The organism is Candidatus Syntrophocurvum alkaliphilum, from assembly GCF_009734445.1.
GTDB lineage: Bacteria > Bacillota > Syntrophomonadia > Syntrophomonadales > Syntrophomonadaceae > Syntrophocurvum > Syntrophocurvum alkaliphilum.
Genome location: NZ_CP046457.1, coordinates 1,340,686 through 1,398,356 on the forward strand (window position 1 = coordinate 1,340,686; position 57,671 = coordinate 1,398,356).

Annotated in this window: 57 protein-coding genes, 4 tRNA genes and 1 riboswitch (1 of these 62 running past the window's edge); of the genes, 8 read left to right on the top strand and 53 right to left on the bottom strand. The window is 32.4% G+C overall.

Going from position 1 to position 57,671, the window contains the following annotated elements; genetic code table 11:
- Position 1: 1 nt before the first annotated feature.
- The 10 genes from SYNTR_RS06510 to SYNTR_RS06555 all read right to left on the bottom strand — a co-directional run bounded on the left by SYNTR_RS06510 (position 2) and on the right by SYNTR_RS06555 (position 10,705).
- Complete coding sequence (locus SYNTR_RS06510) at positions 2-577, bottom strand: hypothetical protein (RefSeq protein WP_156203764.1); 576 nt, start codon at positions 575-577, stop codon at positions 2-4.
- Between the two features lie 176 nt (positions 578-753).
- Positions 754-1,506, bottom strand: coding sequence for a YebC/PmpR family DNA-binding transcriptional regulator (locus tag SYNTR_RS06515; RefSeq protein WP_156203765.1), 753 nt, complete (start codon positions 1,504-1,506; stop codon positions 754-756).
- A 44-nt stretch (positions 1,507-1,550) separates the two neighbouring features.
- Positions 1,551-2,291, bottom strand: coding sequence for an NAD(+) synthase (nadE, locus tag SYNTR_RS06520; protein WP_156203766.1), 741 nt, complete (start codon positions 2,289-2,291; stop codon positions 1,551-1,553).
- A 178-nt stretch (positions 2,292-2,469) separates the two neighbouring features.
- A complete protein-coding gene (locus tag SYNTR_RS06525) occupies positions 2,470-4,995 on the bottom strand; it encodes a homocysteine S-methyltransferase family protein (protein WP_156203767.1) in 2,526 nt (841 codons plus the stop codon).
- Positions 4,996-5,353: 358 nt separating this feature from the next.
- Positions 5,354-5,599, bottom strand: a complete 246-nt coding sequence (gene tatB, locus SYNTR_RS06530; protein ID WP_156203768.1) for a Sec-independent protein translocase protein TatB — start codon at positions 5,597-5,599, stop codon at positions 5,354-5,356.
- 151 nt (positions 5,600-5,750) lie between these two features.
- A complete protein-coding gene (locus tag SYNTR_RS06535) occupies positions 5,751-6,902 on the bottom strand; it encodes a KamA family radical SAM protein (protein ID WP_156203769.1) in 1,152 nt (383 codons plus the stop codon).
- Positions 6,903-6,977: 75 nt separating this feature from the next.
- A complete protein-coding gene (locus tag SYNTR_RS06540; RefSeq protein ID WP_156203770.1) occupies positions 6,978-7,169 on the bottom strand; it encodes a hypothetical protein in 192 nt (63 codons plus the stop codon).
- Between the two features lie 171 nt (positions 7,170-7,340).
- Positions 7,341-8,867, bottom strand: coding sequence for a YifB family Mg chelatase-like AAA ATPase (locus SYNTR_RS06545; RefSeq protein ID WP_156203771.1), 1,527 nt, complete (start codon positions 8,865-8,867; stop codon positions 7,341-7,343).
- A gap of 139 nt (positions 8,868-9,006) precedes the next feature.
- Positions 9,007-9,321 (bottom strand): DUF3784 domain-containing protein, encoded by a 315-nt coding sequence (locus SYNTR_RS06550; RefSeq protein ID WP_156203772.1) that lies wholly within the window; start codon positions 9,319-9,321, stop codon positions 9,007-9,009.
- A 175-nt stretch (positions 9,322-9,496) separates the two neighbouring features.
- Positions 9,497-10,705 carry a peptidoglycan-binding protein gene (locus tag SYNTR_RS06555; protein ID WP_197079042.1) on the bottom strand — a complete coding sequence of 403 codons (1,209 nt, stop codon included), beginning with the start codon at positions 10,703-10,705 and terminating at the stop codon, positions 9,497-9,499.
- Positions 10,706-11,094: 389 nt separating this feature from the next.
- On the opposite strand from SYNTR_RS06555, the gene SYNTR_RS06560 reads away from it, so the two are divergent.
- A complete protein-coding gene (locus SYNTR_RS06560) occupies positions 11,095-11,391 on the top strand; it encodes a hypothetical protein (protein ID WP_156203774.1) in 297 nt (98 codons plus the stop codon).
- A gap of 55 nt (positions 11,392-11,446) precedes the next feature.
- Here the strand turns inward: SYNTR_RS06560 and SYNTR_RS11600 are convergent, their stop codons facing one another.
- The 10 genes from SYNTR_RS11600 to SYNTR_RS06610 form a co-directional block, all read right to left on the bottom strand.
- Positions 11,447-12,400, bottom strand: coding sequence for a glycine betaine ABC transporter substrate-binding protein (locus tag SYNTR_RS11600; RefSeq protein ID WP_243140152.1), 954 nt, complete (start codon positions 12,398-12,400; stop codon positions 11,447-11,449).
- 22 nt (positions 12,401-12,422) lie between these two features.
- Complete coding sequence (locus tag SYNTR_RS06570) at positions 12,423-13,154, bottom strand: ABC transporter permease (RefSeq protein ID WP_156203775.1); 732 nt, start codon at positions 13,152-13,154, stop codon at positions 12,423-12,425.
- Positions 13,141-14,253: a betaine/proline/choline family ABC transporter ATP-binding protein gene (locus SYNTR_RS06575; RefSeq protein ID WP_156203776.1), complete on the bottom strand. Its 1,113-nt coding sequence runs from the start codon at positions 14,251-14,253 to the stop codon at positions 13,141-13,143. Before SYNTR_RS06575 ends, SYNTR_RS06570 begins: the two co-directional genes overlap by 14 nt.
- 19 nt (positions 14,254-14,272) lie before the next feature.
- Positions 14,273-14,893 carry an ABC transporter permease gene (locus SYNTR_RS06580; RefSeq protein WP_156203777.1) on the bottom strand — a complete coding sequence of 207 codons (621 nt, stop codon included), beginning with the start codon at positions 14,891-14,893 and terminating at the stop codon, positions 14,273-14,275.
- 104 nt (positions 14,894-14,997) lie between these two features.
- A riboswitch (cyclic di-AMP (ydaO/yuaA leader) is annotated at positions 14,998-15,133 on the bottom strand.
- 252 nt (positions 15,134-15,385) lie between these two features.
- Complete coding sequence (locus tag SYNTR_RS06585; RefSeq protein WP_197079043.1) at positions 15,386-16,351, bottom strand: glycine betaine ABC transporter substrate-binding protein; 966 nt, start codon at positions 16,349-16,351, stop codon at positions 15,386-15,388.
- A gap of 22 nt (positions 16,352-16,373) precedes the next feature.
- Positions 16,374-17,105, bottom strand: coding sequence for an ABC transporter permease (locus SYNTR_RS06590; protein ID WP_156203775.1), 732 nt, complete (start codon positions 17,103-17,105; stop codon positions 16,374-16,376).
- Positions 17,092-18,204, bottom strand: a complete 1,113-nt coding sequence (locus SYNTR_RS06595; RefSeq protein WP_156203776.1) for a betaine/proline/choline family ABC transporter ATP-binding protein — start codon at positions 18,202-18,204, stop codon at positions 17,092-17,094. The genes SYNTR_RS06590 and SYNTR_RS06595 overlap by 14 nt, the downstream gene beginning before the upstream one ends.
- A 19-nt stretch (positions 18,205-18,223) precedes the next feature.
- The gene (locus SYNTR_RS06600) at positions 18,224-18,844 is read right to left on the bottom strand and encodes an ABC transporter permease (protein ID WP_156203777.1); all 621 of its coding nucleotides are present in this window, start codon (positions 18,842-18,844) and stop codon (positions 18,224-18,226) included.
- Between the two features lie 451 nt (positions 18,845-19,295).
- Positions 19,296-20,345 carry a glycosyltransferase family protein gene (locus SYNTR_RS06605; RefSeq protein WP_156203779.1) on the bottom strand — a complete coding sequence of 350 codons (1,050 nt, stop codon included), beginning with the start codon at positions 20,343-20,345 and terminating at the stop codon, positions 19,296-19,298.
- An 88-nt stretch (positions 20,346-20,433) separates the two neighbouring features.
- Entirely contained in the window at positions 20,434-22,038 is a 1,605-nt protein-coding gene (locus SYNTR_RS06610; RefSeq protein WP_156203780.1) for an acyl-CoA dehydrogenase family protein, read from the bottom strand.
- A 658-nt stretch (positions 22,039-22,696) separates the two neighbouring features.
- Here SYNTR_RS06610 and SYNTR_RS06615 point away from each other — a divergent pair.
- Positions 22,697-23,191 carry a MerR family transcriptional regulator gene (locus SYNTR_RS06615; RefSeq protein ID WP_197079044.1) on the top strand — a complete coding sequence of 165 codons (495 nt, stop codon included), beginning with the start codon at positions 22,697-22,699 and terminating at the stop codon, positions 23,189-23,191.
- A gap of 18 nt (positions 23,192-23,209) precedes the next feature.
- On the opposite strand, the gene SYNTR_RS06620 is transcribed toward SYNTR_RS06615, so the two are convergent.
- Together SYNTR_RS06620 and SYNTR_RS06625 are read right to left on the bottom strand one after the other, a co-directional pair.
- Complete coding sequence (locus tag SYNTR_RS06620; protein WP_243140153.1) at positions 23,210-23,830, bottom strand: lactate utilization protein; 621 nt, start codon at positions 23,828-23,830, stop codon at positions 23,210-23,212.
- A gap of 137 nt (positions 23,831-23,967) precedes the next feature.
- Positions 23,968-26,367 (bottom strand): heavy metal translocating P-type ATPase, encoded by a 2,400-nt coding sequence (locus SYNTR_RS06625; RefSeq protein WP_156203782.1) that lies wholly within the window; start codon positions 26,365-26,367, stop codon positions 23,968-23,970.
- 249 nt (positions 26,368-26,616) lie between these two features.
- On the opposite strand from SYNTR_RS06625, the gene SYNTR_RS06630 reads away from it, so the two are divergent.
- From SYNTR_RS06630 to SYNTR_RS06650, 4 genes are all read left to right on the top strand, one after another.
- On the top strand, positions 26,617-26,997 hold the full coding sequence (locus tag SYNTR_RS06630) for an MOSC domain-containing protein (protein WP_156204719.1): 381 nt from the start codon (positions 26,617-26,619) through the stop codon (positions 26,995-26,997).
- A 341-nt stretch (positions 26,998-27,338) separates the two neighbouring features.
- Positions 27,339-27,743: a GntR family transcriptional regulator gene (locus SYNTR_RS06640; RefSeq protein ID WP_156203784.1), complete on the top strand. Its 405-nt coding sequence runs from the start codon at positions 27,339-27,341 to the stop codon at positions 27,741-27,743.
- Positions 27,721-28,620 (top strand): ABC transporter ATP-binding protein, encoded by a 900-nt coding sequence (locus tag SYNTR_RS06645; protein WP_156203785.1) that lies wholly within the window; start codon positions 27,721-27,723, stop codon positions 28,618-28,620. Before SYNTR_RS06640 ends, SYNTR_RS06645 begins: the two co-directional genes overlap by 23 nt.
- The gene (locus tag SYNTR_RS06650; RefSeq protein WP_156203786.1) at positions 28,595-30,634 is read left to right on the top strand and encodes a DUF6449 domain-containing protein; all 2,040 of its coding nucleotides are present in this window, start codon (positions 28,595-28,597) and stop codon (positions 30,632-30,634) included. Before SYNTR_RS06645 ends, SYNTR_RS06650 begins: the two co-directional genes overlap by 26 nt.
- 116 nt (positions 30,635-30,750) lie before the next feature.
- On the opposite strand, the gene SYNTR_RS06655 is transcribed toward SYNTR_RS06650, so the two are convergent.
- The 18 genes from SYNTR_RS06655 to SYNTR_RS06740 all read right to left on the bottom strand — a co-directional run bounded on the left by SYNTR_RS06655 (position 30,751) and on the right by SYNTR_RS06740 (position 44,649).
- Complete coding sequence (locus SYNTR_RS06655) at positions 30,751-31,557, bottom strand: bifunctional 5,10-methylenetetrahydrofolate dehydrogenase/5,10-methenyltetrahydrofolate cyclohydrolase (RefSeq protein ID WP_156203787.1); 807 nt, start codon at positions 31,555-31,557, stop codon at positions 30,751-30,753.
- A 20-nt stretch (positions 31,558-31,577) separates the two neighbouring features.
- A complete protein-coding gene (locus SYNTR_RS06660; protein ID WP_197079045.1) occupies positions 31,578-32,429 on the bottom strand; it encodes a deoxyribonuclease IV in 852 nt (283 codons plus the stop codon).
- Positions 32,430-32,438: 9 nt separating this feature from the next.
- Positions 32,439-32,786: a YraN family protein gene (locus tag SYNTR_RS06665; protein WP_156203789.1), complete on the bottom strand. Its 348-nt coding sequence runs from the start codon at positions 32,784-32,786 to the stop codon at positions 32,439-32,441.
- Between the two features lie 2 nt (positions 32,787-32,788).
- Complete coding sequence (locus SYNTR_RS06670; protein ID WP_156203790.1) at positions 32,789-33,067, bottom strand: EscU/YscU/HrcU family type III secretion system export apparatus switch protein; 279 nt, start codon at positions 33,065-33,067, stop codon at positions 32,789-32,791.
- A 12-nt stretch (positions 33,068-33,079) separates the two neighbouring features.
- Positions 33,080-34,654 carry a hypothetical protein gene (locus tag SYNTR_RS06675; RefSeq protein ID WP_156203791.1) on the bottom strand — a complete coding sequence of 525 codons (1,575 nt, stop codon included), beginning with the start codon at positions 34,652-34,654 and terminating at the stop codon, positions 33,080-33,082.
- Positions 34,632-35,318 (bottom strand): ribonuclease HII, encoded by a 687-nt coding sequence (locus SYNTR_RS06680; protein ID WP_156203792.1) that lies wholly within the window; start codon positions 35,316-35,318, stop codon positions 34,632-34,634. The genes SYNTR_RS06675 and SYNTR_RS06680 overlap by 23 nt, the downstream gene beginning before the upstream one ends.
- A 123-nt stretch (positions 35,319-35,441) precedes the next feature.
- The gene (locus SYNTR_RS06685) at positions 35,442-37,316 is read right to left on the bottom strand and encodes an NAD(P)/FAD-dependent oxidoreductase (RefSeq protein ID WP_197079046.1); all 1,875 of its coding nucleotides are present in this window, start codon (positions 37,314-37,316) and stop codon (positions 35,442-35,444) included.
- 277 nt (positions 37,317-37,593) lie between these two features.
- A complete protein-coding gene (locus tag SYNTR_RS06690; RefSeq protein WP_156203794.1) occupies positions 37,594-37,803 on the bottom strand; it encodes a sulfurtransferase TusA family protein in 210 nt (69 codons plus the stop codon).
- A gap of 11 nt (positions 37,804-37,814) precedes the next feature.
- Complete coding sequence (gene yedE, locus SYNTR_RS06695) at positions 37,815-38,891, bottom strand: YedE family putative selenium transporter (RefSeq protein ID WP_420885498.1); 1,077 nt, start codon at positions 38,889-38,891, stop codon at positions 37,815-37,817.
- A gap of 162 nt (positions 38,892-39,053) precedes the next feature.
- Positions 39,054-39,890: a ribosome biogenesis GTPase YlqF gene (gene ylqF, locus SYNTR_RS06700; RefSeq protein ID WP_156203796.1), complete on the bottom strand. Its 837-nt coding sequence runs from the start codon at positions 39,888-39,890 to the stop codon at positions 39,054-39,056.
- A gap of 70 nt (positions 39,891-39,960) precedes the next feature.
- On the bottom strand, positions 39,961-40,311 hold the full coding sequence (gene rplS, locus SYNTR_RS06705; RefSeq protein ID WP_156203797.1) for a 50S ribosomal protein L19: 351 nt from the start codon (positions 40,309-40,311) through the stop codon (positions 39,961-39,963).
- Positions 40,312-40,424: 113 nt separating this feature from the next.
- Positions 40,425-40,973 carry an RNA methyltransferase gene (locus SYNTR_RS06710; protein ID WP_243140273.1) on the bottom strand — a complete coding sequence of 183 codons (549 nt, stop codon included), beginning with the start codon at positions 40,971-40,973 and terminating at the stop codon, positions 40,425-40,427.
- A gap of 31 nt (positions 40,974-41,004) precedes the next feature.
- The gene (trmD, locus tag SYNTR_RS06715) at positions 41,005-41,736 is read right to left on the bottom strand and encodes a tRNA (guanosine(37)-N1)-methyltransferase TrmD (RefSeq protein ID WP_156203799.1); all 732 of its coding nucleotides are present in this window, start codon (positions 41,734-41,736) and stop codon (positions 41,005-41,007) included.
- Positions 41,737-41,747: 11 nt separating this feature from the next.
- Complete coding sequence (gene rimM / locus SYNTR_RS06720; protein ID WP_156203800.1) at positions 41,748-42,263, bottom strand: ribosome maturation factor RimM; 516 nt, start codon at positions 42,261-42,263, stop codon at positions 41,748-41,750.
- Between the two features lie 132 nt (positions 42,264-42,395).
- A complete protein-coding gene (locus SYNTR_RS06725) occupies positions 42,396-42,626 on the bottom strand; it encodes a KH domain-containing protein (RefSeq protein WP_156203801.1) in 231 nt (76 codons plus the stop codon).
- Positions 42,627-42,642: 16 nt separating this feature from the next.
- Positions 42,643-42,906, bottom strand: coding sequence for a 30S ribosomal protein S16 (gene rpsP / locus SYNTR_RS06730; protein WP_156203802.1), 264 nt, complete (start codon positions 42,904-42,906; stop codon positions 42,643-42,645).
- 39 nt (positions 42,907-42,945) lie between these two features.
- A complete protein-coding gene (gene ffh / locus SYNTR_RS06735) occupies positions 42,946-44,292 on the bottom strand; it encodes a signal recognition particle protein (protein WP_156203803.1) in 1,347 nt (448 codons plus the stop codon).
- A gap of 15 nt (positions 44,293-44,307) precedes the next feature.
- Complete coding sequence (locus SYNTR_RS06740) at positions 44,308-44,649, bottom strand: putative DNA-binding protein (RefSeq protein WP_156203804.1); 342 nt, start codon at positions 44,647-44,649, stop codon at positions 44,308-44,310.
- Positions 44,650-44,807: 158 nt separating this feature from the next.
- On the opposite strand from SYNTR_RS06740, the gene SYNTR_RS06745 reads away from it, so the two are divergent.
- Both SYNTR_RS06745 and SYNTR_RS06750 read left to right on the top strand, forming a co-directional pair.
- Positions 44,808-45,656 carry a DegV family protein gene (locus tag SYNTR_RS06745; protein ID WP_156203805.1) on the top strand — a complete coding sequence of 283 codons (849 nt, stop codon included), beginning with the start codon at positions 44,808-44,810 and terminating at the stop codon, positions 45,654-45,656.
- A gap of 382 nt (positions 45,657-46,038) precedes the next feature.
- Positions 46,039-46,569: a hypothetical protein gene (locus SYNTR_RS06750; protein WP_156203806.1), complete on the top strand. Its 531-nt coding sequence runs from the start codon at positions 46,039-46,041 to the stop codon at positions 46,567-46,569.
- A 57-nt stretch (positions 46,570-46,626) separates the two neighbouring features.
- Here SYNTR_RS06750 and SYNTR_RS06755 read toward each other — a convergent pair.
- The 13 genes from SYNTR_RS06755 to glyS all read right to left on the bottom strand — a co-directional run.
- A tRNA-Val gene (locus SYNTR_RS06755) sits at positions 46,627-46,702 on the bottom strand.
- Positions 46,703-46,705: 3 nt separating this feature from the next.
- Positions 46,706-46,780, bottom strand: a tRNA-Glu gene (locus SYNTR_RS06760).
- 6 nt (positions 46,781-46,786) lie between these two features.
- Positions 46,787-46,862 (bottom strand) — tRNA-Ile (locus tag SYNTR_RS06765).
- Between the two features lie 139 nt (positions 46,863-47,001).
- A tRNA-Asn gene (locus tag SYNTR_RS06770) sits at positions 47,002-47,076 on the bottom strand.
- Between the two features lie 68 nt (positions 47,077-47,144).
- A complete protein-coding gene (gene rpoD / locus SYNTR_RS06775) occupies positions 47,145-48,227 on the bottom strand; it encodes an RNA polymerase sigma factor RpoD (RefSeq protein WP_156203807.1) in 1,083 nt (360 codons plus the stop codon).
- Positions 48,224-49,993, bottom strand: coding sequence for a DNA primase (gene dnaG / locus SYNTR_RS06780; protein ID WP_156203808.1), 1,770 nt, complete (start codon positions 49,991-49,993; stop codon positions 48,224-48,226). Before dnaG ends, rpoD begins: the two co-directional genes overlap by 4 nt.
- A gap of 199 nt (positions 49,994-50,192) precedes the next feature.
- Positions 50,193-51,254, bottom strand: coding sequence for a deoxyguanosinetriphosphate triphosphohydrolase (locus tag SYNTR_RS06785; protein WP_156203809.1), 1,062 nt, complete (start codon positions 51,252-51,254; stop codon positions 50,193-50,195).
- Positions 51,255-51,384: 130 nt separating this feature from the next.
- Entirely contained in the window at positions 51,385-51,993 is a 609-nt protein-coding gene (locus tag SYNTR_RS06790) for a flavodoxin family protein (protein ID WP_156203810.1), read from the bottom strand.
- Positions 51,994-52,144: 151 nt separating this feature from the next.
- The gene (locus tag SYNTR_RS06795) at positions 52,145-53,044 is read right to left on the bottom strand and encodes a peptidoglycan-binding protein (RefSeq protein ID WP_197079047.1); all 900 of its coding nucleotides are present in this window, start codon (positions 53,042-53,044) and stop codon (positions 52,145-52,147) included.
- A gap of 286 nt (positions 53,045-53,330) precedes the next feature.
- Positions 53,331-55,973: a pyruvate, phosphate dikinase gene (gene ppdK, locus SYNTR_RS06800; RefSeq protein WP_156203812.1), complete on the bottom strand. Its 2,643-nt coding sequence runs from the start codon at positions 55,971-55,973 to the stop codon at positions 53,331-53,333.
- Positions 55,966-56,787: a pyruvate, water dikinase regulatory protein gene (locus tag SYNTR_RS06805; RefSeq protein WP_156203813.1), complete on the bottom strand. Its 822-nt coding sequence runs from the start codon at positions 56,785-56,787 to the stop codon at positions 55,966-55,968. The genes ppdK and SYNTR_RS06805 overlap by 8 nt, the downstream gene beginning before the upstream one ends.
- A 3-nt stretch (positions 56,788-56,790) precedes the next feature.
- Positions 56,791-57,444: a transcriptional regulator CcpN gene (gene ccpN, locus SYNTR_RS06810; RefSeq protein ID WP_156203814.1), complete on the bottom strand. Its 654-nt coding sequence runs from the start codon at positions 57,442-57,444 to the stop codon at positions 56,791-56,793.
- A 97-nt stretch (positions 57,445-57,541) separates the two neighbouring features.
- A protein-coding gene (glyS, locus tag SYNTR_RS06815; protein WP_156203815.1) for a glycine--tRNA ligase subunit beta crosses the window boundary here: on the bottom strand, positions 57,542-57,671 show its 3' end. It continues 1,943 nt past the right edge of the window; only the last 130 of its 2,073 coding nucleotides appear in the window; its start codon lies beyond the right edge, outside the window — the gene reads right to left on this strand; its stop codon occupies positions 57,542-57,544.

Consider the following 57,671-nt stretch of genomic DNA (forward strand, 5'->3'; position numbering starts at 1 on the left):
CTTATAGGTATTCATCTAAATTCTGTAGCGCATCATGAAGAGTTTGTTTATCGGAAAATTCGTATTTGTTTTCAAGTATATCTTTTTTAATGTAATCTGGAAGAGTTTCAAAAGAGATACCTGTACTAAAATATAAGCTATCATGGTCCTTATCAGGTCCCTTAAAGACTGTCACTCTACCATTATATTCTTTTAATCGGTATTTTTCTTTATCCTTAGCACACCAATCATCTATTTTTTGTTGTATGATTACATCATCATTTTTAACATATATATCAAAACCCTGTTCTTCAGTATAAATTTGCTTTACTTCGTCAATATTTAAACCAATTATTTTTTGGTGATCTTTAAACTCAGATATTATTGTATGACCACATCGAAGAAACTTCTGTTCATGAATTAAAGCCGTTTCTTCAGTTATTGCTTTTTTATCATCTACTTGAACAACAGGTTCCTTTGGTTTCCGATCAGCGACTTTATTTTCTACATTATTGTTTAAGTTTGCAAATAGAACTCCGGCACCAAATCCTGTTAACAAAAATAATGTTAAGACGATTACAATTTTGCTTTTTACCACATTGCACCACCTCTCACTACAACAATATTGCCAACATGAGAGGTTTTTATACATCTATCTTGTTTATTTTTTCTTATTATGCGAATTTATGGTGTATTTTTGTAAAGCTTTGACATTAATTATCATCCAATGTTGTATATAAAAGAATTATAAAAAAGCGGGGTTCCCCCGCTTTTTTATAATTTTTCAACTATTTCGTCAGGTAATGTGAAATTTGCATACACATTTTGAACATCATCATGATCTTCTAAGGCTTCTATTAGTTTTAGAATTTTTTGAGCTGTTGAAACCTCATTAATTTCAATTGAATTTTCTGGTACCATTTCTATATCAGCCGCCTCAAATTGTATCCCATAATTTTCCAAGGATTCCTTTACACTTAAAAATTGTTCTGGCATAGTTACTATTTCTAAAGCTTCATTTTCCTCTTTTACATCCTCGGCTCCTAGTTCAATAGCTTGCAACATCAGTTCTTCATTATCTATATTTAAAGTTTCTTTATTTACAACGAGTACTCCTGACCTGTTAAACATCCAAGATACACAGCCTGTTTCCCCCAAGTTGCCATCGTTTTTAGAAAATAAATGTCTTATTTCAGGGGCAGTACGAGTTCTTTTATCTGTAGCTATTTCAAGCATTATTGCTACTCCACCTGGAGCATATCCTTCATAAACAATTTCTTCTAAAACTTCACTATCAAGTTCCCCAGTTCCTTTTTTAATAGCTCTAGTTATATTATCATTAGGCATATTTATAGTTTTTGCTTTTTGTATGGCTAACCTTAAATTAGAATTAGCATCAGGATCTCCCCCACCTGTTCTAGCAGCTATTGATATCTCTTTGGCAACTTTGGTAAATTCCTTGCCTCTTTTCTCGTCAGTTTTAGCTTTTTTGTGTTTAATATTTGCCCATTTAGAGTGTCCTGCCACAGTACCCTATCCCCCTTTACAACAATAATTTATAATAACATATGTTAATCCCTAGGTATTTTCGCTATTAATGGTTGTCTTCTTTTGTGTTCACTACTAGTTATCATTTTTTCTATCTTCTCAATAACCTCGGGTGAACCAGTTCCATATTCAATATATCTGTCAAGTTCTTCATAACTGACACCCATTTCCCCTTCATCAGTTTGACCTTTCCATAATCCTCCTGATGGAGGTTTATCTATAATTACTTGAGGAATATTTAAATAATAAGCTAATTCATAAACTTCTCTTTTAAGAAAATCTCCAATTAATTGAATATCAACAGCGTTATCACCATATTTGGTTGAATAACCTACCATTAATTCAACCTTATTACTTGCCCCTAAAACAAGATAGTTTCTAGCTTGAGCAGAATAATAAAGTGTTGTCATTCTTAATCTCGGTTTGATATTTCCTCGCAATAGCCTGCCTTTTTCTCCATCTAACTTTATATACGATTCATATTGTGTTAGTAAAAGCTTATAAGCATTATCTAATTCTACTATTCTATATCTCATGTTAATTTCTTCTGCTAATAATTGGGCATGCATTAAATCAGATACATGACTTTCACAAGGCAATAATAGTGCAATAGAATCATCTGGAAATGCCTTTTTTGCAATAGCAGCTACCACTGCAGAATCTATCCCACCACTCAAACCTAATACAACTCCAGAAGCACCAGCATCTTTGACTTTTTCCCTAAGCCAATTCACAAGGTAGTTTACAACATGCTCAGCATTCATTCGGACTTACCTCCTTTAATTAAGACAATAAATTTACAAGCTTTATCTTATATAAATTATTTATAGTATTAATACCTAAATTATATATTTTCAACACTATTAAAGTTAAATCCTGCAACTTATTACTCATTACTATATAATAATTTAATAAATATGATACCTATATCTCTGGTTTATATCATAATTTATTTTCCCCTTCAATTATAGAGGAAAGTCCTAGAAGTCTTTGGGCTGTAATAACTGCTTGCCTAGCATCTTCCGAATATGCATCTGCTCCTATTTTATCTGCATATTCCTGATTTAACACTGCTCCTCCTACCATCACTCTGCAATTTAACTGCTTTTCTTTAACACCTTCTATAATTTCCTTCATACGAGGCATAGTTGTTGTCATTAATGCACTTAAGCCAATAATATCAGCTTTTTCTTCTTCTGCTCTTTGTAGTATTGTTTCAGCGGGGACATCTTTACCTAAGTCTATAATTTTAAAACCATAGTTTTCCAATAATACACATACAATATTTTTACCAATATCATGTATGTCCCCTTCAACTGTAGCCATAACTATTACTCCCTGGTTACTAGTATCTGAATCATCAAAGTATGATTTTATAACTGCAAAAGCTTTTTTCATGCTTTCAGCAGCCATCATTAGTTGAGGGAGAAAATATTGCTTTTTATCATATAACTCCCCAGCTTTTTCAATACCAGGAATTAAGGCTTGATTTACAACTTCAAGAGCCGGTATATTTTCTTTCTCTACTGCATTTATTACTAAAGATTGTATGTTATCTACGTTTCCTTCTAAAATGGCTTTACTTAAATTATTCTTTACATTATTTTCAACTATAGTATTTTTATCATCTGTTATTTTTACTTCCTTTTGTTCTGCTTTATTTTCACTTATGATATCTGGTAAATTGCATTTTTCACATATTGTGTGTCTTAAACCAATATTATCACTTGGTTGGTATTCTTTATAATTTTCAATATATTGAGTAGCATTAGTATCACGATTTAATAGTACGGCTGCTGCTCTTGTTGCTTCCATCATTTTTTGGTCAAAAGGATTAATTATTGGTAAATCAACTCCTCCATACCAAGCCATTGATAAATAAGTAGAGTTTAATATATCTCTAGCTGGAAGTCCATGTGATACATTACTAATACCTAATACAGTTCTTACATTTAAATTTTCTTTGATAGATTGAAGTGCCTTGATTGTCTCCATTACCTGAGTCTGTTCAGCACTAGCTGTTTTAACCAAACAATCTATATATATATCCTCATCACGAAGACCATATTCTTTTGCCCTCTGATATATTTTTCCTGCTATTTTAACTCTATCCTCTGCCTTATCGGGTATCCCAGTTTCATCTAAACATAACCCAAGTATTGCGGCTCCATATTTTTTTGCTATAGGCAATAGTTCAGATAAAGCCTTTTCCTCACCAGTGGTTGAATTTATTAAAGGTCTACCAATAAAGTTTTTTAATCCTTCTTCCACTGCATTTAAATTGGTAGAATCTATAACTAGTGGCACATCTATCGCCGATTGTATAGACATAATTGCTTTTTTCATAGCTTCAGCCTCGTCTATACCAGGTACCCCCATATTTACATCTAAAATAGGAGTTCCTACTTGTACCTGTTTCTTGGCTTCTTCTATAACCATTTGCATTTTTCCATCTTTTATATCTTGGGCTAAATTTTTTCTAGCTGTTGGATTTATTCTCTCTCCAATAAAGGCTAAGGGCTTATCATCTCCAATTATTAAGTGTTGAGATCTAGAAGCAAATGCAAATAACTTTTTAGATGTATGCTTTCTTGGTGATAAACCTTTAACAGCATTTGACATAGCTTTAACATGGGTAGGAGTAGAACCACAACAACCTCCAATAATGTTAGCACCGGCATCACTTAATCTTATTGCATATTCAGCCATTTCTTCAGGTGAATCTGGAAATATAGTTTTATCGTCAATCAATCTAGGTAAACCAGCATTTGGTTCAACAGATAAATAACCACTAGTATAATTAGCCATGGTAGATATGATAGGTAATAACTCTTTTGCACCACCAGAGCAATTTGCACCTATAGCAAGCGGGGATAATGCCTCTAATATGATTAAGGCAGTTACTGGATCAGTTCCCATCATAGTTCTTTCGCCATCTTCAAAAGTCATATGTGCTAAAACTGGTAAGCTAGTATTTGAGCGGATGGCTATTAGTGCTGCACGCATTTCACCTATATCAGTCATAGTTTCAATAGATATTAAATCAGCCCCAGCTTTTTCACATGCAATAGCTTGTTCTTTATAAACATTATATAAATCATTAAATTCTACCTCTCCTACTGGTTTTAACAATTTTCCAGTAGGACCTATAGAGGCAGCAACAAATGCTTTATTATTTGCACTTTGTTTTGCTATTCTTACTGCTTCTGTATTTATTTCAACAACACGTTCTCCAAGTCCAAATTCATCAAGCTTGTATCTGTTCCCTCCAAATGTATTAGTTTGAATTATATCTGAACCAGCTTCCACATACTGCTTATGTATTTCAAATAAAACTTGTGCATTTTCAATTCCATATAATTCAGGGCACATACCCGGCTCTAATCCATTTTCCTGGAGCATTGTTCCCATTGCGCCATCTAGTATTAAAATTCTCTCTTTTAATAATTGTTGTATATCTGTTTTCAAGTTACACTCCCCCTTATAGAGACATCAAATTTATGTATATTATTTTTAGTAATCCAAAATTTGATTCTGCTGCAAAAAGTAACTACAACAAACTTAAGGCTGAGCAAACATGTTTATCTAAGTCCTTAAGTAGCAAGGCGTGATGCATAGATCACGGCTAAGTATAAATAAAAAATCATTTTAGATAATAAGTACTAAGCTAAAATGAAGGTAAAGACCGATGAGTGGCGTGATAAACATGTTTGCTCAGCCGATTCCATACTCTAAGTTTAGCTTTTTGCAGTGGAATCAAATTTATATAAATTTTAACAATTTTAACCTCTAAAAAAAACCCCTCTCAAGAGGGGTTTTTTAGGTCTTAACTTTTATCTGTATCTTTATCTTTGTTTTCTGAAGTTTTTGTTTCTTCTTCAGGTGGGTCTTCAAATTTCATAGCATCTTCTACTTCTTTTTTAACACCAGTACTTGATTTTCTAAACTCTGTTACTGCTTTACCAAGTGATTTAGCTGCATCTGGTAATTTACCTGGCCCAATAACTATTAATGCAATTAATAAAACTAATATTAGTTCCCATGGTCCAATATTACCTATAAATCCAAACATGTTTTTGACCCCCAATTAAGTAGTTCTTTTATTATTATGCACTATTATTATTGCATATATTTTAGTAAATTGTAATACATAATTTTTTTCTTTAATTAAGTAAAATAAAAAAGGTCAATACTTACTTAAAGTTTGACCTTTTTTATTATATTTAATGAATTGTAGGTAAAGAAGTAACTTCACCCCGATGATTTTGCAATATATATTCTTTTTCATTTTTATCCTTGATATAGTAATCAGGCATTAAAGGAATCTTCCCAATATTAGTAGCTATTACATACATTGGTTGAGCAAGACCAGATGTGTGACCTCTAAGGGCATCTCTTATTAATTCAGCCCCTTTTTCAATAGGAGTTCGCAAGTGATCTATTCCTGGTGCTGCTTCTAAATAAAAAACATAATAAGGCCTAATTCTAATATTTAAAAGACTCTCGTGTAACTGTTTAAATGATTCTACATCATCATTAATACCTTTTATTAATACAGCTTGGTTTCCTACATTGATACCGCATGTTAATAAATCCCAAACAGCTTTAGCTAATTCATTTGTTATCTCTTTTGCATGATTGCATTGAGTATTCAACCAAATAGGTACTCTATGATATTCACCTAAAACCTTTCTAAGACCTGGTGTAACTCTATGAGGTAATACTACAGGTAATCTACTACCAAATCTTATCATTTCTATATGAGGTATTTCTCTTAATTTTCTAATAACATATTCAATTCTATCATCAGGTAATAAAAGGGGGTCTCCACCTGTAACTAATACTTCTCTTATTTCATTGTGTTCACTTATCCATTCTAGACCTTCGTCTATATCAAAACGTAATTCTAAAGATTCATCTACTACTAACTCTTTTCTAAAACAATGTCTACAATAAATACCACAAGCATTAACGACTGTAAATGCTACTCTATTTTGATATTGTCTAGCAATAGTATCTGGTCTTTCTTCTTCACCTGATCTATTTTCTTTGAATATTAGATAATCTTCAATACCATATTTATTTTCTTGTTCATATTTAGATGGTACAACTTGCTTACGAATTGGACAATTAGGGTCATTTCTATCCATTAAAGATGCAAAGTAAGGAGTAGTCCCCCATTTTGCAGTTGTATGGATTATAGCTTCATGTTCTTCATCTGTAATATTAATATATTTTTCTAATTTCTCTAATGTATTAACTTGATTTCTATATTGATATTTCCATTCTTCTATTGTATCATTTTCTTCTTTTAGATAATTATTAAAATTATAGTTTTCTGTGTAAGTGGGAACATTTAATTGACATTCTAACATTATATACCCCCTTTCAATAATTTTAAAAATACCTCCGTTTATGCAACGGAGGTATTTTCAAGATTTTTTTGTTAACTATTGTTGTTGTTGTAACTGTTGTACTTGTTTTTGTGCTTGTTGCAATTGTTGTTGTAGCTGGCCATATTGTTGTTGTTGCTGTTGTTGTAGTCCACCTTGTTGTTTTAATTGCTCCATTTGTTGTTGAGCTTGTTGTAGCTCTTGTTGAATTTGTTGTTCGATTTGCTTCTTTTGTTGTTGATTCATCATTGTTAAATCATTCCTCCATTTTTTTATTTTTTGTTTGTGTTACGTTTATATAGTCTGTAATTTTGCTAAATCATATTCAAAATAATAAACGAAAAAATATAAAGTTTTTGCTACAATATACATATTTGTAATTTTTTTCTGTATGGAGGAGGAGTTGTAACTACTTTTCAACTAAATATTCCAATACTTGCGATCAAGGCTTCTATACTGAATTGCTTCTGCTATATGATCAACTTTTATATTTTTAATATTATTTAAATCTGCTATTGTACGAGCAATTTTGAGAACTCTATCATATGCTCTAGCTGTCATATTTAGTTTAGTAAAAGAAATTTTTAATAATTGCTCTGATTTTTCATCTAATTTACAATGATTTCTTACTTGTGCTGGATTCATTTGAGAATTTAAGTTAATATTGGTATTTTTAAATCTTTTAATTTGAATATCTCGTGCATATACTATATCTTCTCTAATATTTTTTGAAGTATCTTCACTTTTTTCTTCAGTGTTAGTTAATTCTTCATATTTAATTCTAGGCACCTCAACATGTAAATCCATTCGGTCTAATAAAGGGCCACTAATACGACTAAGATATCGATGAATTTGAAGAGGAGAACAGCGGCATTCTATATCAGAACCAAAATTGCCACACGGACAAGGGTTCATACTACCAATCAAGGAAAAATTTGCAGGATAAGTATAGGTCGAGTGAGTTCTAGCAATAGTGACAGTTTTATCTTCTAATGGTTGCCTCAAGGATTCTAAAACATCCCGATTAAATTCAGGCAATTCATCTAAAAACAAAACTCCATTTTGGGCTAGACTAATTTCACCTGGTCTAGGAACTCTTCCACCACCGATAATACTAGCAGCTGATGCATTTTTGTGAGGGGAACGAAATGGTCTTGTTGTTATTAAAGGAGTATCAGAATTAAGCAGATTAGCAACTGAATATATTTTTGTGGTTTCTAAAATTTCGTTTCTAGTCATTTCTGGCATTATACCTGGTAATCTTTTAGCTAACATTGTTTTTCCACCCCCCGGCGGACCTATTAACAATGCATTATGTTGGCCTGCAGCCGCTATTTTCAAAGCCCTTTTAGCTGACTCTTGACCTTTTACCTCTGCAAAATCCAGAGGGAATTTGTTAGTAGTTGTTATTTGAGGAGATTTTACGATTTGTAAACTTGTATTACCATATAGAAAATTAATCAGTTCTGTTAAATGGGATAATCGATAAATATTTGTATCATTTATTAGTGCAGCTTCTTCTTCATTTTCATAGGGTACAACTAATTTGTTATCGTCATACTTAGCTAACTCAATAGCCATAGGTAAGACACCTGGAACTTTTCTTACACTTCCATCTAGAGATAATTCACCTACAAAAAAATAGTTGCTAATATTATTATCCAATTCTTGCCATGACATAATAATCCCAGCTGCTATTGCTAAATCAAAATGACTACCTTCTTTTTTCATATCAGCTGGAGCTAAATTAACTATTATCTTTCTGTTGGGAAACTTTAAACCTGAATTTTTTATAGCTAGTTTAACTCTATCTCTAGCTTCTTTAACCGCAGTTGAGGCAAGACCAACTATCTCAAAACCAGGAAGTGCATTCTGAATATCTACCTCTACTTTAACTGGTTCGGCTTCAACACCATTTAAAACCATAGTATTAACTGTTGCTAACATCACTTCACCCCGAATAAATGTTTGGGGTATTATTTCGATATTGTTCTACCATTTTCCTGTATTAGAGGAAATTTTTTGTTTGAGTCAAAGGGGACGGTTCCTTTTGACTCACTTTTAAATCCTTTTCAAATGCTAATATCTATTTTTGAGGAGTAAATTTTTGAGCTTTTATTACCATTAAAATAGTTACAATAATAAATAAAATCCAAGATATTGTTATACTATAATTAAGGTCAAAACTATAGCCAATAGATCCAAGTATGATTATTGCAGCTAGTAGGTAGAGATAATCACCAATAAATCTCCCTATACCCTTTGCTCTCATGTAGTCTTGGGCTTCTTTTGATGCAGTATTATATCCAGCAATTAGGCTTTCTCCACCAAAATGCTTAATAATGATACCCATTCCAACTAATAATAATGCAATAACTCCATGTATTATTAATAATCCCACAATTATATCCTCCCTGAATTAATTCTTAAGTTATTTAATTAAATTATACTACATAATCAAAAAATGCTTTTAATCTTTGTCACTAAAAAAAAGCTTGGCAATGCCAAGCTTTTTTGAACACCGGAATATATACCAATCTGAAAGTGAGTCAGAAGGAACCGTCCCCTTTGACTCGTTATCTTATTATTTCGTAGTGCATTGCATCATTGAATCTGTTGCCCCAACTGAATCCTGCAGGTTTGAAGGCTTTTTCCCAAAGGATTAAGTTAGGGTGATTTGGTTCATTTGTTGGACAGACGTATCTAAGATTACCAGCCGCATTTATGTCTATAGCGGTTCCCCAAGAATGGTTACTTAAACCTCTTGAAGGGTTCCACATAACATGTCTAGGAACCCATGTCCCATCCATAGTTTCAATAAGACTTAGTAATGGTACTTCTCGCCCATTTATATTGGCAGTACCTTTTTTGATCAATGTAAATGCATGTATAAAGTTTGGAGCAGCATTTTTATGTACCTGCACTTGTCTATTTAAACCAGGTAGTGTTATTGTTACTATATTTTCCTGTACCCATACTGGATCTATTTCTATTCTACCACCCTGTAATGACCTGTACCTAAATTGGCCAAATTCTCCATTTACTTTACTTAAATGTGGATATCTATGAATATCTGTGCGACTTCCTCTAGAAACAGTTGTATTGGTGTTATTATTTGTATTAGCATTATAAGTTAGTGAAGCTCTATAAGCATTACTTTTTGCTACTTCTTCTTGTAAAGCTAATTTTGTTTGTGGACCTACAATACCATCAGCTTGTATCCCTTTAGCTCTTTGAAAGTTCTCAACTGCATTATGGGTATTTTGACCAAATATACCATCTACACCATATGTATTAAAACCTTGTCTTGTTAAGTCGTCTTGTAATGCACTAACTGCCTCCCCTCTGCTACCTATAGATAATGTTTGGTCACTATACCTAAGTGAAGCTCTTAATGCAATACTTTTAGCTACTTCTTCCTGCAAAGCTGATTTTGTTTGTGACCCTACAATACCATCAACTTGTATCCCTTTAGCTCTTTGAAAGTTCTCAACTGCATTATGGGTATTTTGATCAAATATACCATCTACACCATATGTATTAAAACCTTGTCTTGTTAAATCATTTTGTAAGACACTGACAGCAGCTCCTCTACTTCCTACAGATAATGTCTGGTCACCATACACACTAGCTTCTGCCTTTGGTAAAAAAGCAAATACTAGTAAAATAAAAATACTTAAAAATAAGACCTGTTTATGTTGTAATGTAAACGTAAAAACACTTCCTTTCATTATTTTATAATAGGCGATTATTAAAAGTTTAACTATTTCGACATTATAGGACAAACAGCCAATTGACTACTAATAAACCCTCACCTTGCTTCATTCATTAATTAAGGCAGTATTGTAAAATCACTATAATTTTGTTTGTTTTTTAATAATAGTGGTTTTTTATGCTAACATGTCCATTTATCACAAAAGAAAAAAAGAGTCAAAGGGGACGGGTTGGAGTGACCCCACATGATGGTGTTTGGAGGGGTGAATTTTTGTATTCTACATTATTATTGTAGCTAATAAAAATATAATTCAAAATACAGTTATACTATATTCAACGTCGATAATTTGAAGCTATATATATATATATAAGCATCTATAAAACATTTTTTGTTCCTTGTTATTGTATAATAGAAAAAAGCATAATAAAGATTTTTAACATTTTGAATGAGGGTGATAATATGGACGGGTCAAGTTTATTTATATTTATTCTAGGTGGGATTGCATATATAATAATAGTCATTCAAGATAAATTAGGATGGGTAGATGTATATGGAGGTTCGCAAAGTAACCTACCAGAAGTTAATGCTAGATATTCTTATTTAAAAGCTAAAGGAGTAAAATGCAGATTAAAAACTAAGACTCATCCTTTTAGCCGCATGCAACTTTCTCAAACTACTACAGCTGTTATAGAAGTTAAAAAAAGTCATGAAGCTAAAGCTCGAGATTTGTTAAATGAATTTTATTTTAATTGTTAAAATAAAAATGAGTCAAAAGGAACCGTCCCTTTTGACTCACTGTTTTTAATTCTGATTATCTTTCATTTATATGATCTGCAAGATCGCTTATTGATTCAATTCCTAATGCATCAGCATCAGCTTGGCGCATCATTATTGTATAAGTGTTGTTAAATGGAGCATAGTCTAACCATACTAAATCATTTTTCTCTAAGTCTTCTTGTTTAACTGCTTCATAACACTCTTGAGAATCTGTAATTGCTTCTTCGTGCTCAAGGTAGGTTAACCATGCAGTTCCAGTGTATTCCCAATAAATATCTACATCACCATTTAGTAATGCTTCACGTACTACTACGCTTCCACTTAAGTTTGTATTATCTTCAACATCAAAACCCGCATCTTCTAATACTGCTATAGTAATTGCTCCAAGTAATAGCTGCTCAGTAAATTCTTTAGAACCAACTGAAATTTCACCTGCATTTTCAGCCTGTTCTCCGGTTAGGATTCCTTCACTATTTAACCAATCTACAGCAACCTGTGTTACATCTTTACCATCTACATCTACTGAAGCATTTAGTTCAAGCATGGTATCTGTGTCTAAAGCATCACTTACTGGTTGCATTAATTCTTCTAACTCAGGATATTGTTCAATTACGTCTGTACGTACTACTGGCGCAGGATTGTAAACCGGGAAGAAGTTTTTATCATCTACAAGGTTTACTAAATCAAAGGCTGCTATACGTCCATCAGTTGAGAATCCCATAGCTGCTGCTACCTGGTGCTCTCTTAAGGCACCATATGTAATACCTAAGTCCATAACTTCAACATCATCAAATTCAAAACCATATACTTGTACTAGCTCAGGAAGTCCATCTGGTCTTACTGAAAATTCATGGTCCGTAGCAAATACCCAGTCATCAATTTCACCTGGTGCACCAGCTTGACCAGCACAGCCAACTAATAGTAGTGCAAAAACACTAATGATAGCTACTAAAGTTGTCATCTTTTTGGATTGTTTTAAAGATAGCATATAAATCCCCTCCATTTTTAAATTAAGTAATCTTTATACCCCTTTGTTCTAGAATTGCTAATAAATGATCGAAAGTTAGTGCTAATAATGCACTTAATATACATCCTACTAACAGTAATGATAATCGTTGTACCTGAATCCCAGTTACTATTAAGTGTCCTAGTCCTCCAGCGCCTATGAATGTAGCCAAGGTTGCGGTTCCAACATTTATTACTACAGCGTTACGAATACCTGCCATTATTACAGGAAATGCTAATGGCATTTCTATTTGGTATAATATCCTATAGTTTGGCATTCCCATACCTTTAGCTGCTTCAATTACACCTGGTGGTACACTTTTTATTCCAGCATATGTGTTTCTTAAAATTGGTAGTAATGAATAACACCATAGAGCAAAAACTGCTGTATAAAATCCTAGGCCAAATATTGTGAAAAATAATGCTATGATTGCTAAACTCGGTACTGTTTGAGCTACATTAACTGTATTCTCAATAAATGGGCCTATTGCTCCTACTTTTTCCCTGCTTATTATTATTCCTAGAGGAATAGCTGTTAGGATAGCTGCTATGGAAGATACTAATACCATGGTTATGTGTTCCTGAGTCAATCGCAATATATAGTCATAACTCAACACCCTAGCTGCCATAGCACCTCCGGGATTGTTTACAAAGTAAATTGTTATTCCTATTCCTAAACCAATAAATAATATTACAGGAATAAATTTTAACCATAAGTTATTACTATGCTGCATCATCTTTCATCAGCTCCAATATATATGCTATGGTTAGTACTCCTTTAGGTTCTTGGTTGTCGTTTAATACTACAGCATATTTTTCTCCTGTATTTAACATTGCAGATAGTGCATCTCCTAATGTTGCTTCATCTTGAACTAAGCTACTGCATGGTTTTATTAAGCTTTCTAAGGCTTTATTTTCCTTGTTGTTTAGTATGTGCTTAGTTTCTAAGATTCCACAAAATCTTAAGTTTTCATCAGTTACCGGTAAAGCTTTTGCTTTGCTATCTAGTAGTTGTTTGGATGTTATTTCTGATATGGTGTTTAGGTTTATGCTTGGTAATTTTGTATTTAGTACATCTTTTACTTTGATTAAGTTTAATCTTTTGATTGAGCGATTGCTTCCAATTAATGATTCTACAAAGCTATCTGCTGGAGAACTTAATAAGTTGTTGGGTTCATCATACTGTATAAGGTTGCCTTCGCGCATTACCGCAATTTTATCTCCCATTTTTATTGCCTCATCTATATCATGAGTTACAAATATTATGGTTTTGTTTATCTCTTTTTGTAGTCTTATAAACTCATTTTGTAAGTGGGTTCTTGTTATTGGATCAACTGCTCCAAATGGTTCATCCATTAATAATATAGGTGGATCAGCTGCTAAGGCTCTTGCTACTCCCACTCGTTGCCTTTGACCACCACTTAGTGCATCTGGTTTCCTGTTTCTATAAATTTCAGGATCTAATCCAACTAAATTTAATAGTTCATCTATCCTTGAATTTATTTTTGATTGCGACCACTTTTTCTCTTTTGGTACTGTTGCAATGTTTTCTGCTATTGTCATATGTGGAAATAAGCCTATTTCTTGTATTACATAACCTATGTTTTGGCGCAGTTCTATTGGGTTTAGATTGGTTGTATCAGAATCATTTATTTTTATTATTCCTGATGTTGGTTTTACTAAGCGATTTATCATCTTCATCGTGGTTGTTTTACCACAACCTGATGGACCTACAAATACACATGTTTCTCCTTCGTTTATTTGCATATTTAAATTATTAACTGCTGGTACTTCTGAACCCGGAAAAACTTTATGCAGATTCTCTAGTTTTATCAAAGCACTACACCTCCTTTTTTTAGACTCTAGTGCGATGTTCTGCCCACTTTAATAGTCGGTCTGCTACTATTGCTACAATTGAAACAAAAATTGCTCCTACTAGTACTGAGTTCATATTCCACTGTGAGATTCCTCGGAATATGAATTCTCCTAATCCACCTGCTCCTACAAAGGATGCTATGGCTCCTATTCCTATTATCATTACTACTGATGTTCTAATTCCTGCCATTATAATAGGCCATGCAAGTGGTAGTTTGATTTTGCGCAATATATTAGTTTCATTCATTCCCATACCTTGTGCAGCTTGTATTACAGCAGGATCTATCTCCTCTATACCTGTATATGTGTTACGTACTATTGGTAATAAAGAGTATAGAACCAATGCTATTACACCTGTTTTAAAACCTATGCCAAATAGGGGTATTAACAGGCCAAATACTGCTAAGCTTGGTATGGTCATTATTACTTGGCATATGTAAAGTACACCTCTTGCCAAGACTTGGTAATAGCTAATTAGGACACCTAATCCTACTCCTATTAGCACTGCAAAACCTACAGATACTCCGACTAATACAATATGCTCTGCTGTTAATCTGATTACATTGTCTAGATTGTTAATAAAGTAATACCATAAATCCATATAATCACCATTTTTGTGTGAAGCGGGTAAGAAAATAAAGAAAGAAAGGCATAGAGCGTATGAACCTAGACCTATTGTTTAGTCTAGACCTTAAAGTATGTATCACATTCTTTCTCACAACGCCTACGAAGTTAGCTGACGGATTCGGACTGTAAGGTAGCCCTACCACTTACGTGGACTCACCCCATTAATTCGGTTCCCCCGCTTCTCATATTTTTGAGAACTCGGCGTTTAATTCATAAGTAATGTTAGCATAATCTATTTGAATAATGGAAATCATAATTCTTTCATATCTTTAAATATCATATTGTTTTTGACTATGAGAGTTTATTTTATATATTTTCAACTATAAATTCTTTATAAATCTTTAAAATATTGTTTGTATCGTACTTAACTAAAAAAAACCTGTTCTTAAAAAAGAACAGGTTTTTTTTTAGTTTTATATATTGTTAAGTGAGTCAATAGGAACCGTCCCATTTGACTCGATTTTGATTATTGTCTTTGATTAATAAGTTCAGCAAGATCGCTTATTGATTCAATTCCTAATGCATCAGCATCAGCTTGGCGCATCATTATTGTATAAGTGTTGTTAAATGGAGCATAGTCTAACCATACTAAATCATTTTTCTCTAAGTCTTCTTGTTTAACTGCTTCATAACACTCTACAGGATCGGTAATTGCTTCTTCGTGCTCAAGATAGGTTAGCCATGCAGTTCCTGTGTATTCCCAATAAATATCTACATCACCATTTAGTAAGGATTCACGGACAACTACACTTCCACTTAAGTTAGTGTTATCTTCAACATCAAAGCCAGCATCTTCTAATACTGCTATAGTAATTGCTCCAAGTAATAGCTGCTCAGTAAATTCTTTAGAACCAACTGAAATTTCGCCTGCATTTTCAACTTGTTCGCCAGTTAAAATTCCTTCACTATTTAACCAGTCTACAGCAACCTGTGTTACATCTTTATCATCTACATCAACTGCTCTATTTAGTTCAATCATGGTATCTGTGTCTAAAGCCTCACTTACTGGTTGCATTAATTCTTCTAACTCAGGATATTGTTCAATTACGTCTGTACGTACTACTGGTGCAGGATTGTAAACCGGGAAGAAGTTTTTATCATCTACTAGGTTTACTAAATCAAAAGCTGCTATACGTCCATCTGTTCCAAACCCCATTGCTGCAGAGACTCTGTTTTCCTGTAAGGCACCATATGTAATGCCTAAATCCATAACCTCAACATTATCAAACTCAAAGTCATATACTTGTACTAGCTCAGGAAGTCCATCTGGTCTTACTGAGAATTCATGGTTCGTAGCAAATGTCCATTCATCAATTTCACCTGGTTCACCTGGTGCACCAGCTTGACCAGCACAGCCAACTAATAGTAGTGCAAAAACACTAATGATAGCTACTAAAGTTGTCATCTTTTTGGATTGTTTTAAAGATAGCATATAAATCCCCTCCATTTAAAAATTAAGTAATCTTTATACCCCTTTGTTCTAAAATTGCTAATAAATGATCGAAAGTTAGTGCTAATAATGCACTTAATATACATCCTACTAACAGTAATGATAATCGTTGTACCTGAATCCCAGTTACTATTAAGTGTCCTAGTCCTCCAGCGCCTATGAATGTAGCCAAGGTTGCGGTTCCAACATTTATTACTACAGCGTTACGAATACCTGCCATTATTACAGGAAATGCTAATGGCATTTCTATTTGGTATAATATCCTATAGTTTGGCATTCCCATACCTTTAGCTGCTTCAATTACACCTGGTGGTACACTTTTTATTCCAGCATATGTGTTTCTTAAAATTGGTAGTAATGAATAACACCATAGAGCAAAAACTGCTGTATAAAATCCTAGGCCAAATATTGTGAAAAATAATGCTATGATTGCTAAACTCGGTACTGTTTGAGCTACATTAACTGTATTCTCAATAAATGGGCCTATTGCTCCTACTTTTTCCCTGCTTATTATTATTCCTAGAGGAATAGCTGTTAGGATAGCTGCTATGGAAGATACTAATACCATGGTTATGTGTTCCTGAGTCAATCGCAATATATAGTCATAACTCAACACCCTAGCTGCCATAGCACCTCCGGGATTGTTTACAAAGTAAATTGTTATTCCTATTCCTAAACCAATAAATAATATTACAGGAATAAATTTTAACCATAAGTTATTACTATGCTGCATCATCTTTCATCAGCTCCAATATATATGCTATGGTTAGTACTCCTTTAGGTTCTTGGTTGTCGTTTAATACTACAGCATATTTTTCTCCTGTATTTAACATTGCAGATAGTGCATCTCCTAATGTTGCTTCATCTTGAACTAAGCTACTGCATGGTTTTATTAAGCTTTCTAAGGCTTTATTTTCCTTGTTGTTTAGTATGTGCTTAGTTTCTAAGATTCCACAAAATCTTAAGTTTTCATCAGTTACCGGTAAAGCTTTTGCTTTGCTATCTAGTAGTTGTTTGGATGTTATTTCTGATATGGTGTTTAGGTTTATGCTTGGTAATTTTGTATTTAGTACATCTTTTACTTTGATTAAGTTTAATCTTTTGATTGAGCGATTGCTTCCAATTAATGATTCTACAAAGCTATCTGCTGGAGAACTTAATAAGTTGTTGGGTTCATCATACTGTATAAGGTTGCCTTCGCGCATTACCGCAATTTTATCTCCCATTTTTATTGCCTCATCTATATCATGAGTTACAAATATTATGGTTTTGTTTATCTCTTTTTGTAGTCTTATAAACTCATTTTGTAAGTGGGTTCTTGTTATTGGATCAACTGCTCCAAATGGTTCATCCATTAATAATATAGGTGGATCAGCTGCTAAGGCTCTTGCTACTCCCACTCGTTGCCTTTGACCACCACTTAGTGCATCTGGTTTCCTGTTTCTATAAATTTCAGGATCTAATCCAACTAAATTTAATAGTTCATCTATCCTTGAATTTATTTTTGATTGCGACCACTTTTTCTCTTTTGGTACTGTTGCAATGTTTTCTGCTATTGTCATATGTGGAAATAAGCCTATTTCTTGTATTACATAACCTATGTTTTGGCGCAGTTCTATTGGGTTTAGATTGGTTGTATCAGAATCATTTATTTTTATTATTCCTGATGTTGGTTTTACTAAGCGATTTATCATCTTCATCGTGGTTGTTTTACCACAACCTGATGGACCTACAAATACACATGTTTCTCCTTCGTTTATTTGCATATTTAAATTATTAACTGCTGGTACTTCTGAACCCGGAAAAACTTTATGCAGATTCTCTAGTTTTATCAAAGCACTACACCTCCTTTTTTTAGACTCTAGTGCGATGTTCTGCCCACTTTAATAGTCGGTCTGCTACTATTGCTACAATTGAAACAAAAATTGCTCCTACTAGTACTGAGTTCATATTCCACTGTGAGATTCCTCGGAATATGAATTCTCCTAATCCACCTGCTCCTACAAAGGATGCTATGGCTCCTATTCCTATTATCATTACTACTGATGTTCTAATTCCTGCCATTATAATAGGCCATGCAAGTGGTAGTTTGATTTTGCGCAATATATTAGTTTCATTCATTCCCATACCTTGTGCAGCTTGTATTACAGCAGGATCTATCTCCTCTATACCTGTATATGTGTTACGTACTATTGGTAATAAAGAGTATAGAACCAATGCTATTACACCTGTTTTAAAACCTATGCCAAATAGGGGTATTAACAGGCCAAATACTGCTAAGCTTGGTATGGTCATTATTACTTGGCATATGTAAAGTACACCTCTTGCCAAGACTTGGTAATAGCTAATTAGGACACCTAATCCTACTCCTATTAGCACTGCAAAACCTACAGATACTCCGACTAATACAATATGCTCTGCTGTTAATCTGATTACATTGTCTAGATTGTTAATAAAGTAATACCATAAATCCATATAATCACCATTTATACAGGAAACGGGTAAAAAAAGAAAAAAGGCATGCAATAAATTCAGTCTAGATTATATTTTAAAAATCTAAACCTAGAGTATGTACATTCTTCACCAAATGCCTACAAATAACTAGTTAACAAATGAGTTGTAAACTAGCCCTACCACTTTACGTGGATATCCCCCCCTATATAAATTCATTCCCCCTGCTTTTTAAATTTTTTAACTTAGCGTTTCTATAAAGTAATATTAGCATATTTTTCTATTTTTTTCTATTTTTTGGCATTAGTATGTTTTATTTAAATTATTGTTGTTTTAACCTGTGTTAAAATTAGCTTGCAGTAAACTTATAAAAACTCTAAAACATTGTATGTATTATAGTGAAATAAAAAAACCTGTTCTTTAAAAAAAGATCAGGTTTTTATTTCTATATCACTTTAAATTTAAAAAATACACTTTATAAATGGTTTCTTATGCTTCTTATAACTGTTTTCGCCCTTTCTTGCCATGAATTAAGTTGGGCAGTTTCCATTCGACGTTTCTTGATAACCATAGAGTCTTCTTTTATTGCTTTTTCTATTGTTCGAAAACAGTTTTCCTTATTTATAAAATACGTTAAATCTGAATATCTTCTTTTGATCTCATAAATATCAGTTGCTAATATAGGCTTACCCGCACTAAGGTATTCATAATACTTTACTGGATCACATGCTTTTACTAGTTCAGTCAATCTGAAAGGAATTAAAGCAAGATCAAACTGTGAAAGATAATAAGGTAGCACATTATAATCTTTGTGTTCTAAGACCGTTATATTTGGATGATTCAAGTCATAATTATAGTATTTGTTGTTCCCAATAAGAACTACATGATATCTTTCAGCTATGGTTTTAATTAAATCAAAGTCTACCCAAGAAGCAAGGGCTCCATAAAAACCAACAACTATGCTAGATGTAGCTGGAAAATCAATGGGTTTTGGTAATTTTTCTGCTGCTTTAGCAAAATGATTATAATCAGCTCCATTTGGACAATAATATATGGCTTTACCGTATTTTTGATAATAATTAATTAATGCTTCTGATGTACACATAATTAAATTAGATCTTTGAAGAGCTTTGTCTAGATTTTCTAACCAAAAATTCAGTTCTTCTACTGGGCTATCAATAGCATCGAAAACAATTAGATCATAGTGTTCTTGATCTGCATAATAGTAATAGTTGGGATAACTCAGCCAAAGTATTTTTTTCCCCTTTACTAGGTGACTAAAATCAACATCTTTTTTTACAACATATAAGTTAGGTTCCATTTCTATAATAGGTTCTTTTAATTGCCTAAATTCTTCACTACTAATAAATATTGAAGTAACACCCTCAAAAGTAGATAAAGCATTTAGAAGTTGTTGAGGACGTTGATATAATAAATACCAATCAACTACAGGTGGATAAACAATAGTTATTTTTAAATCTGTATTAATTTTAGTAGATTTTACTCTACTTTTTTTTATTTGCATATAAATCCCCTTTATACATTTATCAGCATGTCAAGAGACATTAGACAATATAGAAAAAACAATAATAATTTTGATTAGAATTTTTATCTTAGAGTTTTTTTAAAACTTGCTGACGAGCAAGTTCTTGAAATGCCATCATAAAATCATCTGATAATTTATCCCATCTTTTTGCAATACAGATGGTCTTTTCATCTAAGTTATATAAATTTGGATGAGCTATTATTTCATTTATTAATTGAGTATAATGTTCAATTTCTTCTTTGTCAGAACCTGTTAATGATTCATTAACAAATTCTTCAATAGAAAACCAATCTGCATTTATTTTAAAATCATTGTATAATTTAGTAAGTAGTTCATTTCTAGGTCCTTCACACAGCTCAAATATATTAGAATTTCTATATAACCGAGGAAGGCAAGTAAAATCTTCTATTACTCCTTGAGTGCCTAAGATAGACATAGCTTCGTGAATAATATTGGTGCTCACTTTTGAATTGTATATTTTTGCAAATAAAACTAATTGTCTTGCTAAAAACTTTTTCTTGCGGACTTCAATTGGATCAGCCTTGTTTATTACTTTAAACTTACCTCCACTTTGTAAAAATAAATCAAATAGCTTAAATGAACCAGCTACTATTCTTTCTAGTTCTGCTTGTAATTCACGCAATTTAACTACCACTAACGGAAATTGATTTATTTTAACACCAAATGTTTCTTTAAATTCACTATATAGTTTAGCTTCTCTTACTGCCCTTATAGCCGCACCAATAGTAGTAGTACCGATTCCAAGCTTAGAATGTAACAAAATTGTTTCTAATACATTATTTGTTTCATAATCAAAATCACCTAAGAGGTATGCTATGCTACCATTAAATGTCATCTCAGCAGTAGGTAGTTCAACAGTACCTAATTTCCATTCTAAACTCTCTATGGTATACCCATTCCTATAATTATTTTTCTTCTCTTCTGGTAAATAAGCAGGTAGTAGAAATATACCGGTTTTTTCAGAGTTTTTGATTTTAGCAATTATAATGAAATAATCAGCGTGAATTGCGGAACAAAAAAACTTAGACCCAAATAATCTCCAATTATCCTCTTCATATTGGGCTTCTAACGTAATGGTAGCTACATCTAATTCATTTTGTATTCCAGATAAAAACTGAGCTCCTATGCCAAATTCTCCATTAATCCCTTCTTTACAATGTCGTAAGATTTTGTTAATTTCGGAATGACGATTTGAGGAATCGGTTAGTTCGTCGATGATATGGATTAAGCCTTGAGTACATAGTAATGGATACATTATCCCAATTTCACCATTTTGGTTTAATAACATTATTTTAATGAATCTTTCCCAATCTCCTGTGGTTTCAGAAAATAATCCTGAGGCAAATATTTCTTTTTCCATTAGCTCCATTGTTATAGGTCTTACTACACGATCTATTCTATTATTAAAATTATCGTAATTTATAATATAAGGTCTATTTTCGATTTTTGTACACTCATCAGCCATATCAGTCCATCTAAAAGAAACATTGTTACCATATTCCTTAAGCTTTTCATTTAAATAATCATAATCATTTTTTATATAATGCTTGATGCATCTTTGCAAAAATATATCGTGTTCAAAAAAATTTATTCGCCGTTTTTCAAGCCATTCTTTAAAACTGTAAGGGTTGTTTTTTTCTGGCAAACTCATAATTTCACCCCTTTATAAATAAATCTTTTTAGTAATTAAGATATTCTTGAAACTGTTAGCCTATTCCTAACTAAATACTAGTTAACAGTTTTAGAAACAAAATTGCCGCCTTTTGTTAGGCGGCTAAGCTCTTTTTTTATTGTTACTTAATAACTGACTTGAGAAATATTAAATTTAAGCTTTTAAAAAAGAGGGGAAAGTGGTTAGGTTAACAATCAAGTTAATAAGGAGGTTAACAGTTAAGTTCATAAACTTGAAACTGTTTTTAGGTATTTAATAAATACCTGTGAAGGTTGTAAGCTGGATTTATGGGGCACTTCACTTGATTGCCTAACCTAATAATAACTTATGAACTATATGATAAAAAAGTGCTAACTATTTATAATTTTTTTTATTTTTATTAACAAACTTTAATTTAACTGCAAAAAGAAGTTAACAAAAATTTTAAGGTTGAGCTAAATTATTCATTTAGCCCCTTAAGCAACTAGGCATGTGCATAGGTTGCAAAAAATAATAAATAAAATTTTAGGTTAATAATTAACTTAACATTTTAATATATTTTAATAGTAACAACTAATTTAGCATTTTAGTTTTCGTTAATAATGCTAGTGGCAATTTTTCTATTTGCCTATTAGTAAATGGTTAGGAGGAGATAAGAGTGAGAGAGATACGTTATAAAATAAGTGAAGTTTCGGATTTATTAGGTATAGAACAGCATACATTAAGATACTTAGAAAATAGTTTAAAATTAAAAATAAAAAGAGACGAACGTGGTGATAGAGTATATAATGATTCTGATTTAGAAACATTTAGATTAATATTAAGTCTTAGGGATAAAGGGCTTAATACTACAGCAATAAAAATGGCCTTAGAAAATTTAAATCAATCGGATGAAACATCAGTTGCACCAAAAACCTCTACTAACAATAATATAGAAATTTATGAAGCAATTGCAAACATAGAAAAAATAGTAGAACAAAATGATAAACTAATTAAGCAAAATGAAAACCTTGAAAAAAGAATTGAGAATCTAGAAAAAAAAATAGACGAAAAAGAAAGCAATCGTCAAAGTAAGATTGATGAGTTAATAAGACTTTGGAAAGCAGAACAAGAAAAAAATAAATCCTGGCTTTCTAAATTGCGAGGTAGGTAGCCAAGATTAAGAATACTATTAAAATCCTAGTTCTTCATTTATAATTATGACTTTCATTTTACTAGATAAAGGTTGTTTTTCTATTATAGTAGTAACATTACACATTCTTTCTGGACTATTACAATCTCTACACTCACCTATTTGTGCACAAGGTGTTTTGCGATCTAGTCTTCTAGCATTTTTATAAGCATTAGCTTTTACATGTTTTATAGCTGCATGTACGTCTTTAACAATTTTGTTTTTACCACATACTATTATAACCTTCTCATGACCATATATCATCGATGAAACCCTATTGCCAACACCATCAATATTCACAAGCTGTCCATTTTCAGTTAATGCATTTGTACTTGATAAGTAGACATCTGTAGTCATTGCTTTTCTTAGTACTTCTTGTTTCTTTTCAGGTGCTTCTTCAAGCCAATGAAAATACACTTCATTCCCTCTATTAATTAACTTCTCAGGTATTTTTAGTGAGTCTATAGTTACTGAACCACCTATTCCTACTGTTTGGTTTTGTTCAATTTCTTTTAATAGGTAATCTACAGCCTCATTAGAGTTTTCAAAGTACTCTGCTTCAATATTGTTTTTATTAAGTGCTTGTATTGTTTTTTCTATTGTTGTATCGATTGCTATCACCTCTTAAATAATTGTTTATTGGTTCCACTAGCAAGATGTTATACTATCTAAGGTATTTGCAATGGAATATTTATTTATTTTAAATCAATTTATAAATAATGTGTACCTAAAACTATTAAGTCTTGAGGTGACATGCACTAATACTCTGCTTTAAAGGTTCTTAAGCGTAGAGAGTTTAATAAAACTGATATGGAGCTAAATGTCATTGCTGCTGCAGCTATAATGGGTGATAAAAAGCCAGCAGCTGCAAATGGTATTGCCGAGGTATTGTATATAAATGCCCAAAATAGATTTTGTCTTATAGTTTTTATAGTTCTTTTTGATAGTTTTATAGCAATGGGTATACCACGTAGGTCACCACGCATTAATGTAATATTTGCTGTTTCCATAGCTACATCTGTTCCTGTGCCTATTGCTATACCAGAATTAGCAGTTGCCAAAGCAGGAGCATCATTTATACCATCCCCAACCATCGCTACTGTTTTGCCTTCTTTTTGTAGTGTTATTATTTCTTCAGCTTTATACTCTGGTAAAACCTCTGCCAATATATTCTCTATTCCTACTTGTCCAGCTATTGCTTTAGCAGTTCTATAGTTGTCACCAGTAATCATATATACTTCTAATCCCATATCTTTCAAATCACTTATTGCTTCATATGAATATTCTTTAATAGTATCAGCTACCGCTATAATTCCTTGTAGCTTATCTTTTATTGCAAATAACATAGCTGTTTTTCCTTGATTCTCTAATTTATCAATTATGTCATTAGCTTGATTTACTGAAATTTGTTTAATATCTAATAATCTTTTGTTACCTAAAATTATGGTTTCGCCTTTATAATGTGCAATAATCCCATGACCAGGAATTGCTTCAAAATCTTCTGGATCAGGCAATTTAGAGTTGTCTTCTTTGGCTTTATTGTATATTGCTTCACCTAATGGATGTTCGGAACCTTTTTCTGAAATTCCCGCATAAAAAAGAATATCTTTTTCGGATAAATCTCCTAAGCTAATGATATCAGTGACTTCTGGTTTGCCTTTAGTAATAGTACCGGTTTTATCTAACACAACAGTATCTATCTTATACGCATTTTCTAAATACTCTCCACCTTTTATTAAAATCCCATTTTCTGCTCCCTTTCCTGTTCCAACCATTATAGCTGTAGGTGTAGCAAGTCCTAATGCACATGGACATGCTATTACCAATACTGCTACTGCACTAAGTATAGCAATAGAAGCATTAGTAGTAATAAAGTATTGAACGATAATTGTTAAAATAGCAAACACAACAACTGCTGGAACAAAAATTGATGAAACTTTATCAACAAGCTTTTGGATAGGAGCTTTGGCTCCTTGTGCTTCTTCTACCATTTTTATTATTTGAGCTAGCGCTGTATCCTTACCTACCTTTGTTGCTTCAAATTTCAAGCTTCCTGTTTTATTTATTGTTGCCCCTATGACAGCATCTCCTTTTGCTTTTTCCACTGGTATACTTTCACCAGTCAGCATTGACTCATCTACTGAGGACCTTCCTTCTATAACCTTCCCGTCTACTGGCATCTTTTCACCTGGTCTGATTAATACAACATCACCTACATTTACATCCTCTAAAGGTATATCTATTTCCCCTTCTTCTCTTAACACCCTAGCAGTTTTAGGTTGTAATCCACTTAATTTGCGAATCGCCTCTGATGTTTTACCTTTGGCTACTGTTTCCATGTACTTACCTAATATTACTAAAGTAATAATAATTACTGAAATTTCAAAGTATATTTCATGCATATTGCCTTGCAGGATATTATAAATACTATAAAAATAAGCAGCAGTTGTACCCATTGCTATCAGTACATCCATATTTGCACCTCCACCTCGAAGTGCAATATAACTGTTTTTGTAAAATCTATAACCTATAATAAACTGTACAGGAGTTGATAATATTAGTTGAAATATTGGGTGATGAAATGGCATTAAGCTTATACCAAAAAGCATAAGTACCATAGCTATAATTAATGGTAAGCCTAGAATAACTGAAGCTATTAGAAGATAACGTAATTCTCGTTCTTCATCTTTATCTAAATTTATATGTTCATTTTTATTTGCTTCATCTGCAATTTCAGCTTTAAAGCCTAATTTATCAATTTTGTTTTTAATATCGGTAACTGATACTTTATTATTTTCAAATCTTACACTAGCTTTGTTAGTTGCTAAATTAATATTTGCTTCTATTATGCCATCAAGTTTATTTAACCTATTATCAATACGAGCTGAACATGCAGCACAAGACATTCCAGTTATATCAAGGCTTACTTCAGATATATCATCATCTTCAACTATAGCTTTATATCCTGTTTTCTCAACTTCAGATACTAAGGTTTTAGAATCAGTTTGCTTTTTATCATAAGAAATTAGTGCTTTATTAGTCATCAAGTTAACACTAACTTCATCTACCCCTTGGATACTTTGAAGTTTTTTCTCCACTCGTTGTGAACAAGCAGCACATGTCATTCCAGATATTTTTAACACTGTTTTTTTATTCAAAATATATTCTCCTTAACAAAAAAATAGTTGGGGTTATTCTTTACTAGTTAGCTTTTTTTTAATTATTAGTTTAGAATAATGTTATAATTTTATAGCCTAAATAATCCAATATTATGTTATACATTATAATAAAGATATTTAAATTAAAAATCTACCAATAAACTACTATAAACAGGGGGAATAGATTTGTATAAAGGCGAAATTTTAGCAGTTTGTTTAAGTGCTAGAAAAGGTGAAAAGAAAAAAGATATGGGTAGAGGTTTCTTAGAGGTTGATTCTGGACTTAAAGGAGATGCTCATTCAGGACCTTGGCATAGACAAGTTAGTCTTTTAGCTCTAGAAAGTATTGATAAAATGAAAAAACACGGGTTGGATTTGGAATATGGAGATTTTGCTGAAAATCTTGTAGTTAAAGGAATAGAGTTAGATAAACTTCCAGTTGGGACGATATTAAATCTAGGTAGTGGTGCAGTTTTAGAGGTTACTCAAATCGGTAAAGACTGCCACAATAGTGAGTGTGCAATTAAACAACAAACTGGTGAATGTGTAATGCCATTAGAAGGTATTTTTGCTAAAGTATTAAATGGCGGACTAGTATCTGCTGGAGATACAATTGAAGTAGTAAAATAATAGTTTGAAAAACATACTAGGAAACTGGAGGAGGGAAGCACGGGGACGGTTCTTTTGCTTCCTAAAAAAGGAAGCAAAAGAACCGTCCCCGTGCTTCCTTGAATGTGCAATGCCATTAGAAGGTATTTTTGTTAAGGTGTTAAAAGGTGGACTAGTATCTGCTGGAGACAAAAATGAGGTAGTTGAACAATAAAATATAATTTAATTTCGTATAAATTAAGGAAACAATAAAAATTGTTTCCTTTTTTTATTTACAAAACAATAATTAAAGATTATAATCAAATTGTATCATGTGTACTACGCATAATAATACGCGCAAAACTCGAGGAAGGAGGGGCTTAATGTTTGAACTTGATTTACGCAGTAGATTACCGATTTATGAGCAGTTGGTTGAAAAGATTAAGGATTTAATTATAAACAATGTGTTAAAACCTGATGAAAAACTACCTACGGTTCGGGAATTAGCCAGTGAATTAACAGTTAATCCTAATACAGTTCAAAAAGCCTATCGTGAGCTTGAGCATTTAGGGTTTATTTACTCTGTACCTGGTAAAGGTAATTTTGTTAGAGAAGTAGCTCCTGAGCATAATACTGCAAGATTACAAGCTTTAGAAAATGAGTTATCAAGGATTATTAATGAGATGCTTTACCTAGGTACTAGTCCAGAAGAAATAGATGCTCAGATTAATGCCTTATTACCAAAAGATAAAGGGGGTAACAGTAATGATTCAAGTCCAGAAGGTTAGTAAAAGTTATCAAGATTTAGAAGCATTAAATGATGTAAGTTTATCAGTTAATAAGGGCTCAATATATGGTTTAGTTGGATCTAATGGAGCGGGAAAAACAACTCTACTGAAACTGCTAGCTGGGATATATAGACAAGATTCAGGTGAGCTTTCTATTGATTCTCAATCAGTATATGAAAATGAATTAATAAAAGATAAAATAGCTTTTATCCCTGATTCTTTATACTTTTTTCCTAACTATACTATTCAGAACATGGCAACCTTTTATTCCCGTATTTACTCAAATTGGAATCAAGAGCGTTATGAAAAATTAGGTAATGTTTTTAATATTGCACCTAATAGACGCTTAAAAACATTATCCAAAGGTATGCAACGCCAAGTTGCCTTTTGGTTGTATTTGTCTATTATGCCTGATGTTATGATTTTAGATGAGCCTATTGATGGTCTAGATGCAGTTATGCGTCAAAAAATCAAAAATCTTATTATCCAGGATGTAGCTGAACGAGATATGACTGTTATTATATCATCTCATAATTTACGAGACTTAGAGGATATCTGTGATTATATAGGGATTTTACACCAAGGAACAATGCTTATTCAAAGAGATTTAGATGATTTAAAAGCAGATGTACATAAAATACAAATTGCATTTAACGGTGAAGTGCCTAAAGACTTACTAGCCAAAATACAACCACTCTATCAAGAGAAAAGAGGTAGTGTCCTTATTTTAATTGTACGTGGTGACCGTGAGGAAGTAATCAAAATAATGCAGTCTTTTAATCCTGCTATTATAGACATTCTACCCCTCACGTTAGAAGAAATTTTTATTTATGAAATGGGGGATAATGGATATGAAATTCAAAACATCCTTTATTAATACAGGTATACTGCTAAATGATTTAAGAAGATATTCAATGGTAGGTTTAGTATATTTATTAGGCCTTTTAGCTAGTATTCCCCTACAATTATTTATGCTTTATAGCAGAGATGTAGATACTACCTTTTCATATTGGAACTATACTCGCGTTCTTGATCCTAGTTCATCTGCATTTTTAGGAATATTAACATTAATAATACCTGTGTTAACAGGCTTATTACTATTTCGATACTTACAAACTAATAAAGCAACTGATATGGAGCACTCTCTACCTGTTAAGCGCAATACTCTTTATACAACACGTGTTGTAGCTGGTATAATTCTTCTTTGTACACCTATAATCATAACTGCTTTAACTACTTGGGGAGTAGTCAATGGACTAGGTTTAGAAGCCATCAGCAATAATCATATTTTTACATGGATGAGTGTATCATTATTATTTAACCTTATCCTATTTATGACTAGTGTTGCTATAGGTATGGTTACAGGTATGTCATGGATCCAAGGTATCTTAACATATATAGTTTTATTCTTACCCAGCGGCTTATCTATGCTAGTATTATATAATTTAGAGATTTACGTTTATGGTTTAGCTACTTCCGCTTATAGTCGGGGTATAGAGGGACTGTCTCCTTTAGTAAGATTAATGGAACAGCATAGAACTCCAATTGAGCTTAATGAAGTTATAATTTATTTAATATTGATTGTTGCATTATTCTTTATAGGTAAATATCTATATCAAAAGCGTCATTTAGAATCAGCAGGAAATGCTATTACATTTGATATATTACGACCTATATTTAAATATGGTGTAACTTTTAGCTTTATGTTAGTATTAGGTGCTTATTTTTATGGTGTTCAAGGTGGTTTAGCTTGGACTTACTTTGGCTATGTTATAGGTGCATTAATAGGATATTTCTTAGCTGAGATATTACTAAATAGGTCTATATATGTTTTTAAGTGGAAAAATATTAAAGGGTTTGGAATTTATTCTTTAATTATTATTTTACTAATTGGACTTCTAAATACTAATATCATAGGTTACGAAACTAGACAACCTGATTTAGCTGAGGTTGAAAGTATTTATCTTAATAATTCCTTTTACCAGTTATATCAAAGTGATAGAGTAGTACCAAAACATATAATAGATTATGATATGCATCGAGCTGTTCCAATTTATACAAAACAAGAAAATATAGAAAACATACATGCTTTACATGAGGCAATAATTGATAATATTGATGAAGAAAAGGAAGAACTGGATTCAATAAATCGTTATGAAAGACGTAAGCATGTAGCTTTAGTTTATAACTTAAAAAATGGTAATAAAATGTATCGTCACTATCATATTTCTTATGTAAAATATGGTGAGTTATTAAAGCCTATATATGAGTCTAGAGAATATAAGGAGTTTAACTACGAAATTTTAAAGCTTGATTCGAATAGAGTTAATTCAATAAACTTTAATGCTATTCATACCAATAAAAATTTACAAATTTCAGATCAACAGTTAATAAAAGAAACAATATCTGTAATTCAAAAAGATATTTATGAGTTAACTTTCGAAGAAATGATGCGAGGAAATTCTAGAAAACCAGCTTGGGCAACTGGAAGTATATTCTTTAATAATGATGAACACAGAACAAGTATAACTTTTGAAAAATCATACAATAATTTTGAGCAGTGGCTAAAGGATAATGGAAAACTTGAACAAGTACGCATAATGCCAAATGAAATTGATAGGATTATAGTTACAGGTATAAAGGATCAACAAGTTGATGATTTAATGCACTGGGAAAGGCGCGCTCGATTAACAGATAGACATTATATAGAACAATTACTAGAAAAGCCCGATACTATCATAGTTGATGAAAAAGATAAGATAGAAATATGTCTTCGCGCTTTTTATGAACGTACAGACCAACCACAAAAAGAAGTTATCTTACAGCTAAAAAATGGTGATAATTTTGGTGGTTACTTAATAGAAGATGAAATACCCGAGTTTTTAAGGTAATGGTTAAACTAATAAGGAAGCAAAGGTTACCCTTTGCTTCCTTATTAATATCCAATTTTTGGTATCCTAGATAATAATTCCTTAGTTCTTTTCATCAAGTTCTTTAAATAAGAAAATTATTGCTCACTTAGTACTCTAAGATTGTCAAACAATTCTGCTACAGTAATTCCCCCTACACCACCAGGAACCGCACTTGCCATCGCAGCTTTATTTTTAGCTGCTTCATCTACATCTCCACACATTTTGCCATCTACAAAATTAATTCCAGCATCTATGATTACTGCATCTTCTCTTACCATATCTGCAGTAATAAAGTTAGCTTGTCCTAGTGCAGCTACTATAATATCAGCGTTTCTGATTTCATCTTCTATGTTTTTGGTACGAGAGTGACAAAGGGTTACTGTTGCATTTTCATTAGTCATCATTACTGCTAGTGGATGCCCTAATATTTTACTTCTTCCAATTATAGTTACTTTTTTACCTTGTAAGTCTACATTATGTTCTTTGAGCATTCTAATTACAGCTTTTGGTGTTGATGGTTTTATACCATCCTCTTTGCTAATGAGTTTACCTAAATTTATATTGTTGATACCCTCTACATCTTTTTCTACGTAATCAATTAGGTTATTTATATCTAATTGTTTAGGTAATGGTGTTTGAATCATAATTCCGGTAACACTATTATCATTATTGAGCTTAGTTATAACATCTTTTAATTCATTTTCACTTGATTGTTCGGGTAGGTTTAAAATTTCTAGTTCTACTTCTGCTTCATCAGCGAATTTTTTAATTCCCCTAATATACGCTTCTGAGGTTTTATCATCTCCCACTTGTATAACCACAAGTTTCATCGATTTTTTGGCAGCTTCCTCTTTAATAGATTGTTTCATTTTAGCAACTATTTCTTTACCATAAATTATCACTTTTCTTCCTCCCAATTAAATTATTTATTTTTTATACTCTTTAGAGTATTTATGTCTGTATCTATGGTATCAATCGGAGTTTCTAGAATAAAGGGAAGGTTTTTAAAAAATTTATTATGCATAAGCGCTTTAAAACCTTGTATACCTATAAATCCTTCTCCTATCATAGTATGACGATCTCTATGTGAGCCTAATTCTTTGGCACTATCGTTAGCATGTACTACTTTTATTTTTTCTGTTCCCACGGTAATATTTATAATATTTAATAATTCATCTATATCATCAGTGGTTCTACATTCATATCCTGCGGCAAATGCATGACATGTATCATAACAAACTCCTACTTTTTCAGATTTTGTTATACCATTTATAATTTGATTAAGCTCGGCGAAGTTTTTTCCCACTTCTGTTCCTTGTCCAGACATTAATTCAAGTAGTATTTGCGTTTTTCCATTGTGCTGATCTATAACTCTATTTAGTAAATCAATAACCCTTTCTATTCCTTGATCTAAAGTAGAAGTAGTATGAGAACCTGGGTGTAAAACTAAATAATCAGCTCCTACTAAGGAGCATCTTTTTAAATCCTCTAAAACTACTTCATAGGCAAAACTATAAATGTCATTTTTTACTGATGCTGGGTTACAAATATAAGGGATATGAACTACGATTGGTGAAATATTATAATCTTTAGTAATTCTTTTAAAGTAGTTTATCTCATCATCTGTTAAATTACGTGCTCCACGGCCTCTTGGATTGCGTAAAAAGATTTGTAAGGATTCTAAGCCTTTTTTCACAGCTTCATCTGAAGTGCTTTTTAGTCCTTTAGATATTGGTAGATGTGCTCCTATTCTTGGGTTGTTAATTTTCTTCACCTCTATATATTAAAATGCGTTTTCTATATGGTTTATTTTAATAGTATTGCCTTGTAAGTTTATTGCAATAACATCAAACCTTATTTCATCGTAATAAGCATTGCTTTTATTAAGATAAGCTGCTGCTAATTTTCGTATTCTAGCTACCTTTCTATAATCTACCGCTTCTTCTGGTACTCCAAAGTTATAGTTAGTTCTAGTTTTAACCTCCACAAATATAATACTATTATCTTGTATGCAAATTATATCTAATTCTCCTTGCTTTGTATGAAGATTTCTTTCTAGTATTCTATAACCTTTTTTGATTAAGTAGTCTGCAGCTATATCTTCGCCCTTTTTTCCAATCTGTTTTTTCATTACTAATATTCTCCTTGATAATCCCTATCCATGGTAAAAATAAATGCTAATATTTCTGCCACTACACCATAAAGTTCAGGAGGTATTTCTTCGTATAAATCGAGCTTGGTAAGGTATTCTACTAATTGGTTGTCCTCTTTTATAGGGATATTATATTCTTCTGCTAATTCTTCAATTTGCTTAGCTATATAACCCCTTCCCTTTGCTATTACACGCGGTGCATTATCATTTTCAGGTTGATACCGGAGAGCAACTGCCTTTTTTTGTTGATTATCATGCATACTATACCCTCCTTATACTGTCACATCTATAGAAAATGTTTTCATAACAGGAACTTCTTCTTCTATTTTTGGTCTCATTACATCAATTTCACTGCTATCTTCAGCTACTTTAATTCCTAAATCAGTTACTGAAAAACCTAATGTTTTAAGCTTTTGTAACAATTTATTGATGTTTTTTGATAAATGCTTACTTACTTCTTCACTTTCTACCACACCTTTAAGCGTTAATTCACCACTTTTATACCAATTTATGTGAAATAAAACTATCCCCATATTATTGGTATCATGGGAAACTATTAGCTTAAAATTATCAAGTTGGGAAGTAGTTTTGTTTTTAAAACCTTTGTTTATTTTTATAGAAAATAATTTATACTCTTCCTCAACTAATACTGGTATTGAAAAATAATAATAGTTAACTGAGTTGTCACCAGTTAACCTTGGCAAGCTATTAAAAGCTCTTTGACCAGACAATTCTTTTTCAAAGCTTTCAATACTATTAAAAATTTGATTTATTACCGGATTATTAATTCTCGTATTTTTTACAAACTCCTTCAAAAGTACAAGATTTTTTAATAATTCATTTTCAGCTAAAACATTGTTTTGAATAGCATTGCTAATTTGCTGTAATGATGATTGATTTGGATTAATCTCTATACTCCTTACCATTTGTGTAAATATGTTTTGCAAGCCAGTAAATAGTAGGTTGCTTGCTATGCTTCTTGAAGGCAAGGTATTGTTAGTTAAGTTACTAGCATCTGATATATTAATGTTTTGGTTTGTTTGATTTTGAGTTAAAATTGGTCTATTCTGATTTGGCTCCATAGTATTACCTCTAGGGGTATCTGAACTAGTAATATTTATCTGTGGTTGGGATGGATTAGAATTAATATTTCCTGTATTAGTACTTGTATTGATCTGTTGACTAGCATTATTAGAAACTGTAGGCTGCTGTGTATTGGGAGCACGATTAGGCGTAGTATTGGTACTAGTGTTTTGATTAGCACTTGAGTTATTTAAGTTGTTTAATAGTGTTTTAATATCAGAAAACATATTTGCCATATTATTTCCACTTAAAAATTGGCTAAGGGCATTTAATGTCTGGGAGTTTATTTCCATTCCACGTGAAATAGCAAAGGCAGTTATTTCTAGATTTCTTTGATTAAATTCTCCTAATATTCTGCTACCTTGTTCTAGCTGTGATAAATTAGATTGTGTAACTGGCATGTTATGTTGAATTAGTTTTTTTGCCATCATAATATTTTCATTTCTTGCCGGTATACCCTGCTCTGATAACTGTGCTCTAATATTGGCATTTTCCATTTGCTCCATCTGAACAGGAGTTACTGGTTTTAAATATGCTTTCCCATCTCTAAATCCATCTACTATCAAAAAAAGTTCTTGTCCCGGTCTAACCGCAAACTGACAAAATGCTTCTGTCATTCTACCTTTTAACGCTAACATAATTAAACCATTATCTCTTACACCATGAACTAAGCCCTTTACTACCTCTCCTTTTTTCAAGTTTAGACCTTGTACTGAAGTTGTTAGGTTTAGCATTACCCGATCAAAAGAGACCTGGTTGTTCACTATAATTTCCTCCTACTATCAATGTTTTAACTGGTTGAAAACTAACTCTATGAATTGGTGTTACACCATTTTTAAATAATGCTTGAATATGCTTTTTGGTAGCATAACCTTTATGCTTACCAAAGCCATAATAAGGATATAATGAATCATATGAGTTTAAAAGATTATCCCTTTCTACTTTGGCTAATATCGAAGCACAAGCAATAGACATGCTTTTACTGTCACCTCTAATAATAGATTGCTGTTTAATATTTATATCGTTAATTTTTAGTGCATCTATTAATAAAAAATCTGGTTGCAGTGTTAGTCCATTTATAGCAAGCTTCATAGCTTCTATAGTTGCATTTAATATATTAATCTCATCTAAGTAAGGAGGATTTATAAAGGCAACTGCCCATGCTAAAGCCTGTTTTTTTATTTCCTGAGATAAGTACAAGCGTTTTTTTTCAGTTAATTTTTTGGAATCATCTACTTCTTCTAATATAAAATCAGGAGGGAGTATAACAGCACTAGCTGCTACAGGCCCAGCTATGCACCCTCTCCCTACTTCATCAACACCTGCGATTAACTCGTAACCCTGTTTATGTAATTCAGACTCATACATTTTCATTTCTTCTAAACGATTTAACTCTTCTAATCTTAAGAATCTTATCTTTTCTTGCATTCTTAATTCACCTTTTTTATTATCAATTTTTCAAAACTAGAGGGGAAGCACGGGGACGGTTCTTTTGCTTCCTTTTTTTAGGAAGCAAAAGAACCGTCCCCGTGCTTCCCCACCCGTGCTTTCTTATTTATTTTTTAATATATAATATACTTGTTCACCTACCATATATCCTTCTAACATAGCATCCCTAATACCTCTAACTTCTACTGCATCACCTATAGCAAAAACCAGAGGTATTGATTTTTTAACTTTATTATATATTTCATTAGAAGGTGTTCTACCTACAGCATAAACCACATAATCAAAATCGATTATTTCTTCTTTTTGAGAATTATTAATCAAAGCTTGATTAATATCTATTTTAACAATTAGAGAATTAACTTTCTTAATTAAACCTTTATTTTCTAAACGATTCATTAAATCACGTCGATTTTTCTTTTCCATATTTTGAGCCAGGTGGGGTTTTTGTTCTAATATTATTACATTATTACTTTCCAATAAAAATTCAGCTGTCTCACAGCCTACTGCTCCCCCTCCTATAACTAATACTTTTTTATTTTTAATCACTGTTTTGTGATTTAAAATATCATCTGCACTTATAAATTTGGAATAATCGTTAGATTTTATATCTAACATGTTTGGTTCTGAACCAGTTGCCAAAACCAATATATCTGTATCTATAGCTATGTCCTTAAAATCAATATAAGTATTTAGAACTACATTTACTTTTGATTTATAAACTCTTTTTTTTAAATTTTCTTTAAATAATTTAATCCTTTGTTTATATGGTGGTATTGATGCAATGTTTAGTTGGCCTCCTAATGATGATTCCTTTTCATAAATTGTTACATCAAAACCCTTCTCACTTAATGATAAAGATGTCTGCATGCCAGCAGGACCACCACCTATTACTACAGCTTTAAATTTACCATTTATACTTCGTTTTTCTCCATTATTTTCTACTCTTCCAATCATAGGGTTTACACTACATTTTACAGGTAAACCTTTAAATCTATTTCCAACACACATATTGCACATTATACATGGTGTAATATCAGCTAATTTATCATCATGAGCTTTATTAACCCAGTCACTGTCAGCTAATAATGCTCTCCCCAAAAATACATAATCTGCTTGATTTTTTGCAATAATATTATTGGCCATTATTGGACTACATATTACCCCCCCGGTAATAACTGGTATACTTACAGCTTTTTTCACCTTTTCCGCTAAATATACTCGCCAGCCTTCTGGATATGAAACTGGTTCTACACTAGTTAACCCAGACTCATAAGTACCACAAGAGGTATGAATTATATCAACACCACTTTTTTCAAGCACTTGACATATTTTTATTGCTTCATCTGGCTTTAAACCTCCTTTTACAAAATCATCTATGTTAATTCGTACAGATAATGCAAGCTTAATAGGTAAGTTTTTTATACCATTAACAATTTCTAGCAAAAAACGTATTCTATTATTAAAGCTTCCACCATATTCATCATTTCTTTTGTTGGTGTGGGGTGATAAAAATTGATTTATTAAATAGCCATGTGCAGCATGTAATTCCACACCTTCAAACCCAGCCACATGTGCATACTCAGCAGATGTTATAAATTTTTTAATTAAATTTTCTATTTCATCTTTTGTTAGCTCTCTAGGATTTTCTTTTACCATAGAACATGGAATTGAAGAAGGAGCAACTGGTTGGTTACCAGTAACTTTTTCTGAAGATTGCCTACCTCCATGAAATAACTGAATAAAACATTTACTACCATAACATTTTATAGACTTAGATAAGTTAAACAATCCATTTATATATCGTGGATGATCTATATTAAGCTGATTTGTTCCTTCTCTACCATAAGCACTGTCTACACATGCAGCTTCAACTATTATAAGACCCACACCACCAGCAGCTCTAGCTTCATAGCATTTAATTAGTGAATCAGTAACTTTTCCTTGAGTACTTGCATAACCGAATGTCACAGGTGCCATTACTATGCGATTTTTTGTAAATAGATTACAAATATACCCCCTTTTAAAAATATGAGGAAATCTACTCATTTAGCTCTTCAACCTTTCTTTACTAATTATTGCATATTATACCACATGAAGCTAAAAGCATATAGATTTAAAAACTTTTACATCCTGGGAAAAGCACGGGGGTCGGAAGCACGGGGGCGGTCTTTTGCTTCCTTTTCAGGAAGCAAAAGAACCGTCCCCGTGCTTCCGACCCCCGTGCTTCCGCATATCCCTCATGCTCATAAATTATTTATTTTTTTATTTCCATTTCCCAATCGTTTTTCTCATCTACTGTAAGATTAGCATCAAAACCTTGGGACTTTACTAATCTTAATACATTTTCTTTGGCAACTTGAGAGGTGCCTAAGATTAATAATTCTTTGGCCCCCTTATCAATAGCTTTTTTTGTTTGTAATACCGGCATGGGACAACTTAGTCCTCTAACATCTAATTTATCCATATTTTTACCCCCTACTCCTCTCGATAGCTATAACCAATCCAGAACATAAATAAAATACCTACAACACAAGCAATTTGACCATATATACCAACACCATCTGGACTTGCAGCAAATAAGAAGTTATGTGCAAATGCTGCTCCTACTACCATACCAGCCACAACTGCAGCAGCATCCATATCACCTTCACCGGTTAGAATTAGTTGTCTTAAAGGACATCCTCCTAGTAGACATGCTGCTAATCCAACAAGGTATAGACCTAGGAAGTTCCAAATATGCATAGTGTGTGCTATTGGTTGATCTTCAAATCCTGGATTAAAGAAGCCAAAAGGTATATTAAGTATTAACGCACCAGCAAATATACCTAAAAATCCGATAAGTAAATAATTGTCTCTTATTAAAATATAATCTCTAATACCCCCACTCAAGCACAGTCTAGTACGTTGAGCTAACACTCCAACTATTAAGCCTGCGGCTAGTGCTACAAAAATCGGAGCAAACATTGAACCTGGTCCAGTTTCACTGAAGAACAGTGGACCACCTGCATCAGGATTGAAAACAGTGCCTTTTAATAATAGGAAATAGAAAAACACAAATACCAGTGGTAGTACAACCCCACCAGCATTAGAATGGCTATAATCTTGTCTTCCTAAATTAAATCCATTTCTTAAAAAGTATACTCCAGTTGCTACCCCAGCTACAAATCCTAAAAAACCTATGTAGGCATTAAAGTCTCCACCAGCCATTCTAAGAACATCTCTTAAAGGACAACCTAAAAATACAAGTGCACCTATCATCATGAATACACCCATAATAAACCTTAAAAATGTAGAAGAACCTCCGCGAGCTTTAAATTCCCCTGAAAACATAGCAATTAGCATTGCACCTAATATAAGACCAATAATCTCAGGACGCATATACTGAACTACAGCCGCACGATGTAATCCAACAGCTCCAGCAATATCCCTTTCAAAGCATGCAATACAAAATCCCATGTTCAAGGGATTACCTAGCTTAACCAAAATTGCAGCAATTACACCTACAGATAAACCAGTAGCTAAAATTAACCACTTACTCCTATCCAACAACATTACCTCCCACTTATAACCAAAGGTTATGGCTATAACTTTTAGTTATATTATTTATGTTTAATTATAATAGATTTATTCTTTATGTTTTTGTTTATTCCTGCTTTTGTTTGACAAAATTCTCAAAAAAAATACGCCCATATAAGGACGCAAGTTTTTTTATTATTAATCAAGACATATTTTGCCTAAAAAACCTTTACGAAAGTCATTTAAAATTAGTTGATAGGTTTTTTGTATGTTCACGTCTCCTCCTTTATATATATGACCTCTTTTTCTTGCAATTTCAATTAATATTTCTCCTATCTCTTTATCTAAACTTTCAATTTTATACTTTTCTTTTAATGTCTGCGAAAATGTCTTTTTTAAGTATTCAACAAGAAATATTGCTACCTCCTCATTATCATATGCATTTTCCCCGACGAGACTTAAAAGTGCAAGTTTTAACCCCTGTTCCTCACTTTCTACTTTAGGCCACATTAAACCTGGGGTATCCATAAATTCAATATCTTCTCGAATCCTTACCCATTGTTTTCCTCTGGTCAAACCAGGCTTAGCACCTGTTTTAGCCATTTTTTTACCAACTAGGTTATTTAAAAAGGTTGATTTGCCAACATTAGGGACCCCCACTACCATTACCCTAGCTGGCCTAACTCGTCGGCCACGCTTTACCATCTCTTCAGCTAGTGGTTTGTAAGCTAGCTTTATCGTGTTAATAACGTCTTTAGAACCTTTACCTTTAATAGAATCTATTGCTGTTACCCAAAACCCTTCTTCTTTAAAGTTACGCAAATGCTTATTAGTATCCTCTTTTTTTATTAGGTCTTTTTTGTTTAACACATATATTATTTTTTTCTTTTTCGCGATCTCTTCTAGATCCATATTTCTACATGACAATGGCGCTCTTGCATCAACTAATATTAATACTATATCAACTAACTTTATATTTTCTTCAATTTCTCTTTTGGCCTTAACCATATGCCCTGGGTACCAGTTAATTGCCACTATATAAACCCCCATATTTAAAAAGAGAATACCAAAACTGGTATTCTCCTCATTTCTCGTTATGTTTATTTTAGTATCTACCTTTTTCTTTAACTCTAGCCTTTTTACCAGTTCTGCCACGTAGATAAAACAATCTAGCTCTTCTAACTTTACCACGTCTGGTAACTTCTATTTTTGCTACTCTGGGTGAATGAAATGGAAAAGTTCTTTCTACTGCTACACCATAAGAGAGTCTTCTAACAGTAAATGTTTTAGATAGCCCTTCTCCTCTTATTTTCATTACAGTTCCTTCAAAAATCTGAATTCTTTCTCTTGTTCCTTCAATAACTTTTACATGCACCTTCACAGTATCCCCAGGTCCAAAATTAGGCCTATCGTCTTTATAATGTTCTTGTTCAATAAATTTAATTATATCTTGCATTATCTTTTACCTCCTTCCAGGAAATGTTCGTACATTCTATATTTAATGCAGCGGAACACGTATTATACAACAAGGGTATTATATCACAAGTAAAGATATAACCTCAAGAAAAACTAGATACTAAACCAGAATTCTCCTAATAATCTATCTAAAATAATTGAAACTGCACTTCTTACAGAAAGATGATTATAAGTACCTCCTGGCTCTATTGGATGTAATATATAATCACACTTGTTAATAAGTTCTTCTGCAATCCCCCAACCTGTCCCAAACAAAATTAAAAAGCATTTATCTTCATTAAATATTTTATTTTTTAAACTTTTATAACTTACACTATTTTTATATATACGTGCATCAGTAGCTACAGTAGTAACTTTCTGCCCAGTTTCATTTTCAATTTTATCTACTGTTTCTTTAAAATCATGAGTTAATCTCATTATATTAAAGGCTTCTTTTCTATCCGGATTATAGACTCCACCATACCCTTCCTGCCAATAGCTCATTATATCTTTTATTAGACTCTGCTGGTTTGGCGAAGGATGTACTATGAAAAAAGAATCTACATTATAAGTCTTAGCACATCTTGATATATCATGTAAATCTAAGTTGGTAATAGAAGTAGTTATTGTTTCCATTTGTTTATTATACATAGGATAATGCATTAAAGCTATATATACCTTCGAGTTTCTCACTTTAACTATACTCCCTATCAAACAGTATTTCTTTTAAAATTTTTTCTTCTTCTTCATCAAATTCTTTTGATAATAAAAGATCAGGACGTTTTATTAGTGTTCTTAACAAGCTTTGCTTTTTTCTGAATAACCTTATGTTTTCATGATGACCAGAAAGTAATATATCAGGAACTTTTAATCCATTAAATTCTGCAGGTCTTGTATAATGTGGATATTCAAGTAAATAATCAGTAAACGATTCATCTATAGCAGAGTTATCATCTCCTAAAACACCAGGTATTAACCTCGTCACAGCATCAGTTAAAACTAAAGCCGGAAGTTCTCCACCTGTTAGAACATAGTCACCAATAGATATTTCTTCATCAACTTCTGTTAATGCTCTTTCGTCTACACCTTCATAATGTCCACAAAGAACTACTAAATGGCTTTTTTCAGATAACTCTTTTACTTTTTTTTGATTTAGGACTTTCCCTTGTGGTGACATATATATAACCCATGAATTCACTTTTTTAATATCATTAATAGCAGATATTAACACATCAGCCTTTAATACCATACCTGAACCGCCACCATATGGGTAATCATCAACCTGGCGGTGTTTGTTGAGAGCATAATTACGAATATTTATTGTTTCTACTTCGATCTTTCCTTTATCTATAGCCCTACCAACTATACTTTCATTTAATGGATTAATAAAAAAATCGGGAAATAGTGTTAAGATGTCTATCTTCATTTTAACCTCCATTATTCTAGCAAACCAGGTAAGAGCTCTACTTTCATTAAATTATTGTCTATATCTGTATCTTTAATAACCTGTTTTATCGCAGGTAATAATATTTCTCCATAAACTTCAGATTTAATTACATAGACATCATTAGCACCTGTTTCAATAATGTCTATAATTTTTCCTAGCTCCCCCTTTTCCTCATCATAAACATTTAAACCAATTAATTGAAAATGATAATAATACCCAGGGGGTAAAGGATATACTTGATTTTCAGGTATTTTTAAATGGGCGTGATTAATAGTTTGCGCTTCCTCTCTAGTATTGATTTCCTTTAGTTTTAACAATATATGTTGCTTATGTTTACCTACTGACTCAATGTTAAATGTTTTAGACTCACTATCCTTATTTATAATGACTTCTTCGAGGTCATTAAACCGTTCTGGGAATTCAGTTAGTGGTATTACTTTGATTATTCCCCTCACGCCATGAGTTCCACTTATTTTACCAATACTAATTAATTCTTTTGATTGCATTTTATACCCCCAAATAAAAAACTGTTAGGAGTCAGAGGGTGAGTCAAAGGGGACGGTTCTTTTTGACTCATATTAATGAGTCAAAAAGAACCGTCCCCTTTGACTCAAAAGCAATAGGGCTAATAATTAGCCCTATCTCATAATTTCTACTGCTACTCTTTTTCCTTCTTTGGCTGCAGCAGCCTTTGTTAATGTGCGAATAGATTTCGCAATTTTCCCCTGTTTGCCAATAACTTTGCCCATATCATCAGGCGCAACCCTTAATTCAAGGATTATTGATCTATCACCCTCTACTTCTTGGACATCAACTTCATCGGGGTTATCTACCAGTGATCTGGCAATAAGTTCAACTAGGTCTTTCACCTATTTCACCCCCAGGTTATTTCCGACTTGCAAATTTAGCTGTAATACCTTGTTTTTGTAAAATTGATTTTGCTGTAGCTGAAGGTTTTGCACCATCTGATAGCCATTTAATTGCTTTTTCTTCATCAATTTTAATGGTAGCTGGATTAGTGGTTGGATCATAATATCCTATTTCCTCTATAAAACGACCATCTCTTGGTGACCTAGCGTCAGCTACTACAACTCTATAAAAAGGTCTTTTTTTAGCTCCCATTCTTCTCAATCTTATTTTTGTCGCCACAATTTCACCTCCCTTTATATTTCACGGATTTATGTTTAATTAAAAAGGAAATTTAAAAGGCATTCCTCCGCGTTTTCCTTTTTTATTATTAGTAGCTTCAGAAAACTGTTTCATTAGTTTTCTAGATTCTTGGAATTGCTTTATTGTTCGGTTAACATCTTGAACTTTTGTCCCACTTCCCCTAGCAATCCTTTTCTTTCTACTTCCATTTAATATACTAGGATCTACTCTTTCTTCAGGAGTCATTGATTGAATTATGCATTCTATTTTAACAAGCTCTTTTTCATCTAATTGTCCCTGCATCCCCTTAAGCTGTTTTCCCATTCCAGGTATCATTCCCAATAAGTCTTCTAAAGGACCCATTGATTTAACCTGTTGCATCTGCTCCAAGAAATCTTCTAGCGTAAATTCTTGCTTACGTATTTTTCTTTCCATTTCTTTAGCTTTATCTTCATTAAAATTAGCTTGAGCCTTTTCAACTAGGCTTACTATATCTCCCATTCCTAAAATCCTAGAAGCCATTCTTTCAGGGAAAAACACTTCTAAGGCATCTAGCTTTTCACCTAAACCAACATATTTTACCGGACAACCAGTTACTGCTTTAACTGATAATGCAGCCCCTCCACGTGTATCTCCATCTAGTTTAGTTAAAACTACTCCAGTAAGGTCTAACTCATTATTAAAGCTTTCAGCTACATTAACCGCATCTTGCCCAGTCATTGCATCTACTACAAGTAATATTTCTTGAGGTTTTACATTAGATTTTATTTGTTTTAGTTCATCCATCAATTCTTCATTAACATGTAATCTACCCGCTGTATCTAAAATTACTACATCTCTATTATTTGATTTTGCATATTCAATTGATCCTCGTGCTATATCAACGGGATTACCCTGTCCCATACTAAATACAGGCACCCCTACTTGTTCTCCTAACACTTGAAGTTGTTTAATTGCTGCAGGTCTATAGACATCACATGCAACTAATAGTGGTTTTTTTCCCTGTTTTAAAAGGTTTTTAGCCAATTTGCCTACAGATGTAGTTTTACCCGCACCTTGAAGTCCAACAGCCATAACTATTGTTGGCGGTTTCGTTGCTATTTCTAACTTACTCTCGGTACCTCCCATTAATTCGGTCATTTCATCATGAACTATTTTAATAACTTGTTGACCGGGAGTTAAGCTATCTAAAACCTCTTGACCTACTGCTCTTTCTCTAATTTTAGATATAAAGTCTTTGACTACCTTATAATTTACGTCAGCTTCTAGTAAAGCAAGACGTACTTCCCGCATAGCAATTTTTACATCATCTTCTGTTATTTTGCCCTTGCCACGTAACTTTTTAAATATATCCTGTAGCCTATCTGATAATCCTTCAAAAGCCACTTTACCTCTCCTTTTCTAGATCAGTTCAACTGCGCGTCTCAACACCTCAATAGCCTTCTTCACACTATGTTCATTTATGTTATCATTATTTAATAATTCATAAGCTTCATCAATATAACCTCGAGTAAACTCAAATTTTTTAACAAGACCTAGTTTTGTTTCATAGTCTTCTAAAGCATTTTCAGCCCTACGTAAAATATCATATACTGCCTGTCTAGTACTATTAGTATCATCTGCTATTTCAGTTAATGATAAATCATTTTCATAATATAAACTCATTATATATTGTTGTTTTTCTGTTAAAAGAGGTCCATAAAAGTCTTTTAACAAAGTAATATAGTTCCATTTTTCTAGCACAGAACATTTAACCTCCTGATGTAAAGTATTTATACTTTACATCTTGTAATTTTACCTTTCCTGCTCTCTTGTGTCAAGTTTGGATAAAAAATATAAAGTATTCTTTGATTTTATATTCAAAATATTCTAAAATTTAATTGTTAAGGAGGTAATCGAACATGCATGAAAAAATTGCTTTAATGACTGATAGTGGCTCAGATTTACCACAACATATTATTGATAAGTATAACATTAAGGTTGTACCTTTAAAGGTGATTTATCCTGATAGGGAATATTCAGATAGAGTTGATATTCAACCACAAGAAGTATATAAACGAATGCCTGATGAAATACCAACTACTTCTATGCCATCCTTAGAAATAATAAACTCTACTATTAAGGAAATAAAAGAAGAAGGATTTACTCATCTAATTGCTATACATATCTCAAGTGGGTTATCAGGAACTTATCAATCAGTAGAACTAGTAGCAAAAGATTTTACTGATGATCTAGTTATAAAAATTATTGATTCAAAAACATTGTCAATGGCAACTGGACTTATGGTATTAGATGCAGCACGAAATATTGCAGATGGAGTAAGTTTTGAAAATGTAATTGATAAATTAAATAATTTACAACCAAATGTAAAAGCTTATTATGTAATTGAAACACTAGAATATCTCCGACGAGGTGGACGTATCGGACGAGTTGCCGGTATGTTAGGGCAATTTTTAAGCCTTAAACCTATAATATCAGTAGATACAGAAGGAACATATTATACTTACTGTAAAGCAAGAGGAAGAACAAAATCTATTGAAAAGCTAATTCAAATAGTAGAAGATGCTGTTAAAGACAAACAAATAAATTTAGCAGTTTTAAATGGTGGCGCAGATGATGAGTTTGACAATCTATTAGAAAAAATTAAAAAGTTACCGAATATTAAGGGACTTATAACTTCTGAAGTTAGTCCTGCTCTATGTGTTCACACTGGCCCCGGTTTATTAGCAGTTTGTTTGCATGAGGTATAATAAAAAAACTGTTATTGCTTTTTAAGCAATAACAGTTTTTTTATTTTATAATTCTTACCCTAACCACAAAATCATTTATATTAGCCTCTAAGTTATGAAATTTTTCATCAGTAACCCCATCATTTCAAACTTACCTTCCTTTTTTTGTATTTTTATCAAAAAAATTGCCAGAATTATTATTTAAAATAAGTGTTTATAAATTATATTTGTGATAATTGTTATTTATCCCAGCGAATTTTTCGACTAGTTTTGTTTTGTATGTTTTTTCCATATTGTTATAATGTGTAATAGATTATAAGGAAGCTAAGATATATAAACTTTTTAATTATCTATTAACTTAAGTTATTAGAGATTTTTAAGGAATAAGGAAGGTTTTTTATGTATGTATAAAATTTTTCCCAAATTATTGTTATTATTATTAATATTTAAATTTTTTATTGGAGTTTCAACTTCATCAATCTGGGCATCTCATTTAATTAAAGATGATAATATTAATGAACAGGTTTTTATTGGTATCATTGAAAGTTTTAATTTATACTCCAACTTTTTTAATGAAGTAAAGTATATTAATAATGAGTCTTCTCCTGTTAATGCAAACACTTTCGAGGAAGCAATTGATTATTTTTCCAAGGGCTTTGATTGTAAATTAGCAAAGGACATTGTTGTTTCATTTACTACAATGGATAAAAATAGTCAAAATCTTTTAATAATCCCAACTGATGGAATTCCAATAATTGAAAAAGAAGATTATGATAAGTTAGAATTTTTTATAATAAATAATTATAAAGTCGTTGTTAAGAAAGAGTTTAAAAATTACTTTGCAATGGATGATAATTATGTTTATTTTATAATAGTTAAAAAGATTAATGATAAATGGAAAATATCAAATTTAGCACTTTTACCTACAAAATAAAAATCTAAAAAATAAAAAACACTTGATATAAATTCAAGTGTTTTTTTATTTAAGTTATGGTGGGCGATGCAGGACTTGAACCTACGACCCCCTGCTTGTAAGGCAGGTGCTCTCCCAGCTGAGCTAATCGCCCTAATGGTGACCCCTAGGGGACTCGAACCCCTGTTACCGGCGTGAAAGGCCGGTGTCTTAACCGCTTGACCAAGGGGCCATAATATGGTGGGCCTACCAGGATTTGAACCTGGGACCAACCGGTTATGAGCCGGTGGCTCTTCCAACTGAGCTATAGGCCCCAGTTGTGAACCTTTGACCCTGCAAGAGATAGTATATTAAAAATCTCTTCCGGAGTCAAGGGGTAATTCTTTTTTTTAAAAGGTTTTTTCCAAGTAAAAAGCGGTAACTTGTTTAGCGTTACCGCTAGAACCTTCAATATGGCTCCTCGGGTAGGATTCGAACCTACAGCCCTCCGGTTAACAGCCGGATGCTCTACCGTTGAGCTACCGAGGAATGCCCTCAACGAGATTTATTATATCTAGATTTTTGTTTTATGTCAACAACTATAAGCATTTTTTTTATTATTCAATATAATCTTTTAATTTTTTGCTTCTTGATGGGTGTCTAAGCTTTCTTAGGGCCTTTGCTTCAATCTGTCTTATTCTTTCCCGAGTAACCCCAAATTCTTGTCCTACCTCTTCAAGAGTTCTAGGCCTTCCATCATCTAAACCAAATCTTAGCCTTAAAACTTTTTCCTCTCTCTCTGTTAGAGTATGTAAGATTCCGTCTAGGTGCTCACGTAACAAGACAAATGAAGCAGATTCTTCTGGGGATTCAGCATCTTCATCAGTAATGAAATCTCCTAAATGGCTATCATCTTCTTCTCCTATTGGGGTTTCTAGCGAAACTGGTTCCTGAGCCACTTTCATTATTTCAATAACCCTATTTACAGGAATATCCATTTCAACTGCAACTTCTGCTGGGGTTGGCTCTCTACCAAGGCTCTGCAACAGGTTTCTTTGAACCCTAGATAATTTATTTATGGTTTCTACCATATGGACTGGTATTCTAATAGTCCTTGCCTGATCTGCTATTGCTCTTGTTATAGCCTGCCTTATCCACCAAGTCGCATAAGTACTAAATTTATAACCTTTACGGTAATCAAACTTTTCTACAGCTTTCATTAAACCTAAGTTACCTTCTTGGATTAAGTCCAAAAAGAGCATACCTCTTCCGACATATCTTTTAGCTATACTTACAACTAATCTTAGGTTTGCTTCAACTAGTTGTCTTTTAGCCTCTTCTTCTGAAGCTTCTATCCTTTGAGCTAAATCAATTTCTTCCGTAGCTGTTAACAAAGGTACTCTGCCAATTTCTTTAAGGTACATTCGGACTGGGTCATCTATCTCTATACCATCAGGTATTATAACCTCTTCCGTTTCTATATTCTCTGTTTCTAATTCTTCTTCGGAATCAATCTCACCCTCTGCTCCTACAGCAATTCCCAAAGATTGTAAATGTTCAAAAATATCATCTATTTGATCGGGTTCTAGATTAAAACCCTGTAAATCATCAACGATTTCTTCATATGTCAGATTTTTTTTCTTTTTCCCTTTTTCGGCTAAAACACTTATTGCTTCTGCAAGCTTTCCATCCAGTTTCATTTTGTCCCCCCTTTCTGGGCTTTATTCAGTAATTTATCAATTTTTAAAATGAAATCTAAAACACTATAAAAATCACCTTCATCAGATAGTTGACGTATTTTGGCAAAAAGTTTTTGCCATTTTGCATCTTGTTTCATAATTTTTACTCTTTTTACATAATCCATAATCTCTATTTTATTTAATTCTTCATCACCAATAAATGTTATTCTAGCAAATTCAGAATTTAAGTCCTGTTCTACGGCTATAGTAAAAAGTTGATTAATTTTATCTTTGTGTGATCCCTGTAAGCCTTGATATATTTTTAATAATGCTTTATATTGTTGATTATGAATAAAGTCAATGCCTATTGTATCTACAATATAATTGAAAAATTCCTCATCTTTTAACATTTTTGCCATTATTTTCTCTTGTATACTGTAATTACCGTATCTTTTATTATCCCTTGATATTTGTATTTTATTCCTTTTGTGTGGTAAATTACTTGACTTTTTCGATTTTATCTCTCTATATACTGTATTTTCTTCTAATTTTAGTTTTTCTGACAATAAGCGAATGAAATAATCTTTTTCAATCTCACTATTTAGACCATTTATGTCTTTTTTTACTTCATTTATTATTTTATTTTTGTTCTCTAAGTTTAATTCTTCTGTCGAATTTATATTACTGTTTATCTTAAATTCTATATAATTATAACTATTATTCTTTATATATCTTAAAAATTCCTCTTTTCCATTTAAAGCAATATATTCGTCTGGATCTTTTCCTGGCGGCAGGGCAACTACATCAGTCTTTAGATTAGCCTTTAATAGAGAATTTATTGCCTTTATTGCTTCTCTTTGTCCTGCTTCATCTCCATCATATAGAATTATAACTTTTTCTGTGTACTTTTGTAGTAATTTAGCTTGATCTACAGTAAAAGCTGTACCTAAAGAAGCAACAACATTAGTAATATCAGCTTGACCTAGTTTTATACAATCCATATATCCTTCTACTAAAACAACTTCATTTCGTTTTCTAATACTGTCTTTAGCTTGGTATAATCCATATAAATTCTTTCTCTTAGAAAATAGATCTGTTTCAGGAGAATTTATATATTTAGGTAAACTATCATCTAATACTCTGCCTCCAAAACCTATAATATCTCCACGAAAATTTTGTATCGGAAATATAATTCTGTTTCTAAATAGATCATAATGGTTTGTACCTTTTTTATTTAGTGATATTAGTCCCGACTTTTCTATTATTTTTTTAGAAAAACCATGTTTTAGTAGATAGTTTTTCAAGCCATCCCATTCATCTAATGCATACCCTATTATATAACGTTTTAATGATTCATCAGAGACCTTCCGTTTTTTCAAATATTTCAAAGCTTTTGTAGACGCAGGTGTAAATAAGTTTTTATTGTAATAATCTGCTGCATTTTTGTTAACTTCTAGTACCTGTTTAACTTCATTATTTTCATTTTTTAAAGACCTTAATTCAATTCCAGCTTTGTCAGCTAAAAGTTCAACAGCTTCTTTGAAACTTGCCCCATCCCTTTTCATTACAAAAGAAAATACATCCCCGCCTGTTCGGCATCCGAAACAATAAAACATTTCTTTTTCTGGTGTAACACTAAAAGATGGAGTCTTTTCTTGATGAAAAGGGCATAAACCCCAATAGCGATTTCCTTTACGATTTAACTGCACTGTTTCACCAATTATTTCTACAATATCTATTCTAAATAAGATATCTCGAATAAGCTGATCATCAAAATATTTTGTCATTGCCTCCACCTACAATTCTATATTTACAAGAAAATCCCTTCTATTTATTCGAATTTTGTCTAAATATCTATTTGTATACATTGAAAATTAGTATTGTGATCTATGCACCACGCCTTGCTCTTAAGGACTTAGATAAACATGTTTGCTCAGCCTTAAGTTTTATGTAGTTACTTTTTGCAGCAGAATCATATTTTATAAACTAATATAAAATATCTTTAACTGCACTAGGCACTAATGACTGAGGAATATAGATATCCTGAAACAATGAAACACAGTAGGCATCGCTCATTCCCGAAATATAATCACCAACAGCTTGCTCTAAACCATCTTCATCAGCAATCGTTTGAAAAACAGGACTCATTTTGTGTGGATTATTCATAAAGTATTTTAGTAAATGTTCAATTATAAACATTGCTCTTGTTCTTTCAGCTTGACATACTGGACCTCGATATATAGTTTCGAACATATACTCTCGTAAACCTTTTAAAGCGCGCTCCACTTCCTCACTCGGCTCTACTTTAACAACATTATTTTTTTCGATTATTTTTTTTGTATTATTAATAATATCGCTAACCAATGTTCCTATTCTCATACTATGTGTATAACCTAATATTTCAAGATACTCTACTGGTATATCATCTAAATTTAAAAGTCCTGCTCTTATTGAGTCGTCAATATCATGTTGCACGTAAGCAATTTTGTCACTAAGACGTACTACTTGGCCTTCTAAAGTGTAAGAACTACTTTCACTTTTACCATAACCACTATGGTTAAGTACTCCATCTAAAACTTCCACAGTCAAATTTAAACCATTTCTGTTTTTATGTTGTTCAATCTTAGTTAAAACTCGTATACTGTTTTCGTTATGTTTAAAACCATTACTTAATAAAATATCTAGTATTTGTTCACCTGCATGAGCAAAAGGGGTATGCCCAACATCGTGACCTAATGACATGGCTTCAATTAAATCTAAATTAAGATTTAATCCTGCACCTATAGTTCTAGCTATTTGATTCACCTCAAGAGTATGGGTTAGTCGAGTTCGATAATGATCTCCTGGAGGAGCTATAAAAACTTGGGTTTTATGCTTCAACCTTCTAAACGCCTTAGAATGAACAATTCTATCTCTATCAATCATAAAGCATGTACGTATAGGGTCAGGTTCTTCAAAATTTAGCCTCCCCTTACTATTAGAAGCTAAACATGCATGAGGGCTTAGTATGGATTTTTCTCTTTGTTCAATTTCATTTCGCACTCTCATATTATCCACCTCTTATTAGTCATAAACCCATCTACCCATAAATCAACACAACTTGTCTTGAAAGACAAAAAAATCCTTAGCCATATAGGTTAAGGATTTTATATTTTATTAATAATAAAATTAAAAAACCTTACCTTTTTCGCAAATCTTTAGTATGTTTTGCAACTTCAGCTATTCTTTTACCTAAAATACGCGATCTATTTATTCCATTTTCATCCAGTTTAGCCGGTCGCTGAGCAGCAGCTCCACTATGACCACAGTCATTATCATAATGACCATCACCAACAACTATCATACCTTGAACTAAAAGAATATCATGTATTGCTTTTAATGTAGTTTCTTGTCCACCAAAACGGGAGTTTCCTACAGATAAAGCACCCCCTATAGTATTCATTAAGCTTTTTTCTGTTCTAAGCCATCTTGTTTTATCAAAAAAAGCCTTTAACTGAGCTGAAACAGTTCCAAAATAAACTGGACTCCCCACTATTATTCCATCTGCTAAAGCCATTAATTTATATGCATCAAATATTTCGTTATCTTCTATACATTTTGCTGTGCAAGGAGATGAACATGCATGACAAAAAGGATTATTAATTTTTTTTAGCTCAGAACTACAATGAATTACTTTGGTTATGGCACCATATTTTTTAGTTTCGTTTAAAGCTTGATCTAATAAAAAGGCCGTATTATCTGAAGAATTAGGACTGCCATTAACTCCTACGATTAGTAAATCAGACATTAATATTACACACCTCCTAATACATGAATACTACACTTTAGCCTTTTTTTCCTTCATATTGAATTAAATTTTTAGCAGTAAGAAAAACTCACCTAAAATATAGGTGAGTTTTCATTTTCTCTAGAGTAAGATTTATTTGTTATTATTATAGTTACCTTCCTGCTGCCTTCCTTACCATGGCTTGGTGATTAGGACATACTCTATTAGTACCATGAGTTCTGCTATTTAAAAAGTGTACACAAAAATGACCATTAAAATTGTTATCCCATATTGCTTGTTGAGCATGAGGCATTCCGTTCATAGAACCAGCAAATGTCCTTCCATTAGTTGTTACTAATACTGCTTTTCTTGCCCAACTCCACTGGCCACCATATATTTGTCTTAATTTCTCAGTGTCTGCTGCTGTTAGTGGTTCAACATCAGCATGATAACCACCACCATATCTTCTTGCTTGAAATGAAATGCCTGTATCCAAATCTGTAATTGTCGCAATTCCTCCTATTGTCCAAGTGCTATCCACAACACTCCACCAATCTACATATTCACCATATCTTGAGGCTCCTCTTGAAGGATTCGAGGTCGAGGTATTTGAGCTATTAGGAATTACAATTTGTATTCCAGGATATATATTATCGGGATCTACGCTATTTGCTTGCATAATAGCATCTACACTTGTCCCATATTGCATAGCTATTTTAAAAAGGGTATCTCCTCTCTGAGTTGTATGTACTGTATTTTGATTATTCATATGTTTGTTTAATGCATTTTTGGTCATGCTTGCTACAACACCAGTAGTTGGTAGGTCATTATCTCTTTGGAAACTAACTACTGCATCATGTGTATTAGCCCCAAAAACACCATCTATACCATATGTATTATATCCTAAATTTGTTAAGTCTCTCTGTACGTTTTTCACATCATCTCCTCGTACACCCCAATATAAATTCCTATCTCCGTAGTTTGCCCATACAGGATTAGCTATTAACATGCTACTTAAAATAAATATTAATGTTGTAACTATTGCTATGATTTTTTTATTCTTTATTAACAAAACTCTCATCTCCCTAATGCTTTTAAGATATTACCTCTTATTTTATAATTGCAACTGACTTTTGGACAAAGAGTATGTAACTACAGTTTAGGGCATGTCCAAGTTTATAATCTTATTAAAATACAGTTGTTGTGCATTGTTGCTAATTCCTAATAATCCTAAATGCATGGGACTTTTTGGCTATTTATTTAGGCATTTAAAAGAGGTAACGCTTAAAAACGTTACCTCTTTTATACTAATTTGTATATATATTTTAAATTATTAAACCATTTATATAATTATAGCTTTACTTGTTTTTAAGATTAGCTTGTGCAGCAGCTAGTCTAGCTACTGGTATTCTATATGGAGAACAACTAACATAGTCTAAACCTAGAAGATGGCAAAACTCTATTGAATTTGGGTCTCCTCCATGTTCTCCACATATGCCAATTAAAATATTCTCTCTAGTAGCTTTAGCTTTTTCCACTGCAATTTTCATTAAAGAACCTACACCTTGTCGATCTAATACTGCAAATGGATTTTCTTTTATTATTTTCTTTTCTAGATAGGTTGGTATAAATTTTCCTTCTGCATCATCTCTACTAAACCCAAGTGTTGTTTGGGTTAAATCATTCGTACCAAAAGAGAAAAATTCGGCTTCTTGAGCAATTTCATCAGCTACAATACAAGCACGTGGAAGCTCAATCATAGTTCCAATTACAAAGTTTAGTTCAATACCGGTTTTTTGTTGCAATTCCTCATAAACAGTTAATATTTCTTGTTTTAATAATTCAAACTCCGATAAATCCATTACTAATGGTATTTCTATTTCTGTAATATTATTAATTCCTTCTTTGGTTAAATCAGTCATAGCTTCAAAAATTGCTTTTGCCTGCATTCTATAAATTTCAGGGTAAGTTAGTCCTAGCCTACAACCTCTGTGGCCAAGCATTGGATTAGATTCTGATAAACTATTTATTTTCTTAAGTAATTCTTCTTTTTCATTAATTAGTTTTTCATCAACTTTATTATGTTTCATTTCAGCAATTTCAAGCAATAAAGTATCATGATCAGGCAAAAATTCATGTAATGGTGGATCTAGCAAACGAATTGTTACTGGATGTGGTGACATCGCTTTAATAATTCCATAAAAATCTTCTTTTTGGAATGGTAGTAACTGGTCAAGTGCATATTCTCTAGCAACTTGATCCTCTGCTAAAATCATTACTTGAACTATTGGCAACCTTTCCGGAGACATAAACATGTGCTCTGTACGACATAATCCAATACCATGAGCTCCAAATTCTTTAGCTTTTGCAGCATCTTCAGGAGTATCAGCATTAGCTCTTACCTCAAGTTTCTTCACCTCATCTGACCACTCTAATAAAGTTTCAAATTCTTTTGATAAAGTTGGTTCAATCATTTCTACTTCACCAAGCATTACATTTCCGGTGTTACCATCTAAACTTATAATATCTCCTTCTTTAACAACTGTATCATCTACAAAAAACTCTTTTGATTTATAATCTATTTTTATGCTTTCACACCCACAAACACATGGTTTGCCCATACCTCTAGCAACAACAGCTGCATGAGAAGTCATTCCACCACGTGATGTTAATATACCTTGTGCATAAACTATTCCATGAATATCATCTGGACTGGTTTCAGCTTTAACCAGTATTACTTTTTCTCCTGCTTCACCATACTTTTCCGCAAGATCAGCATTAAATAACACCTTACCAGAAGCTGCTCCTGGTGATGCAGGTAAGCCTTTAGCTATTGAGTCTATTTTTATTTCAGTATTTATTTGCCTATGTAACAATTGATTAATTTGTTCAGGGTCAACTCTTAATAATGCTTCTTCTTTAGTAATTAAACCCTCAGCTACCATATCTACAGCAGTCTTAACTGCTGCTTTAGCAGTTCTTTTACCATTTCTTGTCTGAAGCATATAAAGTTTTCCCTTTTCAACAGTAAACTCAATATCTTGTAAGTCGCGATAATGTATTTCTAATTTATTACATGTATCAACAAATTGCTCATATACATTTGGTAGTTCTTCTTGTAGTTTTGATATAGGGGTTGGAGTTCTAATTCCTGCTACAACATCTTCCCCTTGTGCATTAACTAAAAATTCTCCATACAATTCTTTTTCACCTGTTGATGGATTGCGAGTAAAAGCTACTCCTGTTCCAGAGTCACTACCCATATTACCAAAAGCCATAGATTGTACAGTTACAGCTGTCCCTAAGTCATCCGGTATTTTGTTAATTCTCCTATATACAATAGCTCTTTGATTTTTCCATGAACCAAATACAGCTTGAATTGAAATTTTAAGCTGTTCGTTAACATCTTGAGGAAAATCAAACCCTTTTTCTCTTTTTACTATTTCATTGTATTCTTGAATCATTTGTTTTAGTTCGTTTGCAGGTATTTCATAATCAAAAATTGCACTTAGTTTACGCTTATATCTTTCTACAACATCATCAAACATAGAGTGGTCTAACTCTAGAACAACATTACTAAACATTTGTATAAAACGCCTATAACAATCATAGGCAAATCTTTCATCACCTGTTAATTTTGCTAGACCTAAAACAGTTTCATCATTAAGCCCTAAGTTTAATATTGTATCCATCATTCCAGGCATTGAAATTGCAGCACCAGATCTTACTGAAACTAATAAAGGATTATCTCTATCACCAAATTTTTTGCCCGTTTTTGTTTCTATAGTTTTTAATGCTTCAAGTGCTTGATCCATTAGTCCTGTGGGGAACTCTTGATTTAATTCCAAATATTTATTACACGCCTCGGTAGTAATAGTAAAACCCGGTGGTACCGGTAAACCTATTCTGGTCATTTCTGCTAAATTTGCCCCTTTACCTCCCAACAAGGAGACCATATTGGTTTTACCTTCTTCAAAAAGATAGACATACTTGTTAGACATTACTTAACCTCCTATAGTATATTTCTAAAATCTTACTAGATGTTTCTTCAACTGCCTTGTTGGTCACATCGATAACAGGACAGCCTAATTTTCTCATAATTTGATTTGAATATTCTATTTCCTCTTCTATTCTTAAAGGATCAGCGTAATTAGCATGGGCCTTTAACCCTAGTGTTTTTAGTCTTTCAGTTCTGATATAGTTTAACTGTTCAGGTTTAATTGTAAGACCTATGACTTTACCTTTTACAGCTTTAAATAATTCACTTGGTGGAGTTACTTCAGGTACTAATGGTACATTAGCAACTTTTATGCGCTTGTGAGCTAGATACATAGATAGAGGTGTTTTTGAAGTCCGAGAGATGCCTACTAAAACTATATCAGCTAAATCTATTCCACGAGGGTCTTTACCATCATCATAACGAACAGCAAACTCAACAGCTTCTACACGACGATAGTACATTTCATCAACTTTTCGCAAAAGACCTGGTTCTCTTTTTGGTTCTAAACTGCTAATACTTTTAATTGCATCTACCATTGGACCTAACACATCTATGCAAATAACACCGTGGATCTTAGCTTCAGCCTTTAAAAATTCTGCTAAGTTATCAATTACTAATGTATATGCTATTAAACAGTTGTTTTCGGCCGCTTGGTGTACTACTTCTTGCAGGGTATCAGTATCGGATATATTAGGAACACGTCTAACTTCCATTTTGCCAGAATTAAACTGTGTAGCTGCAGCTCTTACTACCATCTCAGCTGTTTCACCGATTGAGTCTGATACTATATATATCCCTGGTAAACTATTTGCCAAGATTTAACCCCCCTCGTCTTTTTTGTTTGCTAAATCAAGAAATAATCTAGCAATATTAGTTTTAGTAATTCTCCCTACAACTTCCAGCTTCTCTTCATCATCAAAGTCTATATAACACTTGACTACAGGCAAACTATCAACTTCATGTTCTACTATTTTTTTTATTGCCTCTACAACAGTTTCATCACCTGAAGTTGTAATAATATTAGGCATGCGAGTCATAATTACACTTACAGGTACCATGTGAATATCAGCCTGACCTAAGGTGGTCTTAAGAAAGTCTTTTCTTGATACTATTCCAGTTAAGAAATTATCATCATTAACAACAAATATGCTACCCGTATCTTCAATAAATAAAGTTACTATAGCATCATAAATGCTACACGATTCTTTAACTACAACCGGACGTGACTGAATATCCTTAACCCTATATAAATTTAGAACTCTTCTTATTTCACTTTCTACTCCTTCTGATTTATAGGTATAACCTACTCGTGGTTTTGCTTCCAAAAAACCCGACATAGTTAACACGGCCAAATCCGGTCGGAGTGCAGCTCGTGTAACATCTAATAGCTCAGCTAATTTTTCTCCTGTTATTGGTCCATTTTCCTTTACTATCCCTAAAATCTTCTCTTGCCTATCATTTAAATCAATCATTATTCACCACCCAATATGCTATACTTTTTGGGTAAAATACAACAAATTATATATACTATATATAATAATAAAACTCTGTTTGAATTTCTACTTTTTTTTATTGAACTACTTTAACAAAATATGCGGTGGTGTTACACAGAATACTAATTGATTTTAACAAACCTAGTCGCGTAGCCTTTAGTTCTTCATTATCAGTCATCACCATAACTGAATCAAAAAATTTATCT

Coding starts and splice junctions, on each gene's coding strand:
- nadE (WP_156203766.1), bottom strand. CDS start 2,291: ATGAATGCTGAGCATGTTGTAAACTACCTTGTGAATTGGCTTAGGGAA.
- tatB (WP_156203768.1), bottom strand. CDS start 5,599: ATGTTTGGATTTATAGGTAATATTGGACCATGGGAACTAATATTAGTT.
- SYNTR_RS06535 (WP_156203769.1), bottom strand. CDS start 6,902: ATGTTAGAATGTCAATTAAATGTTCCCACTTACACAGAAAACTATAAT.
- SYNTR_RS06540 (WP_156203770.1), bottom strand. CDS start 7,169: ATGATGAATCAACAACAAAAGAAGCAAATCGAACAACAAATTCAACAA.
- SYNTR_RS06545 (WP_156203771.1), bottom strand. CDS start 8,867: ATGTTAGCAACAGTTAATACTATGGTTTTAAATGGTGTTGAAGCCGAA.
- SYNTR_RS06560 (WP_156203774.1), top strand. CDS start 11,095: ATGGACGGGTCAAGTTTATTTATATTTATTCTAGGTGGGATTGCATAT.
- SYNTR_RS11600 (WP_243140152.1), bottom strand. CDS start 12,400: ATGCTATCTTTAAAACAATCCAAAAAGATGACAACTTTAGTAGCTATC.
- SYNTR_RS06570 (WP_156203775.1), bottom strand. CDS start 13,154: ATGATGCAGCATAGTAATAACTTATGGTTAAAATTTATTCCTGTAATA.
- SYNTR_RS06580 (WP_156203777.1), bottom strand. CDS start 14,893: ATGGATTTATGGTATTACTTTATTAACAATCTAGACAATGTAATCAGA.
- SYNTR_RS06585 (WP_197079043.1), bottom strand. CDS start 16,351: ATGCTATCTTTAAAACAATCCAAAAAGATGACAACTTTAGTAGCTATC.
- SYNTR_RS06590 (WP_156203775.1), bottom strand. CDS start 17,105: ATGATGCAGCATAGTAATAACTTATGGTTAAAATTTATTCCTGTAATA.
- SYNTR_RS06600 (WP_156203777.1), bottom strand. CDS start 18,844: ATGGATTTATGGTATTACTTTATTAACAATCTAGACAATGTAATCAGA.
- SYNTR_RS06605 (WP_156203779.1), bottom strand. CDS start 20,345: ATGCAAATAAAAAAAAGTAGAGTAAAATCTACTAAAATTAATACAGAT.
- SYNTR_RS06610 (WP_156203780.1), bottom strand. CDS start 22,038: ATGAGTTTGCCAGAAAAAAACAACCCTTACAGTTTTAAAGAATGGCTT.
- SYNTR_RS06630 (WP_156204719.1), top strand. CDS start 26,617: ATGGGTAGAGGTTTCTTAGAGGTTGATTCTGGACTTAAAGGAGATGCT.
- SYNTR_RS06640 (WP_156203784.1), top strand. CDS start 27,339: ATGTTTGAACTTGATTTACGCAGTAGATTACCGATTTATGAGCAGTTG.
- SYNTR_RS06645 (WP_156203785.1), top strand. CDS start 27,721: ATGATTCAAGTCCAGAAGGTTAGTAAAAGTTATCAAGATTTAGAAGCA.
- SYNTR_RS06650 (WP_156203786.1), top strand. CDS start 28,595: ATGAAATTCAAAACATCCTTTATTAATACAGGTATACTGCTAAATGAT.
- SYNTR_RS06665 (WP_156203789.1), bottom strand. CDS start 32,786: ATGAAAAAACAGATTGGAAAAAAGGGCGAAGATATAGCTGCAGACTAC.
- SYNTR_RS06670 (WP_156203790.1), bottom strand. CDS start 33,067: ATGCATGATAATCAACAAAAAAAGGCAGTTGCTCTCCGGTATCAACCT.
- SYNTR_RS06680 (WP_156203792.1), bottom strand. CDS start 35,318: ATGCAAGAAAAGATAAGATTCTTAAGATTAGAAGAGTTAAATCGTTTA.
- SYNTR_RS06685 (WP_197079046.1), bottom strand. CDS start 37,316: ATGGCACCTGTGACATTCGGTTATGCAAGTACTCAAGGAAAAGTTACT.
- SYNTR_RS06690 (WP_156203794.1), bottom strand. CDS start 37,803: ATGGATAAATTAGATGTTAGAGGACTAAGTTGTCCCATGCCGGTATTA.
- yedE (WP_420885498.1), bottom strand. CDS start 38,891: ATGTTGTTGGATAGGAGTAAGTGGTTAATTTTAGCTACTGGTTTATCT.
- rplS (WP_156203797.1), bottom strand. CDS start 40,311: ATGCAAGATATAATTAAATTTATTGAACAAGAACATTATAAAGACGAT.
- SYNTR_RS06710 (WP_243140273.1), bottom strand. CDS start 40,973: ATGCATTATCCTATGTATAATAAACAAATGGAAACAATAACTACTTCT.
- trmD (WP_156203799.1), bottom strand. CDS start 41,736: ATGAAGATAGACATCTTAACACTATTTCCCGATTTTTTTATTAATCCA.
- rimM (WP_156203800.1), bottom strand. CDS start 42,263: ATGCAATCAAAAGAATTAATTAGTATTGGTAAAATAAGTGGAACTCAT.
- SYNTR_RS06745 (WP_156203805.1), top strand. CDS start 44,808: ATGCATGAAAAAATTGCTTTAATGACTGATAGTGGCTCAGATTTACCA.
- SYNTR_RS06750 (WP_156203806.1), top strand. CDS start 46,039: ATGTATAAAATTTTTCCCAAATTATTGTTATTATTATTAATATTTAAA.
- rpoD (WP_156203807.1), bottom strand. CDS start 48,227: ATGAAACTGGATGGAAAGCTTGCAGAAGCAATAAGTGTTTTAGCCGAA.
- dnaG (WP_156203808.1), bottom strand. CDS start 49,993: ATGACAAAATATTTTGATGATCAGCTTATTCGAGATATCTTATTTAGA.
- SYNTR_RS06785 (WP_156203809.1), bottom strand. CDS start 51,254: ATGAGAGTGCGAAATGAAATTGAACAAAGAGAAAAATCCATACTAAGC.
- SYNTR_RS06790 (WP_156203810.1), bottom strand. CDS start 51,993: ATGTCTGATTTACTAATCGTAGGAGTTAATGGCAGTCCTAATTCTTCA.
- ppdK (WP_156203812.1), bottom strand. CDS start 55,973: ATGTCTAACAAGTATGTCTATCTTTTTGAAGAAGGTAAAACCAATATG.
- ccpN (WP_156203814.1), bottom strand. CDS start 57,444: ATGATTGATTTAAATGATAGGCAAGAGAAGATTTTAGGGATAGTAAAG.